The 56215-nt window shown below is 64.3% G+C and carries 54 protein-coding genes and 2 pseudogenes (1 of these 56 cut by a window edge); 14 read left to right on the top strand and 42 right to left on the bottom strand.

Annotated features, from left to right (window positions below):
* The 5 genes from ACIPUD_RS00280 to ACIPUD_RS00260 form a co-directional block, all read right to left on the bottom strand.
* On the bottom strand, window positions 1–164 hold the start of the coding sequence (locus ACIPUD_RS00280) for a DUF4118 domain-containing protein (RefSeq protein WP_446479963.1). Its footprint begins 2560 nt before the window's first position; only the first 164 of its 2724 coding nucleotides appear in the window; it begins with the start codon at window positions 162–164; its stop codon lies beyond the left edge, outside the window.
* Between the two features lie 37 nt (window positions 165–201).
* Window positions 202–804 carry a K(+)-transporting ATPase subunit C gene (locus tag ACIPUD_RS00275; protein ID WP_446479962.1) on the bottom strand — a complete coding sequence of 201 codons (603 nt, stop codon included), beginning with the start codon at window positions 802–804 and terminating at the stop codon, window positions 202–204.
* Window positions 805–914: 110 nt separating this feature from the next.
* Window positions 915–3029, bottom strand: coding sequence for a potassium-transporting ATPase subunit KdpB (gene kdpB / locus ACIPUD_RS00270; protein ID WP_446479961.1), 2115 nt, complete (start codon window positions 3027–3029; stop codon window positions 915–917).
* Window positions 3030–3078: 49 nt separating this feature from the next.
* Entirely contained in the window at window positions 3079–4782 is a 1704-nt protein-coding gene (gene kdpA, locus ACIPUD_RS00265; protein WP_446479960.1) for a potassium-transporting ATPase subunit KdpA, read from the bottom strand.
* 31 nt (window positions 4783–4813) lie between these two features.
* Window positions 4814–4903 carry a K(+)-transporting ATPase subunit F gene (locus tag ACIPUD_RS00260; protein WP_018454042.1) on the bottom strand — a complete coding sequence of 30 codons (90 nt, stop codon included), beginning with the start codon at window positions 4901–4903 and terminating at the stop codon, window positions 4814–4816.
* A 416-nt stretch (window positions 4904–5319) separates the two neighbouring features.
* On the opposite strand from ACIPUD_RS00260, the gene ACIPUD_RS00255 reads away from it, so the two are divergent.
* From ACIPUD_RS00255 to ACIPUD_RS00245, 3 genes are all read left to right on the top strand, one after another.
* Entirely contained in the window at window positions 5320–5787 is a 468-nt protein-coding gene (locus ACIPUD_RS00255) for a hypothetical protein (protein WP_446479959.1), read from the top strand.
* A gap of 202 nt (window positions 5788–5989) precedes the next feature.
* Window positions 5990–6625 (top strand): uracil phosphoribosyltransferase, encoded by a 636-nt coding sequence (gene upp, locus ACIPUD_RS00250; RefSeq protein ID WP_446479958.1) that lies wholly within the window; start codon window positions 5990–5992, stop codon window positions 6623–6625.
* A gap of 33 nt (window positions 6626–6658) precedes the next feature.
* Window positions 6659–8245, top strand: coding sequence for an AMP-binding protein (locus ACIPUD_RS00245; protein WP_446479957.1), 1587 nt, complete (start codon window positions 6659–6661; stop codon window positions 8243–8245).
* A gap of 55 nt (window positions 8246–8300) precedes the next feature.
* On the opposite strand, the gene ACIPUD_RS00240 is transcribed toward ACIPUD_RS00245, so the two are convergent.
* Complete coding sequence (locus ACIPUD_RS00240) at window positions 8301–9467, bottom strand: acyl-CoA dehydrogenase family protein (RefSeq protein ID WP_007613843.1); 1167 nt, start codon at window positions 9465–9467, stop codon at window positions 8301–8303.
* A 179-nt stretch (window positions 9468–9646) separates the two neighbouring features.
* On the opposite strand from ACIPUD_RS00240, the gene ACIPUD_RS00235 reads away from it, so the two are divergent.
* Window positions 9647–10150 (top strand): MaoC family dehydratase, encoded by a 504-nt coding sequence (locus tag ACIPUD_RS00235; protein ID WP_446479956.1) that lies wholly within the window; start codon window positions 9647–9649, stop codon window positions 10148–10150.
* Window positions 10150–11001 (top strand): HpcH/HpaI aldolase/citrate lyase family protein, encoded by an 852-nt coding sequence (locus ACIPUD_RS00230; RefSeq protein ID WP_162496395.1) that lies wholly within the window; start codon window positions 10150–10152, stop codon window positions 10999–11001. Before ACIPUD_RS00235 ends, ACIPUD_RS00230 begins: the two co-directional genes overlap by 1 nt.
* A gap of 187 nt (window positions 11002–11188) precedes the next feature.
* Here the strand turns inward: ACIPUD_RS00230 and ACIPUD_RS00225 are convergent, their stop codons facing one another.
* Window positions 11189–11986 (bottom strand): fumarylacetoacetate hydrolase family protein, encoded by a 798-nt coding sequence (locus ACIPUD_RS00225; RefSeq protein WP_085361511.1) that lies wholly within the window; start codon window positions 11984–11986, stop codon window positions 11189–11191.
* 198 nt (window positions 11987–12184) lie between these two features.
* Between ACIPUD_RS00225 and ACIPUD_RS00220 the strand changes: the two genes are divergently transcribed.
* Window positions 12185–13084: a LysR substrate-binding domain-containing protein gene (locus ACIPUD_RS00220; protein ID WP_018454035.1), complete on the top strand. Its 900-nt coding sequence runs from the start codon at window positions 12185–12187 to the stop codon at window positions 13082–13084.
* Between the two features lie 105 nt (window positions 13085–13189).
* On the opposite strand, the gene ACIPUD_RS00215 is transcribed toward ACIPUD_RS00220, so the two are convergent.
* Together ACIPUD_RS00215 and ACIPUD_RS00210 are read right to left on the bottom strand one after the other, a co-directional pair.
* Window positions 13190–14302, bottom strand: coding sequence for a trypsin-like peptidase domain-containing protein (locus tag ACIPUD_RS00215; RefSeq protein ID WP_018454034.1), 1113 nt, complete (start codon window positions 14300–14302; stop codon window positions 13190–13192).
* 27 nt (window positions 14303–14329) lie between these two features.
* Window positions 14330–14455: a hypothetical protein gene (locus tag ACIPUD_RS00210; protein WP_317245820.1), complete on the bottom strand. Its 126-nt coding sequence runs from the start codon at window positions 14453–14455 to the stop codon at window positions 14330–14332.
* Between ACIPUD_RS00210 and ACIPUD_RS00205 the strand changes: the two genes are divergently transcribed.
* Complete coding sequence (locus tag ACIPUD_RS00205; RefSeq protein ID WP_317245819.1) at window positions 14448–14657, top strand: hypothetical protein; 210 nt, start codon at window positions 14448–14450, stop codon at window positions 14655–14657. The two genes, ACIPUD_RS00210 and ACIPUD_RS00205, sit on opposite strands and share 8 nt — an antisense overlap.
* Before the next feature lie 258 nt (window positions 14658–14915).
* Here the strand turns inward: ACIPUD_RS00205 and ACIPUD_RS00200 are convergent, their stop codons facing one another.
* The 10 genes from ACIPUD_RS00200 to ACIPUD_RS00155 form a co-directional block, all read right to left on the bottom strand.
* Complete coding sequence (locus ACIPUD_RS00200) at window positions 14916–15377, bottom strand: Hsp20 family protein (RefSeq protein WP_018454031.1); 462 nt, start codon at window positions 15375–15377, stop codon at window positions 14916–14918.
* 241 nt (window positions 15378–15618) lie between these two features.
* Entirely contained in the window at window positions 15619–17109 is a 1491-nt protein-coding gene (locus ACIPUD_RS00195; RefSeq protein ID WP_247475587.1) for an amidase, read from the bottom strand.
* A 17-nt stretch (window positions 17110–17126) separates the two neighbouring features.
* Window positions 17127–17924 carry an FAD binding domain-containing protein gene (locus ACIPUD_RS00190; RefSeq protein ID WP_204512138.1) on the bottom strand — a complete coding sequence of 266 codons (798 nt, stop codon included), beginning with the start codon at window positions 17922–17924 and terminating at the stop codon, window positions 17127–17129.
* 11 nt (window positions 17925–17935) lie between these two features.
* A complete protein-coding gene (locus tag ACIPUD_RS00185) occupies window positions 17936–20323 on the bottom strand; it encodes a xanthine dehydrogenase family protein molybdopterin-binding subunit (RefSeq protein ID WP_317245817.1) in 2388 nt (795 codons plus the stop codon).
* Window positions 20324–20325: 2 nt separating this feature from the next.
* On the bottom strand, window positions 20326–20817 hold the full coding sequence (locus ACIPUD_RS00180; RefSeq protein WP_201263837.1) for a (2Fe-2S)-binding protein: 492 nt from the start codon (window positions 20815–20817) through the stop codon (window positions 20326–20328).
* Window positions 20818–20838: 21 nt separating this feature from the next.
* The gene (locus tag ACIPUD_RS00175; protein WP_317245815.1) at window positions 20839–21945 is read right to left on the bottom strand and encodes an ABC transporter ATP-binding protein; all 1107 of its coding nucleotides are present in this window, start codon (window positions 21943–21945) and stop codon (window positions 20839–20841) included.
* Between the two features lie 8 nt (window positions 21946–21953).
* A complete protein-coding gene (locus ACIPUD_RS00170) occupies window positions 21954–22856 on the bottom strand; it encodes an ABC transporter permease (protein ID WP_018454025.1) in 903 nt (300 codons plus the stop codon).
* The gene (locus tag ACIPUD_RS00165) at window positions 22853–23770 is read right to left on the bottom strand and encodes an ABC transporter permease (protein ID WP_204512142.1); all 918 of its coding nucleotides are present in this window, start codon (window positions 23768–23770) and stop codon (window positions 22853–22855) included. The genes ACIPUD_RS00170 and ACIPUD_RS00165 overlap by 4 nt, the downstream gene beginning before the upstream one ends.
* Before the next feature lie 55 nt (window positions 23771–23825).
* On the bottom strand, window positions 23826–25175 hold the full coding sequence (locus ACIPUD_RS00160; protein ID WP_018454023.1) for an ABC transporter substrate-binding protein: 1350 nt from the start codon (window positions 25173–25175) through the stop codon (window positions 23826–23828).
* A 195-nt stretch (window positions 25176–25370) separates the two neighbouring features.
* Window positions 25371–26672, bottom strand: a complete 1302-nt coding sequence (locus tag ACIPUD_RS00155) for an MFS transporter (protein ID WP_247370136.1) — start codon at window positions 26670–26672, stop codon at window positions 25371–25373.
* A 352-nt stretch (window positions 26673–27024) separates the two neighbouring features.
* On the opposite strand from ACIPUD_RS00155, the gene ACIPUD_RS00150 reads away from it, so the two are divergent.
* Genes ACIPUD_RS00150 through ACIPUD_RS00140 form a run of 3 tightly spaced genes read left to right on the top strand, consistent with a single transcriptional unit; the run spans window position 27025 to window position 30786 of the window.
* On the top strand, window positions 27025–28239 hold the full coding sequence (locus tag ACIPUD_RS00150) for an ABC transporter substrate-binding protein (protein ID WP_085351926.1): 1215 nt from the start codon (window positions 27025–27027) through the stop codon (window positions 28237–28239).
* Window positions 28240–28246: 7 nt separating this feature from the next.
* Window positions 28247–29974 (top strand): FAD-dependent oxidoreductase, encoded by a 1728-nt coding sequence (locus ACIPUD_RS00145; protein WP_446479955.1) that lies wholly within the window; start codon window positions 28247–28249, stop codon window positions 29972–29974.
* A gap of 17 nt (window positions 29975–29991) precedes the next feature.
* Window positions 29992–30786 carry an IclR family transcriptional regulator gene (locus ACIPUD_RS00140; protein WP_446479954.1) on the top strand — a complete coding sequence of 265 codons (795 nt, stop codon included), beginning with the start codon at window positions 29992–29994 and terminating at the stop codon, window positions 30784–30786.
* A gap of 1 nt (window position 30787) precedes the next feature.
* Here the strand turns inward: ACIPUD_RS00140 and ACIPUD_RS00135 are convergent, their stop codons facing one another.
* The 13 genes from ACIPUD_RS00135 to ACIPUD_RS00075 all read right to left on the bottom strand — a co-directional run bounded on the left by ACIPUD_RS00135 (window position 30788) and on the right by ACIPUD_RS00075 (window position 43083).
* A complete protein-coding gene (locus tag ACIPUD_RS00135) occupies window positions 30788–31561 on the bottom strand; it encodes an SDR family NAD(P)-dependent oxidoreductase (protein WP_085351929.1) in 774 nt (257 codons plus the stop codon).
* Window positions 31562–31619: 58 nt separating this feature from the next.
* Window positions 31620–32210, bottom strand: a complete 591-nt coding sequence (locus tag ACIPUD_RS00130) for a thiamine pyrophosphate-dependent enzyme (RefSeq protein ID WP_143273367.1) — start codon at window positions 32208–32210, stop codon at window positions 31620–31622.
* Entirely contained in the window at window positions 32210–32749 is a 540-nt protein-coding gene (locus ACIPUD_RS00125) for a phosphonopyruvate decarboxylase (RefSeq protein WP_446479953.1), read from the bottom strand. The genes ACIPUD_RS00130 and ACIPUD_RS00125 overlap by 1 nt, the downstream gene beginning before the upstream one ends.
* Window positions 32750–33073: 324 nt before the next feature.
* Window positions 33074–33817: an aspartate/glutamate racemase family protein gene (locus tag ACIPUD_RS00120; protein WP_018454014.1), complete on the bottom strand. Its 744-nt coding sequence runs from the start codon at window positions 33815–33817 to the stop codon at window positions 33074–33076.
* Between the two features lie 9 nt (window positions 33818–33826).
* A complete protein-coding gene (locus ACIPUD_RS00115; RefSeq protein ID WP_446479952.1) occupies window positions 33827–35092 on the bottom strand; it encodes an NAD(P)/FAD-dependent oxidoreductase in 1266 nt (421 codons plus the stop codon).
* A gap of 3 nt (window positions 35093–35095) precedes the next feature.
* Window positions 35096–36757 (bottom strand): thiamine pyrophosphate-binding protein, encoded by a 1662-nt coding sequence (locus ACIPUD_RS00110; RefSeq protein WP_085361520.1) that lies wholly within the window; start codon window positions 36755–36757, stop codon window positions 35096–35098.
* A 121-nt stretch (window positions 36758–36878) separates the two neighbouring features.
* Window positions 36879–37106, bottom strand: coding sequence for a hypothetical protein (locus tag ACIPUD_RS00105; protein WP_162496545.1), 228 nt, complete (start codon window positions 37104–37106; stop codon window positions 36879–36881).
* A gap of 63 nt (window positions 37107–37169) precedes the next feature.
* Window positions 37170–37955 (bottom strand): ABC transporter permease, encoded by a 786-nt coding sequence (locus ACIPUD_RS00100; protein ID WP_085361521.1) that lies wholly within the window; start codon window positions 37953–37955, stop codon window positions 37170–37172.
* The gene (locus tag ACIPUD_RS00095; RefSeq protein WP_039798931.1) at window positions 37952–38764 is read right to left on the bottom strand and encodes an ABC transporter permease; all 813 of its coding nucleotides are present in this window, start codon (window positions 38762–38764) and stop codon (window positions 37952–37954) included. Before ACIPUD_RS00095 ends, ACIPUD_RS00100 begins: the two co-directional genes overlap by 4 nt.
* Before the next feature lie 73 nt (window positions 38765–38837).
* On the bottom strand, window positions 38838–39896 hold the full coding sequence (locus ACIPUD_RS00090; protein WP_085361522.1) for an ABC transporter substrate-binding protein: 1059 nt from the start codon (window positions 39894–39896) through the stop codon (window positions 38838–38840).
* A gap of 28 nt (window positions 39897–39924) precedes the next feature.
* A complete protein-coding gene (locus ACIPUD_RS00085; protein WP_446479951.1) occupies window positions 39925–41232 on the bottom strand; it encodes an NAD(P)/FAD-dependent oxidoreductase in 1308 nt (435 codons plus the stop codon).
* 15 nt (window positions 41233–41247) lie between these two features.
* Entirely contained in the window at window positions 41248–41964 is a 717-nt protein-coding gene (locus ACIPUD_RS00080; RefSeq protein WP_018454007.1) for an HAD family hydrolase, read from the bottom strand.
* Between the two features lie 36 nt (window positions 41965–42000).
* A complete protein-coding gene (locus ACIPUD_RS00075; RefSeq protein WP_018454006.1) occupies window positions 42001–43083 on the bottom strand; it encodes an ABC transporter ATP-binding protein in 1083 nt (360 codons plus the stop codon).
* 210 nt (window positions 43084–43293) lie between these two features.
* Here ACIPUD_RS00075 and ACIPUD_RS00070 point away from each other — a divergent pair, with 210 nt between their 5' ends.
* A complete protein-coding gene (locus ACIPUD_RS00070) occupies window positions 43294–44232 on the top strand; it encodes a LysR family transcriptional regulator (protein WP_085361525.1) in 939 nt (312 codons plus the stop codon).
* A 57-nt stretch (window positions 44233–44289) separates the two neighbouring features.
* Here the strand turns inward: ACIPUD_RS00070 and ACIPUD_RS00065 are convergent, their stop codons facing one another.
* The 7 genes from ACIPUD_RS00065 to ACIPUD_RS00035 form a co-directional block, all read right to left on the bottom strand.
* Window positions 44290–45201, bottom strand: coding sequence for a lipase family protein (locus tag ACIPUD_RS00065; protein WP_085361526.1), 912 nt, complete (start codon window positions 45199–45201; stop codon window positions 44290–44292).
* A gap of 263 nt (window positions 45202–45464) precedes the next feature.
* Window positions 45465–46655: a mannonate dehydratase gene (uxuA, locus tag ACIPUD_RS00060; protein WP_085361527.1), complete on the bottom strand. Its 1191-nt coding sequence runs from the start codon at window positions 46653–46655 to the stop codon at window positions 45465–45467.
* Between the two features lie 15 nt (window positions 46656–46670).
* Window positions 46671–47720 (bottom strand): L-idonate 5-dehydrogenase, encoded by a 1050-nt coding sequence (locus ACIPUD_RS00055; protein WP_085361528.1) that lies wholly within the window; start codon window positions 47718–47720, stop codon window positions 46671–46673.
* The gene (locus ACIPUD_RS00050; protein WP_085351941.1) at window positions 47717–49123 is read right to left on the bottom strand and encodes a TRAP transporter large permease; all 1407 of its coding nucleotides are present in this window, start codon (window positions 49121–49123) and stop codon (window positions 47717–47719) included. The genes ACIPUD_RS00055 and ACIPUD_RS00050 overlap by 4 nt, the downstream gene beginning before the upstream one ends.
* Window positions 49124–49127: 4 nt before the next feature.
* Window positions 49128–49706 carry a TRAP transporter small permease gene (locus ACIPUD_RS00045; RefSeq protein ID WP_018454000.1) on the bottom strand — a complete coding sequence of 193 codons (579 nt, stop codon included), beginning with the start codon at window positions 49704–49706 and terminating at the stop codon, window positions 49128–49130.
* Window positions 49707–49842: 136 nt separating this feature from the next.
* On the bottom strand, window positions 49843–50802 hold the full coding sequence (locus tag ACIPUD_RS00040) for a sialic acid TRAP transporter substrate-binding protein SiaP (protein WP_162496399.1): 960 nt from the start codon (window positions 50800–50802) through the stop codon (window positions 49843–49845).
* Window positions 50803–50906: 104 nt separating this feature from the next.
* Window positions 50907–51716: a FadR/GntR family transcriptional regulator gene (locus ACIPUD_RS00035; RefSeq protein ID WP_085361530.1), complete on the bottom strand. Its 810-nt coding sequence runs from the start codon at window positions 51714–51716 to the stop codon at window positions 50907–50909.
* A 144-nt stretch (window positions 51717–51860) separates the two neighbouring features.
* Between ACIPUD_RS00035 and ACIPUD_RS00030 the strand changes: the two genes are divergently transcribed.
* On the top strand, window positions 51861–53330 hold the full coding sequence (locus ACIPUD_RS00030) for a mannitol dehydrogenase family protein (protein WP_085361544.1): 1470 nt from the start codon (window positions 51861–51863) through the stop codon (window positions 53328–53330).
* A gap of 99 nt (window positions 53331–53429) precedes the next feature.
* Entirely contained in the window at window positions 53430–53837 is a 408-nt protein-coding gene (locus tag ACIPUD_RS00025; RefSeq protein WP_085361531.1) for a nuclear transport factor 2 family protein, read from the top strand.
* A 69-nt stretch (window positions 53838–53906) separates the two neighbouring features.
* Here ACIPUD_RS00025 and ACIPUD_RS00020 read toward each other — a convergent pair whose 3' ends face one another.
* A complete protein-coding gene (locus tag ACIPUD_RS00020) occupies window positions 53907–54623 on the bottom strand; it encodes an HAD family hydrolase (protein ID WP_085351942.1) in 717 nt (238 codons plus the stop codon).
* Between the two features lie 144 nt (window positions 54624–54767).
* On the opposite strand from ACIPUD_RS00020, the gene ACIPUD_RS00015 reads away from it, so the two are divergent.
* Complete coding sequence (locus tag ACIPUD_RS00015; RefSeq protein WP_085351943.1) at window positions 54768–55622, top strand: SDR family oxidoreductase; 855 nt, start codon at window positions 54768–54770, stop codon at window positions 55620–55622.
* Between the two features lie 7 nt (window positions 55623–55629).
* On the opposite strand, the pseudogene ACIPUD_RS00010 reads toward ACIPUD_RS00015, so the two are convergent.
* A pseudogene (locus ACIPUD_RS00010) lies at window positions 55630–56061 on the bottom strand (dienelactone hydrolase family protein); the annotation flags it as partial.
* Between the two features lie 30 nt (window positions 56062–56091).
* Window positions 56092–56215 (bottom strand): annotated as a pseudogene (locus ACIPUD_RS00005) (IS481 family transposase); the annotation flags it as partial.

The following is a 56215-nucleotide window of genomic DNA, read 5'->3' as shown; positions in this document are numbered from 1 at the left end:
CGCTTGGCGTGGGCGCTTTGCAGCATCTCGTAGGTCTTGCCGACGCCGGGAGCGGCGCCGACGAAGATTTTCAGCTTGCCGCTCACGCCCTCCTCCCGGCGCGCGGCTTGCAGCAGCGCCTCGGGCGAAGGACGTTGTTCGGGATCGCGGCGCTCTCGGACCATCAGATCAATATAATCATCCGCGCGGACCTAGCCTAGACTACTTCGTGGCACGATCGAGCGCGAGATTGAGAGCCAGCACGTTGACCCGCGGCTCGCCGATCAGGCCGAGCAGGCGGCCCTCGGTGTTGGAAGCCACCAGTTGATTGACCTGATCCTCCGGTACGTTTCGCGCCTTCGCGACGCGCGGCACCTGGAATTGCGCCGCTTCGGGGGAGATATCCGGATCGAGGCCACTGGCTGAGGTCGTCACGAGGTCGACCGGCACGGCGGCGTTCGGGTTCTCGCCCTTGAGCTTGTCCACATCTTCCTTCAGCCGGTCGGCCAGCGCCTTGCTGGTCGGCCCGAGATTGGAGCCGCCCGAATTGGCGGCGTTGTAGGGCGCCGGTACCGTCTTGGTCGAATCGTTCGGATCCGGCGCCACCGTCGCCGAGGGACGGCCGTGGAAATATTTGTCGTCCTTGAACTCCTGCCCGATCAGGGCGGAGCCGACCACCTTTCCGTCCTTCTCGATCAGGCTGCCCTGCGCCTGCACCGGGAAGATCGCGCCGGCAATAGCGGTCATCGCGAGCGGATAGGCAAGTCCGGTGATGGCGGTGAGCACCAGCAGCAGGACGATGGCAGGGCGGATTTCTCTGAGCATGTGTTTCTCCTATTTCTTTCGTCATTGCGAGGAGCGAAGCGACGAAGCAATCCAGTCTCTCAGCCGTGGCAAGAATTCAGGATTGCTTCGCTTCGCTCGCAATGACGGGGTTAAGCCAGGTGCAAGGCAACGACGACGAGGTCGATCGCCTTGATGCCGATGAAGGGAATGACGATGCCGCCGAGGCCGTAGATCAGCAGGTTGCGCCGGAGCAGTGCGCCGGCCCCGACCGCGCGATAGGCGACGCCCTTCAGCGCCAGCGGGATCAGCGCGACGATAACAAGCGCGTTGAAGATGATCGCCGACAGGATAGCGCTCTGCGGGCTCGACAGGTTCATGACGTTGAGCACGTTGAGCTGGGGGTAGAACGCCAGGAACATCGCCGGGATGATCGCGAAATATTTCGCGATGTCGTTGGCGATCGAGAACGTGGTCAGCGCGCCGCGCGTCATCAGGAGCTGCTTGCCAATCTCGACCACCTCGATCAGCTTGGTCGGATTGGAGTCGAGGTCGACCATGTTGCCGGCCTCGCGAGCCGCCTGCGTGCCGGTGTTCATGGCGACACCGACGTCTGCCTGCGCGAGCGCCGGCGCATCGTTGGTGCCGTCGCCGCACATCGCCACCAGCTTGCCCTTGGCCTGCTCGTCGCGGATCAGCTTGAGCTTGTCCTCAGGCGTTGACTGCGCCAGGAAGTCGTCAACGCCGGCTTCCGCTGCGATGGCGGCGGCCGTCATCGGATTGTCGCCGGTAATCATGACGGTGCGAATGCCCATGCGCCGCAGCTCGGCAAAGCGCTCGCGGATGCCGCCCTTGACGATATCCTTGAGCTGGATGACGCCGAGCAGCTTGCCGTCCCTGGCGACCGCCAGCGGCGTGCCGCCGGCCTTCGATATGTCGTCGGCAATGGTCTGGATCTCGCGGCCGACGTCCGACAATGGCATTGGCTGGATGGCGCGGGCGGTGTTGCCCGAGGCAACGGCGAGCGGCGCACCGCCGCCGACGTAGTTGAGCATGGCATCGACCGCGCCCTTGCGCACCGACGAGCCGCCGGCATCGACGCCGCTCATGCGGGTCTGCGCCGTGAACGGGATGAAGGTAGCTCCCAACTCGGCCATGTCGCGGCCACGGATGCCGTATTTGTCCTTGGCCAGCACCACGATGGAGCGGCCCTCCGGGGTCTCGTCGGCGAGCGAGGCGAGCTGGGCCGCGTCCGCGAGCTCCTGTTCGGTGACGCCGCGCACGGGACGGAAGGAGGTCGCCTGGCGGTTGCCGAGTGTAATCGTTCCGGTCTTGTCGAGCAGCAGCGTGTCGACGTCTCCGGCGGCCTCGACGGCGCGGCCGGACATCGCCAGCACGTTGAAGCGGACCAGGCGGTCCATGCCGGCAATGCCGATCGCCGACAACAGCGCGCCGATCGTCGTCGGGATCAGCGTCACGAACAGCGCGACCAGCACGACCACCGAGATCGAGCCGCCGGCATAGGCAGCGTAGCTCGGGATGGTGACGGTGGCGAACACGAAGATGATGGTGAGGCCCGCCAGCAGGATGTTGAGCGCGATCTCGTTCGGGGTCTTCGCCCGCTCGGCGCCCTCGACCAGCTTGATCATGCGGTCGATGAAGGTCGAGCCTTGAGCTGCCGTGATCCGCACGCGGATCCAGTCGGAGAGTACCTGGGTGCCGCCGGTCACTGCCGAACGGTCGCCGCCGGATTCGCGGATCACGGGTGCGGACTCGCCGGTGATGGCGGCCTCGTTGACAGAAGCGACGCCCTCGATCACCTCGCCATCGGAGGGAATGGTATCGCCGGCCTCGACCAGAACGATGTCGCCGACCTTGAGGCTGGTGCCCGGCACGAGATCGAAGGCCAGGCCGGCGCCGGTCAGCAGCTTGGCCTGACTCTCGGTGCGGGTCTTGCGCAGCGATTCCGCCTGCGCCTTGCCGCGGCCTTCGGCCACCGCTTCGGCGAAGTTGGCGAACAGCACCGTGAACCAGAGCCAGACGATGATCTGGAATGTAAAGCCAAGATTCCCACCGCCCGTGACGAGATCGCGGAGGAAGATCACAGTGGTGAGCGCGGCCACGATCTCGACCACGAACATCACGGGATTCTTGATCATCAAGCGCGGATCGAGCTTGGTGAAGGACGCGCGGATCGCAGGCACGACGATCTTGGGATCGAGCATCGCCGAGACGGACGCGCGTTTTTGCAGTTTCATGGTATCCATGGAGGTCACTCCAAACAATCGGAAGGCTGTCGATCAGAACACTTGCTGGTCAGAAGATTTGGCCGGCGTTCATCGCGAGATGCTCGACGATCGGGCCGAGGGCGAGCGCCGGGAAGAAGGTGAGGCCGCCGATGATCAGGATCACGCCCACGACCAGGCCGACGAACAGTCCGCCCGTGGTCGGGAGGGTGCCCGCGGACGGCGGGATCGATTTCTTGGCGGCGAGCGACCCCGCAATCGCCATCGCCGGGATGATCATGAAGAAGCGGCCGACGAACATCGCGCTTGCAAGCGTGAGATTGTAGAAGAAGGTGTTGCCGGTGAGGCCTGCGAAAGCCGAGCCGTTGTTGCCGGTCGCCGAGGTGAAGGCGTAGAGCACCTCGGTAAAGCCGTGCGGGCCGGCATTCGCCATCGAGGCGACCGCCGCCGGATAGACCACGCCGACGGCCGTCCAGCCGAGGATCATCAGCGGCAGCACCAGGATCGCGAGCATCGCCATCTTGACCTCGCGCGCTTCGATCTTCTTGCCGACATATTCCGGCGTGCGGCCGACCATCAGGCCCGCCACGAAGATCGCGAGGATGACGAACAGCAGCATGCCGTACATGCCGGCGCCGACGCCGCCGACGATGATTTCGCCGAGCTCGATGTTGATCAGGGGAATCATGCCGCCGAGCGCGGTGAAGCTGTCATGCATGGCGTTGACCGCGCCGCAGGAGGCGGCCGTCGTGATCACGGCGAACAGGGAGGACGCGACGATGCCGAAGCGAACCTCCTTGCCTTCCATGTTGCCGCCGGTCAGGCCGAGCGCGTGCAGGGTCGAAGTACCGTTGGCCTCCGCCCAATAGGTGATGGCGACACCGGCGACGAACAGCACGCCCATCACGGACAGGATCGCCCAGCCCTGGCGCTGGTTGCCGACCATGCGGCCGAACAAATTGGTCAGCGCCGCGCCCAGAACGAAGATCGACAGCATCTGCACGAAGTTGGACAGCGCGGTCGGATTTTCGAACGGATGCGCCGCATTGGCGTTGAAGAAGCCACCGCCATTGGTGCCGAGCATCTTGATCGCGACCTGCGAGGCGACCGGACCGACCGCGATGGTCTGCTTGGCACCTTCGAGCGTGGTGGCCTCGACATAGTCACCGAGCGTCTGCGGCATGCCCTGCGAGACCAGGAACAGCGTGTAGACGATGCAGATCGGCAGCAGGACGTACAATGTGCAGCGGGTGACATCGACCCAGAAATTTCCGACGGTGCGTGCCGACGCACGCGAGAAGCCGCGGATCAGGGCGACCGCGAGTGCGATGCCGGTCGCCGCCGACAGGAAGTTCTGGTGCGTCAGGCCGAGCATCTGCACGAGATAGGACAGCGTGCTCTCTCCACCGTAATTCTGCCAGTTGGTGTTGGTGATGAAGGAGATCGCGGTGTTAAAGGACAAGTCGGCGGCGACCGCCGACTGCCCGGCTGGATTGAACGGCAATACATCCTGAAGCCGCATCACGCCGTAGATGATGAGAAAGCCGCCGACGTGGAACAACAGCATGGCGACCGTATAGGTCAGCCAATGCTGCTCGCGCTTCTCGTCGACGCCGGAGAACCAGTAGATGCCGGCCTCGATCGGACGCAGCACCGGCGACAGGAAGGTCCGCTCGCCGTTGAACACGCGCGTCATGTACCAGCCGAGCGGTTTTGTCAGCGCGACGATAATGACGCAAAAGAGAATGATCTGGAGCCAACCGATCACAGTCATGGAATTAACCCTTCAGGCTTCAGGAGCACGGTCAGAACCGCTCGGGCCGCAGCAGCGCGTAAGTGAGGTAGAACAGGAGGCCGAGCGAGACGGCACCGGCGAGCGAATAATCGAAGATCATGGTCCGCTCCCTCAAAGCCGGTCGCAGGCGTAGGTGTAGCCGATCGCAACGGCGAAGAAGCCGAAGCCCAGCGCCAGCATCAGAATGTCCATCATGGAGATACTCCTCGTTGCGCCCTTGATTTCGGTGCAACCGTTTCTCGGGAGACCCGGTCGGCGCGTGAAAGGAAATGCCGGTGCATTTCCACGGCGCCTAACGGGACTTTTGACCGGGCTGAAGTGCCACCCCAGGCATAGGTTTTCGAGACGAGGGCCGTGGCGAAGTTATAGGAATCTCATAAAGGCCGGCCGCGGCCCGGTGCCCACACTTATGAAATCCCTATATCTTCCGCGCCATTCCCATCTCGCTTTCAAATGCCGTTTTGACCATCCTGGAGAGGCCGGCCGACTAACCAACGCCATTCCAGGAGGCCTGACGTGACCGCCGCACGCCGACACCACGAACCGCCGTCACTCAGCGATCGCCTGCACAGCACGCAGGCGATAAACCGATCGTTGATGCTCGACATTATCGAGCACGCCTGCCGTCGCATCCCTTTGCTTGGACAAAGCGAACGCACCGCACGCATCTTGCGCCTGATCGACGTCGAGGCCTGGGCCGATGCCACGCTGGCGCTGATAGAGCTGGAGCTGCCGCTATGGCGGATCCGCCGCATCGCCTATGACGAGGGCGAATGGCACTGTGCGCTATCGCGCGAGCGCGAGTTGCCGGATTGGCTCGACACCGCGGTCGAGGCCCGCCACGCCGATCTTTCGCTGGCGCTGCTGGCGGCTTTCATCGAGGTCAAGGCATTGGCCCTGGAAGTTTCGCGTTCGAGCGTTCCCGTTGTTCGTCCCGCGTCTGAGCCGCTCTATGAGCCGGTCGGCTGCGAAAATTTCGGCTAGTGGGCGCGGTCCTGACGCTCGTCATCACACTCGTGGCGCGCGGGCTCGGAGCAAAAGCCCTCACGCCCATCGACCGCGAATTGACCATGGCTGCCTACGGGGCGAGCAACCGGCTCCGTGGCCAAGAGGCACGCCTAAAAGGCGTGGCCAAAAACACCCGGCCGATCTGGCGCAGTTTCACGGAACCGTGTAGATCGGTTTCATGAGCATCAGCAACGTCAACGTCGTCGCCCACCCCCTGGTCCAGCACAAGCTCTCCCTGATGCGGGAGAAGGATCGCTCGACCAAGAGCTTTCGCGAGATCCTGAACGAGGTCGGGATGCTGCTCGGCTACGAGGTGACGCGCGACCTGCCGCTGGAGCTGGTCGAGATCGAGACGCCGATTGCGCCGATGCGGGCGCCCAAGATCGCCGGCAAGAAGCTCACGCTGGCGCCGATCCTGCGCGCCGGCGTCGGCTTCCTCGACGGCATGCTGGCGCTGATGCCGTCGGCGCGCATCGCCCATATCGGGCTCTACCGCGATCCCGATACGTTGCAGGCCGTGGAATATTACTTCAAGGCGCCGCAGGACCTGTCGGACCGCACCGTGATCCTGATGGACCCGATGCTGGCGACCGGCAATTCGGCCTGCGCCGGCGCCTCGCTGCTGAAGGCGCGCGGCGCCCGCGACATCCGCTTCGTCTGCCTTCTGGCCGCGCCTGAAGGCATCGCGCAGTTCCAGAGCGAGCATCCGGACGTGCCGGTCTGGACCGCCGCGATCGACGAGCGGCTCAACGACCACGGCTACATCGTGCCGGGGTTGGGCGACGCCGGCGACAGGATGTTCGGCACCAAGTAGACAGGTTCGCGCGGTCGGGTTAGTCCGGTTGCCATGAGCGCCAATGTATTTTCGCTGCAATCACTGATCCGGACCGAAGCCGCCGCCGATCCCGCCTTCGTGTTCGATGGCACGCCGGTCTCGCGCGCTGAATTCTCGGAAAAGGTCGAACAGAGCGCCGCCTGGCTTGCCGCGCACGGTGTCGGCAAGGGCGATGTCGTCGCGGTCTGGCTGGTCAACCGGATCGAATGGATCGCGCTGCTGTTCGCCGCCGCCCGGCTTGGGGCGATCGTCGCCGCCGTCAATACACGCTACCGCAGCGCGGAGGTCGCGCATCTCCTGAAGCTGTCCGGCGCCCGGCTGATGGTGATCGAAGCCGCGTTCCGCTCGATCGACTTTGCCGCTATTCTCGCCGACGTCGCCAAGGACGAGGTGCCTGCGCTGCGAGAGCTTGCAGTTGTGGGCGCGGATGAGATTCCTGCCCAATGGCCATGCGTGCGCTTCGAGGCCTTCGACAAGCGCTATCCGCCTGCCCCGCCGGCTCAAGACGATTTCGATCTGCCGGTTCTGCTCTACACGACGTCAGGCACGACCAAAGGACCGAAGCTTGTCGCGCATTCGCAGCGAACGTTGGCCACGCACGCCGCCTCCGTCGCCGAGGCGCTAAAACTGTCGCCCCAGCGCCATGCGCTGCTGGCTATGCTGCCGTTCTGCGGCACCTTCGGCATGACGAGCCTGCTCAGCTTCGTCGCAGCGGGCGCGACCGTCCATGCGCTCGACGCCTTCGAGGCCGCGCCGGCGCTGAAGCTTCTCCGCGAGTGCGGGATCACGCACGCCTTTGGCTCGGACGAGATGTTCCGCCGCATCCTCGCCCTCACCGACGCGCCGCGTCCGTTTCCGCATCTCGAAGTCTGCGGCTTTGCCGCGTTCCAGCCCGGCTGGCGCGAGCTTGCCGCGGAGGCCGAAGCGCGCGGCATGCCGTTGCACGGCCTCTACGGTTCGAGCGAAGTGCAGGCCCTGTTCTCGATCGCACGCTCGAGTGACGCGTTCACCGATCGCATCGAGGGCGGCGGCTGGCCGATGTCGCCGGAGGCCAGGATCCGTGTGCGCGACACCGAGACCGGCGAACTCGCGGCTCGCGGCGTCTCCGGTGAGATCGAGATCCGGGCGCCGTCACGCTTCCTCGGCTACTACAACAATCCCGATGCGACACGCGACGCCATCACCGCGGACGGCTTCTTCCGCACCGGCGATATCGGCCGGCTACGCGGCGACGGCTCCTTCGTCTACGAAACCCGCGCGGGCGACGCCATGCGGCTCGGCGGGTTTCTTGTCGCACCGGGCGAGATCGAGGACGAGCTCAAATCGTGCGCTGGCGTGGCCGACGCCCAGGTTGTCGCGGTCGATCTGAAGGGAAACGCCCGCTGTGTTGCCTTCGTGATTGCCACCCAGGACCCCCACCACGAGCCGCCGCGGCAGGACGCGTTGACCGCGCGCCTGCGCGAGCGGCTCGCCGGCTACAAGGTCCCGGCGCGGATCTATGTCGTGGAGGCCTTCCCCGTCACCGACAGCGCCAACGGCGTCAAGATCCAGCGCGCCCGACTTCGGGCCATGGCGATGGAGCGGATCGCCGCGGAATAAGCACGGCCACTGGGATAGCACGCGAATTCGTCTCGGCTAAAAGGTCGCGCATCAGCTAGTACGACTTCGCTAGCCCAAGCACCTTTTCCGCAATGAAGCTGAGCGCAAGCTGCGGACTGACCGGCGCGATGCGCGGGATTAGCACTTCACGCAAGTAACGCTCGACGTGGAACTCCTTGGCATAGCCGAAGCCGCCATGGGTCATCACCGCCTGCTCGCAGGCATGATATCCGGCCTCACCCGCAATGTATTTCGCGGCATTGGCGGCGCCGCCGCAAGGCATGCCCTTGTCGTATTGCCAGGCCGCCGACATCACCATCAACCAGGCCGCCTCGAGCTCAACCCAGTTTACGGCCAGCGGATGCTGAATGCCCTGGTTCTTGCCGATCGGCCGGTTGAACACCACGCGGGTCTTGGCGTATTCGGTCGCGCGCGACAGCGCGAGCTTGCCGAGGCCGACGGCTTCCGCTGCGATGAGAATGCGCTCGGGGTTCATGCCTTCGAGAATGTACTGGAAGCCTTTGCCCTCTTCGCCGATGCGATCCTCCATCGGGATTTCAAAGTCCTCGAAGAACAGCTCGTTGGAATCGACGACCTTGCGGCCCATCTTCTCGATCTCGTGGACCTTGATCCTGTTACGATCGAAGTCCGTATAGAACAGGCTCAGCCCATGCGTGGGAGAGCGCACGTCCTCCAGCGGCGTGGTGCGCGCCAGCAGCAGGATCTTGTGCGCGACCTGCGCGGTCGAAATCCACACCTTCTGGCCGTTGACGATGTAGCGGTCGTTCTTGGCGACCGCGCGGGTCTTGAGCTGGGTGGTGTTGAGGCCCGTGTTGGGCTCGGTGACGGCAAAGCACGCCTTCTCGCGGCCCTCGACCATCGGCGGCAGCATGCGCTTGCGCTGCTCTTCGGTGCCGAACACGACCACGGGATTGAGACCGAACACGTTGATGTGCACCGCGGACGCGCCGGACATGCCGGCGCCGGATTCCGCGATGGCGCGCATCATGATCGCGGCCTCGGTGATGCCGAGGCCGGAGCCGCCATATTCCTCCGGCACGCAGATGCCGAGCCAGCCGGCGTCCGCCATGGCCTTGTGAAAGTCGTGCGGGAAGCCGCCGTCGTGGTCCTTCTTCAGCCAATAAGCGTCGGGAAAGTCTTCGCAAACCTTTGCGACGGCGTCGCGAATGGCTTCCTGCTGAGCGGTGAGCGCGAAATCCATATTCTTGATCTCCTTCTTGGGAGAAGCGATCGCGCAATCTCCCCCTCGTCGCGTTCCCCACTCGACGGCCGTGGCGGATTGGTGCGCCCGAACGTGCCTTCGCTTGCGTTCTTTAACTTGAAAAACAGGGTACAGATACGTGAATTTCCCTATCAACTGTGTGTAGCATGCATAGGGTCATGCGGCGCGAGGATGCGGGCGCGCCGTTATTTCGCAGGGAGGAAACCGCGATGGCGGGACTTTATTTCGAGGAGTTTTCGGTGGGCCAGGAGTTCAGGCATCCCCTGACGCGGACCGTCACCGAGATGGACAACACCATGTTCAGCCTGCTGACGCTCAATCCGCAGCCGCTGCACATCGACGCACATTTTGCGGCCCAGACCGAGTTCGGCCAGCGCATTTTCAACAGCCTTTACACTCTTGGGATCATGATCGGCATGACGGTCTATGATACGACCATGGGCACCACCGTTGCCAATCTCGGCATGACCGACGTCACTTTTCCGAAACCGGTCTTCCATGGCGACACGCTGCGGGCGACGACGAAGGTGCTTTCGTTGCGGGAATCCAAATCGCGCCCCAAGGCGGGCATCGTCGAGTTCGAGCACCACGCTCTCAACCAGAACGACGAGATCGTCGGCAAATGCCGCCGCATGGCGATGATGCACAAGAGGCCGGTCTGATGCGTTCGATGCTGTTCGTGCCGGGCGACTCCCCGCGCAAATTCGAGAAGGCCAGCGAAGGCAACGCCGACGCGCTGATCATCGATCTCGAAGATTCCGTCGTCACCGACAAGAAGCCGGAGGCGCGCGGGTTGACGCTGACGATGCTGAAGGGCCGCAACAAGCCCCACCAGCTCTATGTCCGCGTCAACGCGCTCGACACCGGCATGACGCTCGCCGACCTTGCCGCGGTGATTCCGGGCCAGCCCGACGGCATCGTGCTGCCGAAATCGCAGGGCGGCGACGACGTGCGACAGGTCGCGACCTGGCTGGAAGCTTTGGAAGCTGCGGCTGGTATCGCCATTGGCTCAACACGCATCGTCTGCGTCGCGACCGAAACCGCAGCTTCGATCTTCGGGCTCGGCAGCTACAAGGGCTGCTCTCCTCGCCTCGCGGGCCTGATGTGGGGCGCGGAAGATCTCTCGGCCTCGCTCGGCGCGACTGAGAAAGCGGCGGGCGGCGTGTTCCACAGCCCTTATCGTCTGGCCCGCGATCTCTGCCTGATGGCGGCCGCCGCGGCCGAGGTCGCGCCGATCGACACCGTCTATACCGACATCGACAATCTCACCGGACTCGAACAGGAAACGCGCGCGGCGCGGCGTGACGGTTTTTCGGCGAAAGCGCTGATCCATCCCAAGCACGTCGACGTGGTCAACGCGGCGTTCGAGCCGACCGAAGCCGAGCGCAATTGGGCCGAGAAGGTGATCGCGGCGTTCGCGAGCAATCCGAACTCCGGCACGCTGCGCCTCGACGGCCAGATGATCGACAAGCCGCATCTTCGCGCCGCAAAGAAGATCCTCGGCCAGAGTTAGATCAGGACGCCGCGCTGCGACAGATGGGATCGAAGCCACTCTCAGCGTCGTCGTGGCCGGGCTTGTCCCGGCCATCCAGGGCTTCCACGCAACCGGCACCCAAAACGTGGATGCCCGGGACAAGCCCGGGCATGACGAAGCGAAAACGTCCGGCCCCTCACTTTCCGCAGGCGGGGAGAGGGGAGCGTTAGACGATCTTGATCGACATATCCGGCAAGCCGTCGAGCTTGCACAACAGCACGTCGCCCTTCACGACCGGGCCGACATTCTCCGGCGTGCCGGAATAGATGATGTCGCCGGCCTTCAGCTCGAACGCTTCCGACAGTTTTGCGATTTGCTCGGCCACGCTCCAGATCATCTTGCTGAGATCCGAGCTCTGCTTCACCGTCCCGTTGATCGCCAGCGAGATGGCGCCCTTGTCGAAATGCCCGGTCTTGCTGGCCGGGTGGATCGGGCCGATCACCGCGGCGTGGTCAAAGCTCTTGCCGATCTCCCACGGCTTCTTCTCCGCGGCCATCCCGTTCTGGAGATCGCGCCGGGTCATGTCGAGGCCGAGCGCGTAGCCATAGACGTGGTCGAGCGCCTTCTCGGCCGGGATGTTGCTGCCGCCGGATTTCAGCGCGGCGACCAGCTCGACCTCGTGGTGATAGTTCTTGGTCAGCGACGGATAGGGATGATCGGCGACTTCGCCCACGGCGACGTTCTGGATCGCGTCGGTGGGCTTCTGGAAGAAGAACGGCGGCTCGCGGTTCGGGTCCGAGCCGCGCTCGATCGCGTGCGCCGCGTAGTTGCGCCCGATGCAGTAGATGCGGCGGACCTGGAACACCTGAGTTTCGCCGACGATCGGGATGGTGACCATCGGCACTGGAAAGATCGGCTTCGGGCCGGCCTGCGCCGCGGCCGGCGCAACTTCCGCGATTGAGGCAGCACTTGCCGCCGCGGCAATTGCGAGCAGCTCCCGTCGCGTTGCTGATGTCTCTTTCATGGCTTGTGCTCCCTTTTTATGTTCGTTGGGCGCATAATGCGCGCCGAGCCGCCTGATAATCAATATTCAGTATGCCAGCAATGCTGGACCGGCACGTCGACTAATTTAGAACAGGCCGGCTGCAGCCGAGCCTTCCGAACCGGCTCCCTTTCACCCTAGCATGGAACTTGCATAAATTCTGGGCGACATGGACGCCGCATGAACCTCATCAGCCTCGATATCCGCATGCTCCGGTCGCTGATCTCCGTGGTCGAGACCGGCAGCATCACCGAGACCGCGCGGCGGCTGGGCCGCACCCAGCCGGCGATCACCCTGCAATTGCAGCGGCTGGAGGAGCTCACCGGCAAGCAATTGTTCGAGCATGTCGGGCGCCGGCTGACGCTGAGCGAGGACGGCACCACGGTTCTCACCTACGCCAAATCCATCCTGCGGTTGCATGACGAATTGATTTCGCAACTGGCGTCGCAGGAGATCGAGGGTCAGGTCGTACTCGGCACGCCCGACCTCTATGCCGCCTTCATGCTGCCGCAGATCCTCAGCGTGTTCCGAAAATCATTCCCGCGCGTCCAGGTCGAGCTCAATTGCGCGCTCTCGACGCCGCTGGTGGGCCTCGTCAAGCGCGGCGATGTCGACATCGCGCTCGTCACCCGCATGAACGATTTTACGGGCGGCCAGGTGGTACGGCGCGAGCAACTGGTCTGGATGACCGGCGAGCAGTCCTCCGCGCACCAGGAACGGCCTATCCCGCTGGCGTTGCTGCCGCCCGGCAACATCTATCGCGACTACGCGATTGACACGCTGGAACGTGCGAATCTGCGCTGGCGCATCGCCTGCGTCAGCGAAAGCGTCGGCGGCCTCCAGGCGGCGGCCTTCGCCGGCATGGCCGTGACCGTACTCGGCCGCAGCGCGCTGGTGCCGGCGATGCGCGAGATCGGCCCGAACGAGGGCCTGCCGCCGCTGCCGAAGATCGAGCTGCTGCTTTACAAGTCGAGCGGCGCGACCTCGAAGGCGGCGACCGCCTTGCACGACTATCTCGCGCACTATCTGCGCCTCGACGAGGAGCTCAGCGGCCGCGGCGAGCCGATCGAGCTGGGATAAAGCCATCCGGACGTTCGCGCAGCGGTCGTCCCAAACTGCGTCCCGGGTCCACGATCGCAGACAAAGAGCGACCGGCTTGCTGCGGTGATATCCTCTTTGATTGGCCTAGCGAACGAGGCGGTTGCTTCCTGCATTGGCATTGCGCGGCTCGGTTGCTGGAGCCACTCGGACGAGGACCGTGAGCGGTGTGCCGTTGCGCAGCAGAGCGAGCTTCACCTCGTCGCCGACCCGCGCAAGACCAATGGTATTGCGCAGCTGCGCGGCGGTGCGGATCGGGCGGCCCTCCGCCGTGGTGACAATGTCGCCCTTGTGCAGGCCAGCCTTCTCGGCCGGCGAATCCGCGGCAACTTCGGCGATGAGCGCGCCTTCGGTGCGTCCCTTGTTGACGGACGGGTGGAGGTCCTTCAGCGAAATGCCGATGCGACCGCGCTCGACCCTGCCGGTGGCGATGATCTGCTCCATCACCTTGCGCGCCATGTTGACGGGAATGGCAAAGCCAATACCGACATTGCCGCCAGCGGGCGAGATGATGGCCGAATTTATGCCGACCAGTTCGCCCTGCAGGCTGACCAGCGCGCCGCCGGAATTGCCGGGATTGATAGCGGCGTCGGTCTGAATGAAGTCTTCATAACCCTGCTTGCCGAGGCCGGTTCGGCCTAGGGCGCTGACGAGGCCCGACGTCACCGTCTGGCCGAGGCCGAAGGGATTGCCGATCGCGAGCACGAAGTCCCCGACTTCCAGTGCGTCGCTGTCACCGAGGGGAAGCGCCTTCAGTCCGGTCGGATTCTGGATCTGGAGCACGGCGACGTCCGTCGGCGAGTCGCGGCCGACGACCTTTGCGGAAAACTGCCGGCCGTCCTTGGTCGTGATCTGGAGGGCGGAGGTGCCTTCGACCACGTGGTTGTTGGTCAGCACGTAGCCGCTCCGGGCATCGACGATCACGCCGGAGCCGGTCGCGCTGACTTCCTTCTCGATCTGCCTCGGAACGTCGAAGAATTCGCGGAACAGCGGGTCACGATAGAGCGGATTGTCCTCGCGTACCCGGCCGTGCACCGAGATGTTGACCACCGCCGGCGTCACCTGCCGAACCAGAGGCGCCAAAGTCGGCACCGAGCCGCCCGGCTTCAGATCGGGGATCTGGCCTGCGGCGGGATGTGACGCCGTCAGTATCAGCACCAGCAACGCAAGCGAGAACGAACGCATTGCAATCGTCTTCATGACCTGTCGCATCGTCTGAGATTGAAATCAGAGAGCCGCTTCACGTTTGTCTGGCGGCACGTCGAGCCAGCCTTGCAAGGCTAAAAATGGAATGGCCCAGGCCGCGGAGACCTGGCCGACCAGCACCAGAGCAAGAACCTCCTGCGTGAGCATCACGCGCCTCGCCGTTCTGCGGCGGCCCAAGGCGCCGCAGGCGCATCGGGACGCCGCCGCCGCGCGGCGGGTCGTCGTCATTGTCGCCGTCGAGCCGGCGCAGGGCCGCGAGAATATCGGCGAGCCGAATCGTATGGTTCATGCCGGGAATTTCACGCAAAGCGGGACAGGATTCGACCGCGTACATGTCGGACGCCCATGACGACAGGATGATCCGCTTCTCCGGCGTGGAGAGCTCCTTTGCATTCAGGACATCCGCGGGCGAACCGTAGTGAACCGCGGGATGAAACAGCGGGTTGAGATTTCCGGAATTCGTATTCACGTTTGTCATCGGTTGGGCCTCCCCTGACGCTCCTTTCGAAGGGATGGATGTGCTGTCGAATGGCCGTTCTCTCATGCATGTGGGAGCGCGGCGCGCATATCTGAGCGCCGCGTTCCACCATTCCCCTCGATCGAGCGCTTAGGCTGCTTTCTTCTGCTCGATCTGAGTTGCAGGAGAGGCCGCGCCCGCGATCTGGATCCGGCGCGGCTTCATCGCTTCCGGAACCTCACGGACGAGGTCGATGATCAAGAGGCCGTCCTGGAAGGACGCCTGCTTCACCTGGACATAATCGGCCAGGTTGAACACGCGCCGGAACGGCCGTGCGGCGATACCCTGGTACAGATATTCGCCCGTCGCGCCTTCGGGCTTCTTGCCCTCGACGGTCAGCGCATTCTGTTCGGCCGTCACCGTGATATCGTTGACGCCAAAGCCCGCCACAGCGAGGCTGATCCGGTAGTGATCTTCGCCGGAGCGTTCGATGTTATAGGGGGGATAGTTGTCTTCGCTCGCCTGGCGCAGCGCGCTGTCGACGAGACCGGCCAGATGATCGAAGCCGACGGTGGAGCGCCACAGGGGCGCGAAGTCAAACGTGGTCCTCATAACCAAGTCCTCCAAAGAGCAAGATGGATACGAAGGAGCGCAGGACAGGGTTTTAGACGGGTCCAAAGACACCGGCCCGGCGCCCGCTCCGGGCCCCTCGCGGGCACCCGGCACACCGCTCTCGCGGCGAAAATGACTTAGAAGAACGCAAGTCGACTTCAAGAGGGCCCCTCGAAAAATTTTTTGGGGCGCAGAGGCCAACCGGGAGGACGCGGCCGGCCGGTTCCAGGCCGGGTTCGGCTCACGCCTTCACGCGGGCACGGTCCGGTTCGCGCAACGTCAGCTGTGGCCAGAACGCCGCCCATGGCTGGGCCGCTTCGAACGCAGCGGCGATGCGGAAGATCATGGGCTCGTCGAGCCAGGGAGCGACGATCTGCAAGCCGATCGGCAGCCCATCGCGATCGAAGCCGCAGGGCAGCGTCGCGGCCGGGAGGCCGGCGAGATTGATCGGCCAGGTGAAGGGCGACCAGCCGAGATGCGGATCGACCTTGCCGCCGTCGATCGTGTCGACGCCGAGGCGGCCGGCCTCGAACGCGGTCACCGCGACGGTCGGCGTCACCAGCGCATCGACTCGCTCGAACAGCTTCAGGAAGCTGCTGCGAGCCTGGGCGCGGCGATACCCTGCTTCGATATAGTCCGTGCCGCTGTAGCGCCTGCCGGCACTGATGACGTCAAGATAATCTGCTTCGGAGCTGGCGAGATCGGCCGTGGTCTTGCTCGAGACCGCGCCCGCCTGTTCGGTAAAGGCGATCGGCTTCAGCGTGTGCTCCAGGATCCCGGGATCGAGGCCCGGACCATCCATGGTGACCTGCGCGCCGCAGGCATCGAGAATGGCCAGCCCCTTGCCGAACGCCGCGCGCACATCGGGGCTGACCGCGGCGTAGCCGAGATCGACGCTGGCGCCGATGCGAATGCCGTTCAACGGCGCGGCCTTCGTATCGAACCGACGCGCCGCCACCGGCAGGCTTGCGGGATCGCGCAGATCGTAAGCAGCGATGATCTCCAGCGTCAACGCGGCATCCGCGACCGTGCGCGTAATCGGCCCGGTATGCGCGAGCGAGCCCCAGGACGGTGGCGAGAAGCCGGGCGAACGGGGCACCAGGCCAAAGGTCGGCTTCAGGCCAAACACACCGCAGAAGGACGAGGGCACGCGGATCGAGCCGACCCCATCGGTTCCGATCGCGATCGGACCGCAGCCGGCGGCAACGCCCGCCGCCGCGCCGCCGCTCGATCCGCCACTGGTGCGACCCGGGTTCCAGGGATTGCGCGTGGTGCCGGTGACCGGGCTGTCCGCCGTCAACTTGTAACCGGACTCGCAGGTCGTGGTCTTGCAGGTGACGATCGCACCCGCTTCCTTCAGCGCTGAGACAACCGCCGCGTCGACATCGGGCACGAACGCCTTGTTCATCGGTGAGCCGCCATAGGCCGGCACGCCCGCGACAAAGACCAGGTCCTTGATCGTGACGGGGACACCGGCGAGCGCTCCCTTGGTCTCGCCGGCGCGCATCTCCCTGGTGAGACGGTCGGCCTCCGCCCTCGCCTGCCCGTACATCGGCGTCACCACCGCGTTGCAGGCCTCGTTCGTCGCCTCCAGTGCGGCAATGGTGTCGTCGACGACATCGCGCGGAGTGAACGCCTTGCGCCGGTAGCCGGCCAGGATCTCGGTTGCGGAAAGCGAGCCAAGGCCAGTCGGCACCGGCGGGAAGGCCGTTCGGCCGGAACCATCAGTCATCATCAACCCTAAAAGAGCTAGCTGAGCGCCGCGTCGACGGCGCGCTTGGCCATGACCGTGACGAGATGTGCACGGTAGTCGGCTTCGGCGTGGATATCGGAGGTGAGACCGTCGGTGTCGATCCTGATCGCCGCGATCGCGGACGGATCGAAATTTCGCGACAGTGCTTCTTCCATCGGGGGAACGCGGAATACGCCGGAGCCCGCGCCGGTCACGGCGACGCGAACACCATCGGCGAATTTCGCGACGAACACGCCGACCAGCGCATAGCGCGACGCCGGCGCCTTGAACTTGGCGTAGCCCGCCCTGAGCGGCACGGGAAAGCGGATCGCCGTGATGATCTCGCCAGGTTCAAGCGCGGTCTCGAACAGACCACGGAAGAACCCGTCGGCCGCGATCTCGCGCGTGCTGGTGACGACGGTCGCGCCCAATCCGAGCACACCTGCCGGATAATCGGCCGACGGATCGTTGTTCGCGACGGAGCCACCGATAGTGCCGCGGATGCGTACGGCGGGATCGCCGATCATCGAGGCTAGCGCGGCGAGACCCGGGATCTTCGTCTGCACCAGCTTCGAGGCTGCTACCATGGCATGTGGCGTCATTGCACCGATGGTGATGGTGCCGCCGTCGTTGGTGATGCCCTTCAGATCTCCGAGCCTCGACAGGTCGACTAGGGCTGGCGGACTGGCGAGCCGCTGCTTCAGCGTCGGGATCAGCGTCATGCCGCCGGCGAGGAGCTTGCTGTCTTCGATCGAGGTCAGCAGTTTGGCAGCGTCGGGAATCCGGTCCGGCTGGTGATAGGCAAACGGCTTCATTGTCATCCTCCCTATTCCGCAGCGACCGGCAGCGACGCGTTCTGCAGCAGGCGCCAGATCCGGTTCGGCGTTGCCGGCATGTCGACATGGGTGACGCCGAGATGCGACAGCGCATCGACCACCGCGTTGATGACGGCGGCCGGCGAACCGATGGTGCCGACCTCGCCGCAGCCCTTCACGCCCATCGGCGTGTGCGTACACAGCGTCGAATGGGTCGCGATGTTCATCATCGGCATGTGGTCGGCGCGCGGCATGCAATAGTCCATCAGCGAGCCCGATAGCAGCTGGCCCGAGCCCTCGTCATAGACCGCGTTCTCGTACAGCGCCTGACCGACGCCCTGCACGATGCCGCCGTGCAACTGGCCCTCCACGATCATCGGGTTGATGACAGTGCCGACGTCGTCCACCGCGGTGTAATTGACCAGCGTCACCGTGCCGGTCTCCGGGTCGATCTCGACCTCGGCAATGTGGCAGCCGCCGGGATAGGTGAAGTTGACGGGATCATAATAAGCCTGCTCTTCGAGCCCCGGCTCCAGCACTTCGAGCGGATAGTCGTGCGGCACGTAGGCGGCGCCCGCGATCTCCTCGAACGTCCTCATGCGGTCGGTGCCTGCGACCGAGAATTTTCCAGCCTCGAACTGGATATCCACTTCGGCCGCTTCAAGCAGATGCGCCGCGATCTTCTTGCCTTTCGCGACCACCTTGTCCGTCGCCTTCGACAGCGCCGCGCCGCCGACCACCAGCGAACGCGAGCCATAGGTGCCCATGCCGAACTGCACGCGATCGGTATCGCCGAACACGATGTCGACATTGTCAAACGCGACGCCGAGCTTTTCCGAGACGATCTGGGCGAACGTCGTCTCGTGGCCCTGGCCGTGATTGTGGGTGCCGATCATGACCGTGACCTGGCCGGTCGGATGCACCCGCACCGTGGCGCTCTCATAGAGCCCGCCCCGCGCGCCCAATCGTCCCGCGAAGCGCGACGGCGCGAGGCCGCAGGCCTCGACATAGGTCGAGTAGCCGAGCCCGCGGAATTTGCCCCTGCGCGCCGACTCCGCCTTGCGGATACCGAAATTCTTGACGTCGGCCGCGACAAGAGCGCCGTCGAGACACCCCATCGGATCGCCGGAATCGTACTGCACCAGCACCGGCGTCTGGTACGGATAAGCCTCCTTCGGGATCATGTTGCGTCGGCGGATCTCGACGCGGTCGATGCCCATCTCGCTGGCTGCGACGTCGACGATGCGCTCCAACACGAAAGTCGCCTCGGGCCGGCCTGCGCCGCGATAGGCGTCGACCGGAACGGTGTTGGTGAACACCACCTTCACGTTGCAGTAGATTGCCGGCGTGGTGTAGACGCCACCGAGCAACGGTCCGTAGAGATTGGTCGGGATGTTCGGTCCGAAGGTCGAGAGATAGCCGCCCATATTGGCGAGCGTGTTGACACGGAAGGCCAGAAACTTTCCGGTCTCGTCCAGTGCGAGTTCGGCCTCGGTGACGTGATCGCGGCCGTGGCGATCGGAGACGTAGCCTTCCGACCGGCTCGCGACCCATTTGATCGGCCGCATCACGCGCTTGGCGGCCCAGGTGATCACGGCCTCTTCGCCGTAGTGGAACTGCTTGACGCCGAAGCCGCCGCCGACATCGGGCGCGACCACGCGCAGCTTGTGCTGCGGAATGTTCAGCACCAGCGCGCCCATCAAGAAGCGCACGACATGCGGGAACTGGCTGGTGGTCCACAGCGTGAAGCGATCCGTGCCGGGCTCGTATTCGGCGATCGCCGCGCGCGGCTCCATCGGGTTGCCGATCAGCCGGTTGTTGACGAGGCTGAGCTTTGCGACATGGGCCGCCTTCCGGAAGGCGGTCTCGACCGCGGCCTTGTCGCCGAGCTCCCAATCGCAACAGATGTTGTTCGGAACGTCGTCGAACAGTTGCGGCGCGCCGGGCCGCACGGCTTCGAGCACGCCGACCACCGAGGGCAGCACCTCGTAATCGACTGTCAGCAGCTCGGCTGCCGCGCCGGCCTGCGCCGGCGTCTCCGCGACGACGAAGGCCACCATGTCGCCGACGAAGCGCACCTTGCCCTGCGCCAGCATCGGGAACGGCGGCTCCTTCATCGGCACGCCCTTGGCATCCGAGATACCCCAGCCGCAGGGCAGCGACCCCAGCTTGTCGGCGGCGGCATCCTCGCCGGTCAGCACCGCGATGACGCCGGGCGATGCCAGGGCCGCACTCTTGTCGATGCCGCGCAGGATCGCGTGTCCGTGCGGCGAGCGCACGAACACACCCGCCGTCATGCCCGGACGCTTGATGTCGGAGACGTAACTGCCGCGTCCGGTGAGGAAGCGCTGGTCCTCTTTCCGTTTAGGTGAAGCGCCGATCCCGATCACATGGCCCATGGTCACTCTCCCTTGGCCGCGTTCATGGCGGCGGCGCCTGCCATGACCGAGATGACGATGTTCTGATAGCCGGTGCAGCGGCAGATATTGCCTTCGAGGCCGTGACGGACGTCGGCCTCCGTCAGGTTCGGCTTCTCGGCCGCGAGCGCCACCGCCGTCATCAGCATGCCGGGTGTGCAAAAGCCGCATTGCAGACCGTGATGCTCGCGAAATGCCTCTTGCATCGGATGCAGCCGGTTCGAACCCGGCACACCTTGCAGGCCCTCGATGGTGAGCAGCGTCGCACCGTCGAGCGCGGGCGCAAGCAGCGTACAGCTCTTCACCGGCAGGCCGTCGAGGTGCACGACACAGGCGCCGCACTGGCTGGTGTCACAGCCGATATGGGTGCCGGTGAGGTTGAGCCGCTCGCGCAGCAGCTCGGCGACCAGCGTCGCCGGTTCGACATCCACAGTTGTCGGCCGTCCGTTGAGTGTGAAGGATATCTGCACGATCATACTCCTGTGCGCGACGGGTCTTTAGGCGAGTGGAAGCGCGCTGCCGGTGGCCCATGTGGCCATCACGACATCGCCGACGGTGAAGGGATCCGCGAAGAAAGTCTTTTCCGGCACGTAGGCCACGAACGCGTCGTCCGGCACGGTGTCGAGCATGACCTTGACGAAATAGCCCTGGTATTCGATCGCGAGCACGCGACTCGGCAGCGAGGTGGAGCAGCCCGGCGGCAGCTCCCTGCCCGGTCGGACCAGCGCGACATCGTCGCGGCGCACGGCGATGTCGATCTTGTCGCCGACGCTGACCGTGGGCCGCGCCTGAAGCGGGACCTCGATGCCGTCAGGCGCGGCCTGCGCGAGCGTAAAGGTCGAACCGTTGACCTTCTCGACCCGCCCCGACAGCACGTTCTGCCCGCCCATGAACTCGGCGACGTAACGATCGTGCGGATGGGCATAGACGTCGCGCGCCGCGCCCGCCTGCTTGATTCTGCCCTGCTCCATCACCACCACGAGATCGGCGAGCGCGATCGCCTCGAGCTGGGTGTGGGTGACGTGGATGAAGGTGATGCCGAGCTCCTGCTGCATCCGCCTGAGCTCCTGGCGCATCTGCACGCGGAGCTGCTCGTCGAGGGCGGACAGCGGCTCGTCGAGCAACAGGACCCTCGGCTCGGTGATCGCGGCACGCGCCAGCGCCACGCGCTGCTGCTGGCCGCCGGAGAGCTGCGCTGGAAGGCGGTCGGCGAATTGCGTCAGATGCACCTTCTCGATCATGGCATCGGCTGCGCGGAGGCGATCGGCCTTCGACATGCCGCGCACGCGGAGCGCAAAGGCGATGTTCTCGCGCACGGTGAGATGCGGGAACAACGCGTAGGACTGAAACATCATCGCGGTGCGCCGCTGCACCGGCGCGAGCCCGACGACGTTCTGGCCGCCGATCACGATCTCGCCGGCGGTCGGGTCCTCGTGGCCGGCGATCATGCGCAGTATCGTGGTCTTGCCGCAGCCGGAGGGGCCGATGAAGCAGCAATAGGCGCCGTCGGCGATCTTGAGGTTGACGCCGTCGACCACATTGCCGACTCCGTCAAAGCTCTTGCAGACGCCCGCCAGTTCGATATCGCCGCGATCGCTCTTCATTTCCCAGCTCAACCCTTTGTGCTGCTGCCGCGCTTCTTCTGGATCAGCACGATGCTGCCCAGGCTCGCGCCGATGACAATGAAGGAGACGATGGTAGTCACGGTGCCGAGCGCATAGAGCGAAGGCGAGGTGACGTTCAGCGTCATGCTCCAGATCTCCAGCGGCAGCGTGTTGAGCGAGCCCGCGGTCTGGAGGCTGCGGGCGAACTCGTCGTAGGAGAGCGTGAAGCCGAACAGCGCGACCGCCACCAGGCCGGGTGCCAGCACCGGGATCATCACCAGCCGGATCGACTGCCAACGGCTGGCGCCGAGGTCGTAGGCCGCCTCCTCCCAGACGTGGTTGAAGCGCGACATCACCGCGAACATCACGAGCACGCCGAACGGCAGCGTCCATGACAGTTGCGCGCCGAGCGCCGAGGTGTACCAGCTCGCATTGAGGCCGAGGGCCTGGAACAACAGACCGGTACCGAGGCCGAGCACGAGTCCCGGTGCGACCAGGCTGCCGATCATCATGTAGAACACGACGGTGTCGCCGCGAAAGCGCTTGCGAAAACCGAGCCCGGCCAGGAACGACACCACCACCGTGATGATAGTGACGATGATCGCGAGCTTGATCGAACGATCGAACGAGCCCTTGACGTCGCCGGTCCGCACTTGGGTGAAGAGATCGACGAACCAGTGCAGCGAAGTGCCCTTCATCGGGAACACGAGGCCGCCACGGATGTCCTGGAACGACAGGACGTAGATACAGAACATCGGGCCGTACAGCGCAATCACATAGAACGCGAACAGTGTCGCCAGAACATAGAACGTCCACGGCCGACCGCCCTTGCTCGGCGCAATCGCCTTTGTCACCGGCGCGATCGCCTTTGACACATCAGCCTTGGGCATGTCGGCGAGAACCGCACTCATCGCGTGATCTCCTGCCTGATGTCGACCGTGCGCAGGATCAGCGAGACGATCGCGACCAGCACCAGCGTCAGCAATACTGCGCTCGCCGCCGCGGTCGGATATTGCAGCACGCCGACATCCTCGTAGAAGGCGCTGACCACAGAGGCCGAGCCGCCGCCGGACATCACCTTGACCACGAAGAAATCGCCCATCACGATCGAGACGACGAAGATGGTGCCGAGGGCGATGCCGCTCTTGGACATCGGCACCACGATCAGCCGCATGATGTCGAAACGACTGGCGCCGGCATCGATCGCGGCCTCGATCAGCTTCTTGTCGATCCGTGCCATGGAATTGAAGATCGGCACGATCATGAAAATGGTGAGCTGATGGACATAGGCGATGACCACCGCAAGGTCGGAGAACAGCAGCACCTCAAGCGGCTGGCGGATCACACCGAGTCCCAGCAGCGCCTGGTTGATCAGGCCTTCCTTGCCGAGCAGCGGAATCCAGGAAATCATCCGGATGATGTTCGAGGTCCAGAACGGCACCGTGCAGAGCAGGAACAGGCCAATCGCCAGTAGTTGGTTGCGGACGTGGAAAACCAGGAAGTATGCGACGAAGAAGCCGATGATCAGCGTGAGGATCCAGGTCAGCAACGTGAACTTGATCGTCGCCAGATACAGCTTCAGCGTCAGCGCCGAATGCAGCACCTCGACATAGCTTGCGAGCGTGAAGCCCGGCGTCAGCCCGCCGAAGCCGTCGGTGGCGAAGAAGCTCGCGGCCAGCACGACCAGGATCGGCGCCACGAAGAACGGTACAAGCACCAGCACGAGCGGCGACACGTAGAGCCAGCCGGCGAGATTTGCGCGTGGTGGGGTTTGAGCTGGACTAAGACTTGGCTGCATGTCGGCAAACGCCTCGAAGTCGGTCATTTGGCACCGGCGCATCGCCGCGCCGGCGTTTCGTTCACGTCAGGGAAAGCAGGTTTCAGGCCACCTTGAAGTCGTTCCAGCGCTTGTTCATGTAGGCGGCTTCGTCCATCAGCGTGTTCCAGCAGGAGATGTTCTTGACGCGGTCGAGGAACGAGCCGCCGTCACGCTTGGTGCCGCTCTTCTCCATCGGCACGCCATAGGGGTCGTTGACCACCTCGGGCGCGGGCTGGCCCTCGTACCAGAATGCCCATTCGGCCGCCGTGAGGAATTTCTTCGCAGTCGAGGGGACCGGGCTGTAATAGCCGTAGCGCGCGACGAAACCGCCCTGCCAGCCCGACAGATACCAGTTGAGATATTCGTAGGCCGCGTCCAGCTTCTTGCCGGAGAGATGTTTCATCAGGCCCATGCCGTTGCACCAGCCGCGATAGCCTTCCTTTCCGTTCTTGATGTTGACCGGCGCGTAGACGCAGGGGATTTCCTTCACGCGTACCGCGGCAACCGCCGGCGACCACATCGACTGGATGACCACTTCGCCCGCCGCCATCAGCTGCACCGACTGGTCGAAGGTGGTCCAGGTCGCGCGGAACTGGCCCTGCTTCTTGAGCTCGATCAGCTTGTTGCAGGTGAAGTCGATCTCCTCCTTGGTCATGTTGCCTTTGTTTCCGTACTTGATCAGCCCGGCGCTTTCGAAGCACAGCGCGGCGTCCATGATGCCGATCGCGGGCACGTCGAGGATCGCGGCCTTGCCTTTGAATTTCGGATCGATCAGATCCTTCCATTCCGTGACTTCATGGCCGACGAGGTCGGGGCGATAGCCGATGGAGTCGGCGTTGTAGACCTGCGGCAGGAAGGTCGCCCATTCGGTCACGCCGTCGCTCAAATCGGTCGAATCGGGCTTGGCGATATACATGGCCTCGTAGGGCGAGATGCCCTGGCGCGGGATCTTGTGACCGTCGATCTCGCCCTTGGTAAAGATCGGCAGGATGTTGTCGAACTCCTTGACCTTCTTGACCTCGATGCCCTGGATCACGCCGCGCTTGGCAGCGAGCTTGGCCTGCCAGCCCTCGAGATCGGCGATATCGACCGTATTTGGCTGGCTTATGAAGCGGTTGATGGCGGCGGAGGTGTCGAGGTTCTGCATCGTCACCTTGAAGCCGAGATCCTTGGCCGCCTGGTCGCCGATCGCCTTCACCACCGAATAGGACACGCCGACATGGCGCAGCTCGATATCCTTGATCTCCTGCGCCCAGATGGTCGGGAATCCGCGGATCGCGTCCGATCCTGCAGCCGCGCCGGCCACCGCCGCGGCGCCCTTCAACAGCGTGCGCCTGCTCAGCTTTTTCGCAGACTTGTCGCTCGTCCCCGCCGGATTGGCAGTGGATGTCCCCTTGTCCCTGTCAAGCATGGCAACCCTCGTTGGCTACAATGAACGTGCGCACCGGTCGCCATTGACCGGCTGCGGATGTGATCAATTGCGAGGGAGGCTATGGGCGGGATGTCGTGAAGTAAAATTGGAAGTAAAAATTCGCTGCATAAACGCGGCTAATGATTCGCCCCGCTGCACCGGCTTTTGGCAACGCGCATAAGATGAAGGCGGCCCTCAGGACTTGAGCGAGTCCCGCGCGGTCTCCGGCGCTATCAACGTTGCGATGATGGTGATGACCGACAGTGCGATGATATACACCGACACCGGCCAGTACGAGGCGGCCCATGCAAGCAGTGCCGTCGCAATCAGCGGCGAGAAGCCGCCACTGAGCGCGGCGGCAACGTTGGCTCCCAGCGATGCGCCGCTATAGCGCACCTGGGTACGGAACAGCTCCGGCATGAAGGCCGCCTTCGGCCCGAACAACAGCGCATGCGTCAGTGTCATCGTCACGACGAGCGCGAGCGTGATCAGCGCCGGCTCCCTGGTGTCGAGGAACCAGAACAACGGAAACGCCAGCGCCACCGAGAACACGCCGCCGGCGAGATACAGCGCTTTGCGGCCGAAGATGTCGGACAGCCAGCCTGCGAGCGGCAGCGTCGCGAGCTCGACGAGCGCGGCATAGACCACCGCGTTGAGGATCACCTGCCGCGGAAGGCCGAGCTGCGTCGTGGCATAGACCACGGTGAAAACAGTGAGGAGATAAGCGAGCCCGACTTCGGACACCGTGATGCCGATCGCCAGCAGGAAGCTGCGCCAGTCGCGGCGCAGGACTTCCAGCACCGGCTGCGCCAGCACCTCCTTGCGCTCGAGCACCTCCTTGAAGTGCGGCGTCTCCGCGAGTTTCAGCCGCACGATGAAGCCGACACCGACGAGCAGGATGCTGATCAGAAACGGCACGCGCCAGCCCCAGCTCAGGAAGTCCGCTTCGGGCAGCTGCGTCATCAGACCGAAAATGCCGGTGGACGCGGCGACGCCGACGGGGAAGCCGATCTGCACCAGACTGCCGTAAAAGCCGCGGCGGTTGCCGGCGTGCTCGGCCACCATGACCACCGCGCCGCTCCACTCCCCACCGAGCCCGATGCCCTGGACGAAGCGCAAAATGACGAGGAAGATTGGCGCCCAGACGCCGATCTGGCTGTAGGTCGGCAGGCAACCGATCAGGAACGTGCCCAGTCCCATCGCGAACATGGTCGCGACCAGCATCTTCTTGCGGCCGAGCCGGTCGCCGTAATGCCCGATGATCGCACCGCCGATCGGCCGCGCGACAAAGCCGACCGCATAGGTCGAGAACGCCGCCAGCGTGCCGACCATGGGATCGAAACTCGGGAAGAACAGCTTGTTCAGCACGAGCGCCGCCGCCGTGCCGTAGATCAGGAAGTCGTACCACTCGATCGCGGTGCCGAGCGCGGCTGCCCACACCACATGCGCCGTCGTCGATTTCTCCGCCGCAGTGGAGACTCCCGATGCTGCCGTCATTGCCATCCGCCCCAAGATTCCTGGGCGACATGATGGCCAATCGTTGTGGCGGTTGCAACTTGCGGGAGTGTTAGTTCTCCCAAGATCAGAATGCGAGATTTTCGCGCCACTGCCTCCTCACTGTCGTCCCGGCGAAGGCCGGGACCCATAATCACAGGGAGGAGTTTGGCAAAGACCGGCGCCCCGGTACTGCGACCGCCCGACTTCGAGAGATCACGCGGTATGGGTCCCGGCCTTCGCCAAGACGACGCGGAGCCTTTATTCTCCATTGACAAACTTATTTGCTAATATCTAACTTGCTGCCACAATAACCGGCCGCGCCAAGCGCGCCCATAAACGAGAGGGAACGACGATGAGAGGGTTTTTGGCCTGCGCCATGCTCGCGGCCATGACTTCGGCTGCCATGACCACCGTTGCGAACGCGCAAATCTCCGACGACGCCGTGCGGATCGGCGTGCTGACGGATCTGTCGAGCTGGGGCCGCGACAACAGCGGGCCGGGCTCCGTGGAGGCCGCGAAAATGGCCTTGGAGGAATTCGGGCCCACCGTGCTCGGCAAGCCGATCGAGATCATCAGCGCCGATCACCAGATGAAGACCGATGTTGGCGTGCAGATTGTGCGCGGCTGGTTCGACAACGGCAAGGTCGATGCCGTCGTCGACATCCCCAATTCCGGCATCGCGATCGCCGTCCACAATATGGTGCGCGAGCGCAACAAGATTGCGCTGCTCTCCGGGCCCGGCGCGAGTTCGCTGACCGACGAGCTTTGCAGCCCGAACACCGTGCACTTCACCTACGATACCTACGCGCTGTCGAAGGTGACGGCCTCCGCCGTGATCAAGGAAGGCGGAAAATCCTGGTACTTCATCACGGCCGACTACGCCTTCGGGCAGCAGCTCGAGAAGGATGCCACGCGCTTCATCAACGAGATGGGCGGCAAGGTTTTGGGCGGCGTGAAGCACCCCACCAATACGGCCGATTTCTCGTCCTTTGCACTCCAGGCGCAAAGCTCGAAATCGGACGTCGTCGCTTTCGCCAATGCGGGCCAGGACACCGACAATGCCATCAAGCAGTCCGGCGAGTTCGGCCTGGTGCAGGGTGGCCAGAAGCTGGTCGGCCTCCTGATGTTCGACACCGATGTCCACGCGATCGGCCTCAAATCCGCGCAGGGTACCTACATGACCACGGCCTCGTACTGGAACATGGACGAGGCGACCCGCGCATGGTCGCGGAAATTCTACGAGCGCACCAAGGTGATGCCGACCATGATTCAGACCGGCGTCTACGGCTCGGTGCTGCATTATCTCAAGGCCATCAAGGCCGCCGGCACCGATGATCCCGCCAAGGCCATGGCCAAGATGCGCGAGCTGCCGATCGAGGATACATTCGTTCATGGCGGACGCTTGCGCGAGGACGGCCGCGTCATTCGCGACATGTATCTCGCCAAGGTGAAAACACCCGAGCAGTCCAAGGAACCGTGGGATTATTTGGAGATCATCAAGACGGTGAAGGGCGAGGACGCCTTCCGCCCGGTCTCCGAGTCGAAATGTCCGTTGCTCAAGAAGTGAGGCCTGCATGACCGGCAACGAGCGCAACGAGACTTACGAGTGCGATGTGCTCGTGGCCGGATCGGGCTGCTCCGGCATGTCGGCCGCCATCACCGCGCGCTATCGCGGCCTCGACGTGCTGATCGTCGAGAAGGAGCCGCGCTTCGGAGGCACCACCGCCCGCTCCGGCGGCTGGCTCTGGATTCCCGGTACCTCGCTGGCCAAGGCCTACGGCATCGAGGAGACACCGGAGCAGGCGCGGACTTACCTGCGGCACGAAGCCGGCAACAACTTTGACGCCGCGCGCGTCGATGCATTCCTGAGCGCCGGGCCCGAGGCGATCGATTTTTTCACCAGCAAGACGGCGCTCCGTTTCGACATGCCGCTGGTGTTCCCGGACTACCACGCCGAGGCGCCCGGCGGCGCCCAGGGTGGTCGTTCGATGGTGGCGCGCCCGTTCGACGGCCGCGAACTCGGCGACCAGATCAAGACCCTCGGCATGCCCCTGCCCGAGCTGACCGTATTCGGCATGATGCTCGGATCCGGCAAAGACATCGTCCATTTCATGCGCGCGACGAAGTCCATAAGCTCGGCGGTCTATGTCGCAAAGCGCCTGTCGCGGCATCTGATGGACGTACTGCGCTATGGCCGCGGCATGACGCTGACCAACGGCAATGCGCTCGCCGGGCGCCTGGCAAAATCGGCCCAGGACCTGAAGATACCGATGTGGCTGTCCTCGCCGGTGCGCGAGCTCACTGTCGAGAACGGCACTGTCACGGGCGCCATTGTCGCCCGCGACGGACGCGACGTCCGCATTCGTGCGAGACAAGGCGTCGTGCTCGCCTGCGGCGGTTTCCCGCATGATGTCGAACGGCGCAAGAAGATGTTCCCGCACGCGCCGACCGGGAACGAGCATTTTTCGCCGGGACCGACCGGCAACACCGGCGATGGGCTGCGGCTCGCAGAACGCGCCGGCGGACATGTCGAGGACAGGCTGCCGAACGCGGCAGCCTGGGTCCCGGTCTCGGTCACCAAGCGCAAGGACGGCTCACACGGCGTGATGCCGCATTTCATCGACCGCGCCAAACCCGGTGTGATCGCGGTGATGCGTGACGGCAAGCGCTTTGCCAACGAGGGCAATTCCTATCACGACTTCGTCCAGGCCATGGTCAAGGCGGCGAAACCCGGCGAGGAGATCGCGGCGTACCTGGTCTGCGATCACCAGACCCTGCGCAAATACGGCCTCGGCTGCGTGCCGCCGTTCCCGATGCCGCTGGGTCATCACCTCAAGACGGGATATCTCATGCGCGGCGAGACACTGGAGGCACTCGCGGCAAAAGCGGGTATCGATGCCAGCGCGTTTACCGAGACCGTCAAGCAGTTCAATGCGACCGCACCACAGGGACACGACGCCGCCTTCGGCAAGGGCTCAAAGGCCTATAACCGCTACCAGGGCGATGCGCTGCACGGCCCGAACCCCTGCGTCGCACCGATCGAGAACGGCCCGTTCTACGCCATCAAGATGGTGGTCGGCGATCTCGGCACCTATGCCGGCATCGTCACCGACGAGAACGCGCGGGCGCTCGATGCGGAGGGACGGGTGATTCCCGGGCTCTATGCCGCCGGCAACGACATGGCGAGCATCATGGGCGGCAATTATCCGGGCGCCGGCATCACGCTTGGGCCGGCGCTGACCTTCGGCTACATTGCCGGCCGTCATCTCGCCGACAGCGCCGCCAAGCGCAACGCGGCGTAAGCCACGCCAGGAGGCGCATGAAAAGAGAGAGCCGCGGCATCCAGTCGATCGAGGTCGGCGGAGAATTGCTCCGCGCGCTTGCAAGATGCGGCGAGCCGATGATGCTGCGCGATCTCGCGCGCGAGGCCGGCATGACGCCGGCCAAAGCGCATCCCTATCTCGCCAGCTTCTCCCGCATCGGCCTGATCGAGCAGGACGAGACCACCGGCCGTTACGAGATCGGCGCGCTGGCGCTGGAGCTCGGCCTGATCAGCCTGCGCCGACTGTCCGGCGCACGCATCGCAGGACCGAAGATCGCGGCGCTCGCAAGCCAGATCGGGCATGCGGTCTCGCTCGCGGTCTGGGGCACGCACGGCCCGACCGTGGTGCAGCTCGAAGAACCCGGCCAGCCCGTTCACATCGTGATGCGCGCCGGTTCGGTGATGGCGCTGCTGGAGACGGCCACGGGCCGCGCCTTTGCGGCCTTCCTGCCGGAGAAGACGATCAACGCCGCGCTCGAAAGTGGCCTCGATCGTCATGGCGTCGGCTATAATCCGAAGCGCGCCGTGAAAGGCGCGAAGGTCACTGAGATGCTCACAGAGGTCCGCAAGCACGGCCTCGCCCGCGCGCTCGGCGACCCCCTGCCCGGCGTCAACGCATTCTCTGCGCCGGTGTTCGATCATTCCGGCCATGTCGCGCTGGTAATCACCGCGATGGGGCCGGAAGGCACTTTTGACGCGCGCTGGGACAGCCCGATCGCCCATGCGCTACGCGATTGCGCGGGCGGCATTTCGAAACGACTGGGTCACGGGATGACGGCTGCGGCGGAGTGATCTACTTCACCGGCACCGTGTAATTCAGAATCAACCGCCCACCATCTGGATAGATCGTCTGCCCCGTGATGTAGGACGCATCGTCACTCGCAAGAAACGCGACGACGGAGGCAACTTCGCTCGGCTCGCCGCCACGGCCGGCCGGCGTGCGTGACATCACGGTCTTGCGGGCATCTTCCGAGGTGTAGATGGACGATGCCACCATGTCGGTCAGAATCGTGCCCGGCCCGACCGCGACGACACGAATATTGTGCGGAGCGAGTGCGACGGCAGCGACCGAGGTGAGCTGCTTCATGCCGCCCTTGGACATGGCGTAGGTCGCAAGCGCCGGGATTGCCAGCAGTGCATTGACCGAGGACATGTTGATGATGACCCCGCCGCCGCCTTGCGCGATCATCTGCTTCGCCGCCGCCTGCACGCCGAAGAACGCGCCCTTCAGGTTGATGCCGATGATTTCATCGAATTCTTCTTCGGAGATCTCCAGGAGGTCCCGGTTGCGAGCGACGCCGGCATTGTTGACCATGATATCGAGCCGGCCGAACTCTTTTGCGGCAGTTGCGACCAGCTGGTCGACATCGGCACGCTTTGCGACATTGCCGACGACAGTGCGCAAGGCATCCGGTCGCGCGAGTTCGGCGGCCGTCGCGGCCAAGCCCTCGGCATCGACATCCGAGATGACGACCTTGACGCCGTCGTCCAGGAATCGCTTTGCGCAAGCCTTGCCGATACCGCGCGCCGCGCCGGTGATGGCGGCGACCTTGCCGGATAGTTTCATGGTCTCACTCCAGAGTAGCTGCTTCGACAGCAGACTGTCGCCGGGCGAGAAACCCGGCTCAGACCGACGCGAAGCTAAGATGAGCACGGAACCGGTTCTTGATAAAGACGGCATCGCGCGAGGGTAGCGAGCGCGGCGGATTTTCGGCCAGAACCTTGATGACAAAAAGGCGCGGGCCATCGGCCGGCTCGTCGAGCTGCGTCGCCAGACGTTCCACCTCCTCGAGCGTCCGCACGGTCCCGGTCGCGGCAAAGCCGCAGGCCACAGCGATCGCAGTGAGATCGACGCCGCGCCCGGTGTGGCTGGCCTGCATACCGGTCTCGCCAAAATGCTGGTTGTCGATCACGACGATGTCGAGATTGCGCGGGCGCGCGACGCCGATGGTGGCGATGCCGCCGAGGCCCATCAATTGCTCGCCATCCCCGGTCAAAGCGAGGACGCGCTTTCCCGGCTGGGCTTGCGCGAGGCCAAGCCCGATCAGCGCGGCGCCGCCCATGGCGCCCCAGAGATAGAAATTGCCGTCATGGTCGCCGACCGAATGAAGATCATAGGTCGGCGAGCCGAGGCCGGACACGACCAGCGTGTCCTTGCGATTCTTCAGGAGCGCGGCGACGGCGGCGCGGCGGTCGAGCTGAGCTTGCATTGGCATCACCACTTCTTCTTGCCGATCAGGCGTTGCCCGATCAGCACCGCGATCTGCTGATCGGAATCGTAGGCGAGCGCTGCGGCCGATTCCACGGTCTCGACCAGATCCTCCGCCGTCTCCGCGCGCATCACCTTCAAACCAATCGCTTCCAGCGAGGGCTGCGTCGCACGGCTCATCGGCACCTGCCAGGGATTGAACTCGGCCCATTCGCCGCGCATCGTCACCAGCATCAGCAGTGGAAATCGTCCGATCGCCGACAGCGACAGCATGTTGATGCAATTGCCGACCCCGCTCGACTGCATCAAGAGCACGCTACGCTGGCCGCCGAGCCAGGCGCCTGCGGCGATGGCGACGCCCTCCTCTTCCGTCGTCAGCACGTTGGTGGTGACGTCGCGGTCGGCGGAGAACAGGCGGATGAGCTGGCTGTGACCGGCATCGGGAACGTAGGACATCTGCCGCACGTCGGCGGTTTTCAGGATGAGGTAGAGCTCGGACGGCCAATCGTCTGCGCGCGTGTCGGGATTGGATTGAAGGCTGTGCACCGCTGGTCTCCGTGGATTTCGAGAGGCACTCTAGCGATGTTCAGGCGCCAAAGCTCTGACCGTCTGGCGCGATCAGGTATCGAGGGATTGTATAGCTGCCTCTTCCGCTGCCGGTGGGACAGCGCACGATGCGCATGGCTGCGCCCTCTCCCCTTGCGGGAGAGGACATCACCGCTGACAGATACAAACTCATTTGGGTGACGGGTATCTCTCCGCGGACTCATCCGCATCCATATGCGCGGAGAGATATCCTCATCCGGCGCTTCGCGCCACCTTCTCCCGCACGGGGAGCAGGAAGAGGAGTCATAGACAACTTCTCGACCTCTAGCCAAACTGGCGCGGCCGCAGCCCGGCATGAAACCAGGTGATCATGGAATAGATATCGTAGACGGGCAATCCGACCTCGGTCTGAAGCGCCGCTGCATAAGGCGGCATGTTGGTGCATTCCAGCACGATCGCGCCGACATCCGGGTTCCTGGCGATCAGCTCCTTGCCGGCCTCGACCACGTCACGTTCGGCCTGCGCGATGTCCATGTCGTCCTTCTCGGCTTTGATCAGGACGCGGAAGAATTCCTTGCCATGCTCGGTGCCGACCAGCGGCGTATCGAGCGGCACGCCGGCGCCTGCGAGATGAGCCGGCGTCAAGGACGCACCGGAGACCGTGACGAGGCCGACGCGCTTGCCCGGCGGCAAGGTCGCCTGCACCCACGGCACCTGCATCAGTGACGAGGTCGCGACGGGAACGCCGACCGCAGCTGCGATCTCTTTCTGGAACAGCGAGAGGAAGCCGCAGTTGGTGGTGATGGCTTCGGCCCCGAGCCGCACCAGATCCTTCGCCGCATCGATGAAATCAGGCAGCAGACCGGCGGCGCCCTTCAGCACCACCTTCTCCGGCGAGGCACCGCTCACCACGCGATAGAGCACAGGGAAAGGCCAGGTGGTGCCGTTGCCCATGTCGCCGGGAATGCGGGGGAAGCGCGCCTCCAGCATCAGGATGCCGAGCGGCGCTCCATAGATGGCCTTGCCGCCGCGGGCGATTCGGGGGGACGAATTGGCTGGAGCGGTCATGATGCGATCTCAGAGAAAACGATCGGGCGAAAACGGTGCAAGCGGAATTTCCGGCGGCTTGCCGCTCAGAAGCTGGGCGACGAGACGACCGGTGCGCGCCGAGCCGACCAGGCCGATATGGCCGTGGCCGAAGGCATAGACAACGTCGCGCGAGGCCCGCGCGTAACCGATGCAGGGCCGGCCGTCCGGCATGCTCGGCCGATGGCCGAACCAGGTCTTGATGCGCGAAGCCGGAATGTCCGTCGGCAGTTTCGGGAACATGCTGAAGAGGTTGTCGCGCAAAATCTCGGCGCGCTTCCAGTTCGGTGCGGCCTCGAGGCCGGCGATCTCGACCGTGCCGGCGGCGCGCAAACCCTTGTCGGTCCAGTTCACCACCATCTTCGCATCCGAGGCCATCATCGAGCTGCGCGGCCCCGATTCCGGATTCTCGATCATGACGTGATAGCCGCGCTCGGTCTCAAGCGGCAGCGGATCGCCGATGGACGCCGTGAGCCGCTTCGAATGCGCACCGGCGGCAATCACCGCGGCATCGCACGCAATCTCGCCGGTCTCGGTCAGGACAGCCACGAGCTTGTTGCCGGATAGCTTCAGCCCAATTGCCTTGGCCCGCACGAGCTTGGCGCCGCTTGCCAGGGCATGTTGCGCGAGCGCCGCGATATAGGCACCGGGATCGCGGCAGCGCCCGGCCTCCTCCACCACCACGCCAAAAGTGTAGCGCGGATGCAAATCGGGCTCGCGTTGACGCATCTCGTCGGACGAAAGCTCAAGCCATTCGACGCCGACGCGCTTGCGCACGCGCCAACCGAGATCGTTGTCGAAATTGCCGCGTGACGGGAAGACATGCATCACGCCGTTACGCTCGATCAATTCAGGGACGCCCGCCTCCTCCGCGAGCTTCCTGTGCAACTGCGGCGCGTCCTTCAGGAGGCCGCGCAGCGCGAAGGCCGTCGTCTCGACCCGCGCCTCGGTCCAGCCCGAGAGCAGATATTTGACCAGCCAGGGCAGCGCCTTCGGCAGATAAGACCAGCGGATCGCGAGCGGCCCGAGCGGGTCCACCAGATAACCCGGCACCTTCTTCCAGACACCGGGCTCGGCCGGCGGGATTACCGAATGCGAAGAGAGCCAGCCGGCATTGCCGTAGCTCGCCGCCTGTTCGCCACCGGGCTCGCCGGCGTCGATCAGCGTGACGCGATATCCCTCGCGCAGCGCCTCGATGGCGCTGATCACGCCGACCGCGCCGGCACCGATGATGGCGACGTGGCGGCCCTCCGACATCGCTTAAGCCTTCACCGCAGGGGCGAAGTCCTTGCCGACCGACATCGCGCGCGGATCGATGATGCAGTGGAGGATCGACGGCTTGCCCGAGGCGAGCGCACGCTCGAACGCCGGCGCGAACTCTTCGGTGCGCTCGACGCGCTCGCCATGGCCGCCGAACGCTTTTGCGTACATCGCAAAATCCGGGTTCTTGAGCTGGGTGCCGACCACGCGTCCCGGATAGTCGCGCTCCTGGTGCATGCGGATGGTGCCGTATTGCGCATTGTCGACGATGATGACGACGAGCGGCGCATCGTATTGCACGGCAGTCGCGAATTCCTGCCCGTTCATCAGGAAGCAGCCGTCGCCGGCGAACGCGATAACGGTGCGATCCGGATATTGCCGTTTCGCGAGCACCGCCGCCGGCACGCCATATCCCATCGAGCCCGAGGTCGGCGCGAGCTGGGAGGCAAAGCTGTGGAAGCGATGATGGCGATGGATCCAGCCGGCGTAGTTGCCGGCCCCGTTGCAGACGATCGCGTCCTTGGGCAGGCGATCGCGCAGCCAAGTCATGACCTGGCCGTACTGGAACGTGCCCGGCAGCTCGCGCGCCTTTTCGGTCCAGGCGAGATAGTCGGCATGCGCCTTGGCGGCCTCGCCCTTCCAGGCAACGGCGCCTGCCGGCTTCAGCGTCTCGACCGCGGCCGCGAAGGCGGCGGGCGTGGCCTGGATCGCGAGCTCAGGCTGATAGATGCGGCCGAGCTCTTCCGAGCCGGGATGAACGTGGATCAGTTTCTGCCGCGGGGTCGGAATGTCGAGCAGCGTGTAGGATGAGGACGGCATTTCCGACATGCGGCCGCCGATCAGCAAAATGACGTCGGCGTGGTCGATGCGCGCCTTCAGGCCCGGGCTCGGCCCGATGCCGAGATCGCCAGCATAATGCGAGTGATCGGCGTCGATCAGCGAGGCCCGGCGGAACGAGGTCGCGACCGGCAGGTCGAACCGCTCGGTAAAACGCGCGATGCTCCGGGTCGCTTCATCCGTCCAGCGCGAGCCGCCAAGAATGACGAGCGGCGCCTTGGCGCTCGCAAGCATGGCGCCGACGCGATCGATATCGGCAGGCGCCGGCCAGCTCACCGCCGGCTCGATGCGCATGGCGTCCGCAACGGCTGCGGTCTCGGTCAGCATGTTCTCGGGCAGCGAGATCACCACGGGACCGGGACGGCCCTGCATGGCGACGCGGAAAGCGCGCGCGACCAACTCCGGAATCCGGTCGGGACGATCGATCTCGACCGCCCATTTCGCCATGGTGCCGAACACCGCCTTGTAGTCGAGTTCCTGAAACGCCTCGCGCTCGCGCATGCCGGTGTCGACCTGACCGACGAACAGGATCATTGGCGTGGAATCCTGCATCGCGATGTGGACGCCGTGGCTCGCATTGGTGGCGCCGGGGCCGCGGGTGACGAAGCAGATGCCGGGACGCCCGGTGAGCTTGCCATAGGCTTCCGCCATCATCGCCGCACCGCCTTCGGCGCGGCAGATCATGACGTCGATCGGGCTGTCGTGCAGCGCGTCCAGCGCCGCCAGATAGCTCTCGCCCGGCACGCAGGTGACGCGCTCGACGCCCTGGGCGACGAGCTGATCGATCAGGATCTGGCCCCCGGTGCGGGCGTTGCGAATGGTCATGACGGCTCCCTCAAGGCTTTGGCGATGCGTTTCGCAGCTTCGCGAATTTTGCTCGGAGCTGGCGTAGGACAGGCCGACAGGGCGCGCAAGATTGAAAGGCTCCTCGCACCCTGCGCAGGCGTCATGCCCGCCCCTGCTGGTTGCACTGCAGCCCATGTCGCAGCCGCTTGCCGGACGAGAGGTGGCGAGCTTCGACGCCTTCGTTGACGACCTGGCCGAACCAGATCGGTGCCCTATTCGACCGCGACCTCAGCGAGGCCGACGTGCCGGCAAACAGCAGGGCACAGATCGTGGAGATGATTTTGGCGTGGCCGGCGGCGAAAGCGTGAGACGGCGAGGTTCGTGCCAAGCATTCGGTGTCGTCCTGGCGAAGCCAGGACCTCCTGGCTTTCGCCAGGACGATGAACAAAAATCACCCGCCCTTTTTCTGCCGCGCGCTCGCCAGCAGTACCAGCACGAAGGAGGCCGCCGTCATCAGCGTCGAGATGGCAGCGATGGTCGGGTCGATCTCGTCGCGGAGGGCGGTGAACATGCGCTTGGTCAGCGGCTGATACTGGCCGCCGGAGATGAAAAGCGCGACGATGGTCTCGTCCATCGCCGAGATGAAGGCGAAGATGCCGCCTGCGACCACGCTGGACTTGATCTGCGGCAAGGTCACCGCGAAGAAGCTACGCAGGCGATTCATGCCGAGGCTGCGTGCGACCATCTCCTGCGCCGGATCGAAACTCTGCAAGCCCGCCAGCACCGAAATGATCACGTAAGGCAGCCCCAGCATCACATTGGCGAGCACCAGGCCCGGCAGCGTCGCGACCAAGCCGATTTTGGCATAGAGGAAGAATATCCCCACCGCAGTGATGATGATCGGCACCACCAGCGGCAACAGCAGCATCATGTGGATCAGCCGCATGATCCGCAGCTTCGACTGGCTGATGGCATAGGCGGCGGAGACGCCGAGCGGCGTTGCGATAAGCACGGTAAGGAGCGCGACCGTCAGCGTTACCCGCGTCGCCTGCATCCAGGCCGCGTTGGAGAAATACTGCTGATACCAGCGCAGCGAGAACGACGGTGGCGGAAAGGTCAGAAAACGCGCGCTGGAGAAGGAGATCGGCGCGATGATCAGCACCGGCAGGATCAGGTAGATCAGCACCAGCGCGCTGATCACATAGAGGGCGATCCGGGCGGGTGACAATCGCGTCATTTCTGCCCCAATATGCGATCGAGCGAGATGAAGCGGCTGACGACGAAGAAGATCGCGAGCACGCTTAAGAGCAGCACGACGGCGACTGCGCTCGCCGCGCCGAACTGGTTGTATAGCTCGACATTGCGGCTCACCAGCATCGACACCATCACCGTGCGGCCGCCGCCGAGCAGTTCCGGCGTGATGTAAAAACCGAGGCAGAGCACGAACACCATGGTGCAGCCTGCCAGCACGCCCGGCAGAGACAGCGGCAGGAAGACGCGGACGAAGGTGAGCGACGGGCTCGCTCCCAGGCTGGCGCCGGCCTGCATGAGGTCGGACGGGATCTTCTGCATGGTGGCGTAGAGCGGCAGCACCATGAACGGCAAGAGGATGTGTACCGTCGCAACCACCGTGCCGAAGGTGTTGTGCACCAGCGCGAGCGGTTCGCTCGTCACCTCGAGATAACGCAAAAGCTGGTTGATCACACCGGTGCGCTGGAGCAGCGCCAGCCAGGCATAAGCGCGCACCAGCACACTGGTCCAGAACGGCAGCACGACCAGCGACAGGATGAGAATGCTCCATCCTTTCGGCACCGAGTTGGCGAGGTAGGCCACGGGATAGCCAAGCAGCAGCGCGATTCCCGTGACCACGAGGCTGATCTCGAAGGTCAGCGCAAAGCTGCGCCAGTAGATGTCTTCGGTGAAGACGCGGCGATAATTCTCCAGCGTGAAGCCGTCATGGTAGATCGACTGCCAGGCGAGCCAGCCGACCGGCAGCACGATCAGAGCCAAGATCACCAGCAGCGCCGGCGACACCAATGCCAGCATCAGGCCGTGTTCGCGACGCTGATGCTTTTGGGAGGGATCCGGCACGGATGTCATCGACGCGGCCTCGCTTCGCCTACTTCTGCATGAACGACGCCCAACGCTTCTCGGTGGCTTCGCCCGCCGGCGAGGACCACCAGGCGTAGGACATCAGGGCCTGCTTGGCCGCATTGGCCGGCTCGCTTGGCAATTGCGCGGCGCGCTCCGGCTTGATCACGCCGGTATCGAACGCCTTGGGATTGCCCGGGCCGTAATCGATATTGAGCGGCAGATTGGCCTGGTGCACGGGATCGACGGCCTCGTTGAGGAATTTGACTGCCGTCTCGAGATTCGGCGCGCCCTTGAGAATGCAGAGCGAGGTGCTCTGCAAAACGCCCTGGTTGTAGGTGAAGGCGACCTTGGCGCCTTCCTTCGCGACTGCGCTGACGCGGCCGTTCCAGGCCATCTCCATGTCGACCTCGCCGTCATTGAGAAGCTGTGCCGACTGCGCACCGGAGGTCCACCACACCGTGATGTGCGGCTTGATCTCTTCCAGCTTCTTGAAGGCGCGCTCGACGTCGAGCGGATAGAGCTTGTCGGGCGCGACGCCGTCGGCCATCAGGGCCGCCTCGAGCGTCGCGAACGGGTGGTTACGCAGTGCGCGGCGCCCGGGAAATTTCTTGACGTCCCAGAAATCGGCCCAGCTGTTCGGCGCGTCCTTCGGAAACGTCTTCTGGCTGTAAGCCAGTACGCTGGAATAGAACTCGTAGGAAACCGAATAGGGGCTGCGATAGGACTCCGGCATCGCCGCGCCATTCGGGATCTTCGAGAAGTCGAGCTTCTCGATCAGCCCCTGCTCGCCGCCACGCAGGCAGTTGCCGGTCGGAGTATCGACGACATCCCAGATCGGCTTGCCGCTGCCGACTTGCGTTTTGATTGCGGGCCAGGCATCGGGAATGGAGTCCTGGTTGACGGTGATGCCGAGCTTCTTGGCGGTGGGATCGAGAATCGCCACCGTCTGCGCCTGCTGGTAGGCGCCGCCTTGCGAGACGAAGGTGATCTGTTCGGCAGCGGCGGCGATGCCGGTTGTTGCGAACATTCCGAGCGATCCGCCCAACAAAGCGTAGCCAAATCGAAAATCTCGTTTCGTCGTCATCCTCGCCTCCTCTGTCACTAATTAAATGTCACTGTCCGATCGCATCGAGAAACTGGTACCAGCCGGCGACCATGCGCACGGCGGGCTCGCGCAACGGATAGAACGGGATGGCTTTCAATCGCCTCGCGTCGAGCAGCCCGACCTCTGGCGTCTCGCCGCGCACGAAAGCGGCGAGATAGCGGCCCATCAGGCTCGACATCGCCACGCCCGCGCCGTTGTAGCCCATCGAGAACAGCGTGCGGTCGTCGAGCCGGCCGATATGCGGCACGGAGTCCAACGTCATCCCGACCAGGCCCGACCATTTGTAGGCGAGCGGGACGTCGGCAAGGTCGGGAAAGATTCCGACCATCGCCTTGCGCAACGCGTCGAAAGCGGTTTCCGAATCCTGCTTGCCGAACGCGCCGCGGCCGCCAAAAATCACACGATTGTCGACCATGCGGAACCAGCGCATCATGCGCTTGGTCTCGGTGTAGGTGCGCCCGGTCGGCATCAGGCTTCCCGCGAGGTTGCGCGGCAGCCTGTCGGTCGCGATGATGGCGCTTCGGAACGGGATCAGCGTGCGCTGCATGTTCGTCGTCGCGCCGATGAGGTCGGAATAGCTGTTGGTGGCGATGATCGCCTGCTTTGCCCGCACTGCGCCTTGCGGCGTTTCAGCGACGATGCCGCTGTTGTCGCGGCGGAGCCTTACGACCGGCGACTCCTGGAAAATCGGGATGCCGCGGCGCGCCACGCCATCGGCAAGGCCGCGCAGATAATTCAGCGGATGGATGCCGCCGGAGCCGGGATTGAGCACGCCGCCGACGAAGATGTCGGAGCCAGTCTCGTCGCGCACTTGCCCCTTGTCGAGGATGCGGACCTCCGCATCCCCCATCTCGCGCTTCATCCAGTTGGCCTCGTCGATCGCGGCCTTCAGGGTCGTCTCGTTGTGAGCGGCCTTGACCTGGCCGGTGCGCGTCAACGCGGCACTGGTGATGCCAAATTCGGAGACCAGCTCCTCGACGATATCAGTGGATTCATGCGCGATCCCGTACATGCGCTGCGCCATGGCGCGGCCGTGCACGGCGTCGATCTCGCGGAACGAGAGGCGGAACTTTGCGGTGATCACGCCGCCATTGCGTCCACTCGCGCCCCAGCCCGGGCGGTTGGCCTCAAGTACGATCGGCGACAAACCGCTTTTGGCGATGTGGTGCGCAGCAGACAGGCCCGTGTAGCCCGCACCGATGATCACCACATCCGCCTGGTGCTCGCCTGACACGACCGGAAACTCGCGCGCCGGCTCGGCCGTGGCGGCCCACAGCGAGTTGGCCGACGGCAGCGCGTTCCAGTCCCGTGTCATGCCACCGCTCATGCCTTACGCCGCCGGCCCGATGGCCGCATCGGCAAGCGCCTTCAACGTCGGAAAATGGAAGTCCGGCTTGGTCAGCGTCTCCACGGCCGGTGTGCCTCCGAAACCGGCCATGCCCTGGCGGCGCTCGATCCAGCACACCTTGTAGCCGAGTTTCCGCGCAATCCCGATGTCGTGATACTGGCTCTGCGCGACGTGAAGGATATCGGACTGCTTGTAGCCGAAAGCGGACTGGCGGCCCTTGTTGTAGGCGAAAAACTCCGGATCGGGTTTCGCAACGCCAGTCTCGTCGGCGCAAACGGTATCGTCGAAGGGATTGCCGAGCGCGTGCGCGTAACAGGACAGCGCGACGCGGTCGGCATTGGTCATCGCGACCAGGCGGAATTTGGTTCTCAGGCGCTTCAGAGCCTCGACCGAGTCTGGGAACGGTCCCCAGCGCAGCACTGCGAGCTGGAACACGTCGCAGGAGGCGTCATCGGCCTGCAGCCCGAGTTCCTTGGCAAGATAGCGATAGACATGGAACATCACCTCGCTCGAACGCTCGTGGTGCTTGTCGCGACCGCGCTTGTAGGATTCGAAGATCTTGTCGTCGCTGAGCTCGGCCGGCGACTTGCCCGAGATCCGGCGCACCGCGGAGAGCACGCCGGTCTCGAAATCGATCAAGGTGCCGACGACGTCGAAGGTGAGAACCTTGAAATTGCTGAACGAGGCTGCTGACGACATTTTTGGCTTCTTCTCTCGGTTGGACAAGGCTTGGGTTCAGTCCCTCACCCTGGGCACGACGATGGTGTCCTCGGGGTGAAGGGTCACGGTAAGGCTGCCGCCCAGCGGCGGGATGCGGCTGTAGGCCTGGTGATAGCTCGCCTGGCGCAGGCTGAGCACGATGCCATCGGCGAGCGCCAGGAAGATGCGCAGGCTCTCGCCCTGATAGACGATGTCGGTGACCGTGCCGGTGAGCCGATTGCAGGCGGTGTCCGGCGCACCATCGTCGATCAGCAGTTTTTCGCTGTGCACGGCGAGCATCAGCGCGTCCCCGTCGGGAATGGCGCGGGCGCTGCGCAGAAGCACATTGCCGAGCGCAACGCCGGAGGCATCGACGCGTCGCACGGGAAGCATCGTGGCCTCGCCAATGAAACTCGCGACGAAGGAATCCGCGGGATGATCGTGCAGGCGCTCGGGCGCGTCGATCTGGATCAGCCTGCCGTCCTTCATCACGGCGACGCGGTCGCTCATGGTCAGCGCTTCGCGCTGATCGTGGGTGACGTAGATGATGGTGGCGCCGATGCGCTTGTGCAGCGCGCGCAGCTCGATCTGCATGGATTCGCGCAGTTGCTTGTCGAGCGCGGACAGCGGTTCGTCCATCAGGATCAGCCGCGGCTCGAAGATCATGGCGCGTGCGAGCGCCACGCGCTGGCGCTGGCCGCCGGAGAGTTGCGCGATACCGCGCTCTTCGTAGCCGGCAAGACCGACCATCGAAAGCGCCGCGCGCACCTTATCCGGCCAGGCCGCCTTCGGCAGCCGTCGCGCGCGCAAGGGAAAGGCAACATTCTCGCCGACGCTCATATGCGGGAACAGCGCGTAGTTCTGGAACACGACGCCGATGTCGCGCTTGTGCGGCGGCATCCAGGTGACGTCGCGGCCGCCGAACAAGATCGTTCCGCTCGATGGCAGGATGAAGCCGCCGAGGATGCCGAGCAATGTGGTCTTGCCGGACCCGGAGGGGCCGAGCAGCGAGACGAACTCGCCGGCGGCGACATTGAGGGACACGTCGTCGAGGGCACGAACGGCGCCATAGGCCTTGCTCGCGGATCTGATCTCGACGCTTTCCGCTCGTTTGTCCAACGATCGACCTCGCCATGTCCTGAGCCGGCGTGCTTCACTGCGCGCCATAAGCCTGCTTTATAGACAGGAATTTGAGCACTCCTGGACGAAGCGTGCACCGCACCAACATCTTCGCTCGCGGGCCCTGTCTTTTGGCTATGACGCCAATGACACCAGACTTGGCAAAACTCGGCAATTGCCAAATTCTCACCTGGGTCATAACATGGTGTTATGCCAGAGCTGCGCCGGATGCTGCCCTCAAGTAACGCCCTGTTCGTCTTCGACGCAGCGGCGCGCAACGGCAGCTTCACGGCGGCGGCCGCCGAACTGAACGTCACCCAGCCTGCGGTGAGCCGGATGCTGGGTCAGTTCGAGGACCATCTCGGCGTTCGCCTATTCGACCGCAAGGCGGGACGCGCGGTGCTCACTGAGGAAGGCGAACTCTTGTATCGCCGCGTGCTCGAAGGCTTTCGCAGCATCGAAAGCGGGCTGGTCGAGATCGAGCGGCGCCGGAAGGGCACCGAGACGGTGACACTGTCGGTCTCCTCCGCCTTCACCACGCATTGGCTGATGCCGCGCATCGACAAGCTGCAGAAGCAATTTCCTCAGGTCGATTTGCGCTTTCAGCTGATCTCCGGCGCGCTGCGCGGACCGGTGGAGAATGTCGACCTCGGCATGCGCTTCCGCGATCGCGAGGAGCCGTCATCCGGCGGCACGCTGGTGATGAAGGAGGTCATGCTGCCGATGTGCAGCCCTGCCTATCTCGGCGAAACCGATCCCGCCGAAGGCAACACCATCATTCGGCTCGCCGAGACGCCTGGCGACTGGGCCGCGGATTACGCATCGCTTCTCACCGGGCGCCGCGGTGTGGCCAAGGCGCTGAGCTTCACGGACTATGCCGTCGTGATGCAGGCCGCCCTGCTCGGCCAGGGCATCGCGCTCGGTTGGCTGACGGTCGCCTCGCACTGGCTGTTGACCGGCGCGCTGGTGCCGGCCTCCGACACGCTCACCACCACACGCCGCATCTGCGAATTCCTGCCACCGCGCAACCGGCCGATGCGTCCCATCGCCGCCGAGATCCGCGACTGGATCACCGCGCAGATGAAAAGCGAGATCGCCGCGATCGACCGGCTCTATCCGAAGCTCGGCGCGATGGCGGCTTGCTACTAGAGCGTTTTCGGGCGAAGTGGACCGGTTCACGTGAAGAAAACGCATCAAAACCGGAGTCTAGGCGGGTGTCAGCGCGGCACAGTAACGATCGGGCAGGTGATCGCCGATCCCTGCCGGCAGCAGCACCGTGAGCCTGCCGACGACATCCGTCCGCGTGTTCTCGGATACGCCGCTGAGGAGATTGCGGACCTGCTCACCAATTCCAGCATTCGCCATTGGCTCATCCGAACCAACATTCGTCGTGAGCTGGCTGGCGCTGAATTTGGCGCCGCGTGCACAGGCGAGATAACGGCCGACGTGATGAAAGCCAAGCCCGGGCGGAGGCACGGTCGGGACGATGTCGGTGCCGTGCACGAGACGATAGGTCGTCCTGCCGAACGTACCGTTGTAGAGGGCGACGAAATCGTCGCGGCCCACGCGCGGACAACCGTAAAGATAGATCTGCGCATCCGCGAGCTGGAGCTGCTCCCGCGCGAAGTCCGCCGTTGCCACCGCGATCGCGGCGCCGAGGCTGTGCCCAGTGATGAAGATCGGTGATTTGCGCGCCAGCGCTGCCGCCAGTGCGCTCTTCACGTCGTCCCACACGGCCGCCGCCGCATCGACGAACCCCTGGTGCACGGGCGCCTTCGGTCGGCCAAGCGTGAAATCGCTGACCCAGTTCAGGAGATGAAGCGGGTCGGTGCCGGCGAAGGCGACAATGGTTGCGTCACCCTTGCTCGCGATGATCCCGCGCGTGTCGGTCAGCGGCAGCGTCGAATGCGCCGGCTGGCTCAGCAACTTGACGCCGGACAGATCCCAAAAAGGAGAGACCCTGTTGATCGTGTCCGGCACATGGGTCTCGTAGGCGAGTTGCGACATCCACATCATCGCGCGAGCGATGTCGAGATCAAAGCCGGTTGATGTCTCGTTGAATTTTGCAAATGCCCGTCGGTCATATTGATCGGGAGGAAGTTCGACCAGAATGCTCACATCAAGCTCCTAAATGGCTTATTGCTGCAATGCGTCGATCGAAAACGGAATGACGCTACCTTCGCATATGGCTGGAATTTTGACAATCTGTGCGCGTGCCAGGGACGTATTCTGCCTTTGCGCCTAAGGGGACAAGGTTGAGACGAGGCACCTCTCCCTCCGCGTCATTGCGAGCGTAGCGAAGCAATCCAGAGTCCTTCCGCGGAGGAATTCTGGTTTGGTTCGCTGCGCTCGCAATGACGGTATGGATAACGTTTTGGCCTCTATCGATGCTCGATCGCGCGGATCGCGCCGCGGAGCTCGGCCAGGCCGCGGAGGCGGCCAATCGCGGTGTAGCCCGGATTGGTGCGCTTGGTGGCCGCGAGATCGTCGAGCATGCGATGGCCGTGATCGGGCCGGAACACAATTTTCTGGCCGGGCGAACGCCGCGCGTTCTCCTTCAGCAGCGCCTTCAGCACCGCGACCATGTCGACGTCACCGTCGAGATGATCGGACTCGTAGAAGGACAGGCCATCCGCCTCGCGCCTGGTCGCGCGCAGATGCGCAAAGGCGATGCGCGGGCCGAAGCGTTCGGCCATCGCGGGAAGATTGTTCTCGGCGCGCACGCCAAGCGACCCCGTGCACAGGCAGATACCATTGGCCTTTGACGGCACCGCATCGAACAACGCCTGATAGTCGTCGGCGCTGGACGCGATGCGCGGCAGGCCGAACAGCGGGCGCGGCGGGTCGTCCGGATGCAGCGTCAATGAGACCCCGAGCTGCTCGGCGACGGGGGTGACGCGGCCCAAAAACTCGGCGAGGTGCTGCCGCAGGATTTTTGGCGTGACGTCGCGATATGTTTCGAGCCGATCGCGGAATTGCGGGATGGTCATCGGCTCGGTGGTCGAGCCCGGCAGCGCGCTGGCGATGACCATGACGAGATAGTCGATATCGGCCTGGCTCATCTGCTCGAACAGTTTTTTCGCGCGGGCCTGCTGCTCGGGCGAGTATTCCTGGACGGCGGCGGGACGCTTCAGGATGTGCAGCTCGAAGGCCGCGAAACGGTCTTGGTCGAAGCGCATGGCGCGGGCGCCGTTCGGCAGCTCCCATTCGAGATCGGTGCGGCACCAATCCACGACGGGCATGAAGTTGTAGCAGATGATCTTGATGCCGGCCGCGGCAACCGCCTCCAGGCTGGCGATCCATGTCTCGATCGAGCGCGTCGCTTTAGCCCCGAGACGCTTGACGTCGTCGGGGATCGGAATCGATTCCACCACCGACCAGGTCAGCTGCGAGCGCCCGGGTTGGCCGCTCTCGATGAAGTTCTTGCGCTCCTCGACCGCCTTGCGTGTCCAGGCTTCGCCGATCGGCACCTGATGCAGCGCCGAGACGATGTCGCTCGCCCCGGCCTGCCTGACATCGTCGAGCGAGACCGGATCGTCCGGCCCGTACCAGCGCCATCCCTCGAGCATCATAAGAATTCTCCCCGATCAGTTCGCGGTCAGCACGACCTTGACGCTCTGCGAGCGGTCGAGCGCCAGCCGCAGCGCGTCCGGCGCGGTGGACAGCGGCCGCTCGGCGGTGACCAGCGACAGCACGTCGACGCTGCCGTCCGCGATCAGCTCCACCGCCGTCATGAACTCAAGCCCGAAGCGGAACGAGCCGCGCAGGTCGATCTCCTTGGCCATCACCGCATTGGCCGGCACCGGAATCTGGCCACCCGGCAAATTGCCGATCTGCACCACAACGCCGCCGCGCCTGACGATACCGATCGCACTGGCAAGGCCTGCAGCCGTGCCCGAGACTTCGAAAGCGACATCGTAGGGGCGCGAGGTGGCCTGCGCCTTCAGGCCTTCCTCGCCGGCTGCGACATTCTCGACGTGAGAGGCGCCGAGCCGGGTCGCAAAGGCCAGCGGCGCCGGCGCGATGTCGGCCACCGTGATGTCGGTCATGCCGGCGCGGCGCGCGGCGAGCATGGTCAGAAGCCCGATCGGACCGGCGCCGAAGATGATGCCGCGCTTGCCATCGATGTTGCCGGCACGCGCGACGGCGTGCAGGCAGACCGCGAGCGGTTCGGCGAGCGCCGCGGCCTGATAGGACACATGATCGGGAATCTTCACGCACTGTGCCGGGATCGCGTCGAAATAGTTGGCAAAGCCGCCCTGCATGTGCGGTGTCTTCGAGGCCGAGCCCATGAAGTAGATATTTTCGCAGAGGTTCTGCCGGCCTTGGCGGCAGGCGCCGCAATGGCCGCACCAGCGCGACGGGTTGACGGCAACGCGGTCGCCGACCTTCAGATTTGCCGCGGAGCCCGCGATCTCCACGACCTCGCCGGAGATTTCATGGCCGAGCACCAGCGGCGATTTCACGACGAAATCGCCGGTCCGGGCATGGCGGAAATAATGCATGTCCGAGCCGCAGATGCCGCCGGCGCCGAAACGGAGGCGCACCATGCCTTCAGCGAGCTTGTCGAGCGGATGCTCGACCATGCGCAGATCTTCGGGGCCAAACAGGGTTGCGGCGAGAGCAGTTGAGGTCATTTGGAAAGTCCCATGTATTTCGGTAGCCACAGGGTCAATTCGGGGATGTAGGTGATCGCGATCAGCGCAACCATCAGCGGCACCAGCCACGGCAGGATCGCCACCGTCGTGCGCTCGACCGAGAGCTTTGCGACGCGCGCGAGCACGAACAACACCATGCCGAGCGGCGGATGCAGCAGACCGATCATCAGGTTCAGCGTCATGATCAGACCGAAATGGATCGGGTCGATGCCGAGCTTGAGCACGATCGGCAACAGGATCGGCACCAGAATGGTGATCGCCGCCGTGGTGTCGATGAAGCAGCCGACGAACAGGATCAGGACGTTGGCGAGCGCCAGGAACACCCATTTGTTGTGGGTGATGCTGAGCATCCAGTCCGACAGCATCTGGGCTGCCTGCGACACCGTCAGCAGCCAGGCGAAGATCGAGGCTGCCGTGACGATGAACAGCACCGAAGCCGTGGTCTCGATGGTGTCGAAAGTCGCTTTCGCGACCGTTTTCATCGTCATGGTGCGGTAGCGTACCAGGCCGAGGAACAGCGACCAGATCACGGCGGCGACCGCGGCTTCCGTTGGGGTGAACCAGCCGAGCGTCATGCCGCCGATCAGGATCACCGGCGCCATCAGCGCCATCACCGCGGAGAAGTCGAAGTACCAGTCGATCGCGAGCAGCGCGAACAGGCCGAGACCAACTGCCCAATTGGTGGAGAGACCGGCGACCGTCAGAAGCCAGACAGCCATCGGGAAGCTCAATACGACGAGGATCTCGAGCCCCGCCGATCCCAATTGCGGCCAGGAGAACGGCGTATCGCTGCCCCATTTGTTCTTGTGCGCGAAGTAGGTGACGGTGGCCATCATCAGGAGCGTCAGCACGACGCCTGGAATGACGCCCCCCAGAAACAGCGCGCCGATCGAGACGTTAGCCATCATGCCGTAGATCACGAAAGGCAGCGACGGCGGGATGATCGGCCCGAGCGTGGCGGAGGCCGCGGTGACGCCCACGGAGAATTCCGTGGAGTAGCCGTGGTCCTTCATCGCCTTGATCTCGATGGTACCGAGACCGGCGGCATCCGCGATCGCGGTGCCAGACATGCCGGAGAAGATCACCGAGCCAATGATATTGACGTGGCCGAGGCCGCCGCGCATCCAGCCGACCAGCGCGACGGCGAATTTATAGATGCGCCCGGTGACGCCCGCGATGTTCATGAGATTGCCGGCCAGGATGAAGAACGGCACGGCGAGCAACGGAAAGCTCTCGACACCGGCGATCATGCGCTGCGCCAGCGTGACGTCGGGCGTCACGCCGCTGACCAGGATGTAGAGCAGCGACGACGCCGCCATGGCGATGGCCACGGGAACGCCGAGCAGCATGAGGATGAGGAAGCCTCCAAGCAACAGCAACATGGAATTACCCTTCAAAGCCGTCGTAGGCGCCGGGACGTTCGAGGATCGAGTAGCCCTGCCGCAAATGTTGTATGGCCACTTGCACCGAGCGGACGAACATCAGCACGAAGCCCGCCAGCACGGCGTAATAGACGTAGTCCTTGGGAAGATTGATGGTGGTCATGGATTCGTCGCCGATGATCTGGATGTAGACCCAGACCAGCTTGATGGCGTAACCGAAGAAGACGATCCGAATCAGATCGATCACTGTCGACAATGCGCGCGCCACAAGGTGCGGAAGATAGCGATAGAGCAGGTCGACTTGGATGTGCCGCGACAGCCGCACGCACATCGAGGAGCCGATGAAGACCACGCCGATCAGGCAGTAGGTCGCGATCTCCTCGGTCCAGGCGTAGCTGTCGTTGAGGACGTAACGGGTGAAGAACTGGAGGAAGACGGCGAGCGCCATCACCCAGAAGATCGCCAGCGCGACCCAGTCCTCGAAAGCGTAGATGCCGAGATCGACCTTGGGCGTCGCCTCTTCCTCGAAGGTGTGGGCGATCTCGTCCGCGGTGATCTGCCGGTGCGTTTCGGCCGTGGACATGGGTGTGCTCCTCAAACTGATCACGTCGTTCCGGGATGGTGCGTCAGCACCAGACCCGGAACCTCGAGATTTTCAGGTGCGCAATTGCACACCGTAGTTCGGTCCTGCGGACCGCCCCGGGATGGCGACTACGTCGTTACTTCACCGCCTGAATGCGTTCCCAGTCGGCCTTGCGGTAGCCGAAAGTCTCGAACGCGACGTTCTTCAGCACGGTGTCGCGGAACTCGCTCTTGTCGACCTCGGTGACGGTCAGGCCCTTCTCCTTGAAGAAGGCGACCAGCTTGGCCTCGTTCTGCTTGATCTCCGCGGTCGCCTTGGCGGCGGCCTCCTGCGCGACGTCGGTGAAGATCTTCTTGTCCTCGTCGCTGAGCTTCTTCCAGAGCGCACCGGCCACCACCGTGTTGAGATGGTCGACGATGTGGCCGGTCAGCACGATGTGCTTCTGCACCTCGTAGAACTTCTTGGCCTCGATCGTGGTGAGCGGATTCTCCTGGGCTTCGACGGTACCGTTCTGGAGCGCCAGATAGACCTCGGCGAACGCGATCGGCGCGGTGTTGGCGCCGCAGGCGCGCGGCATAGCGAGATAGGCGGGCACATCGGGCACGCGCATCTTCAGGCCCTTGAGGTCGGCACAGGTCTTGATCGGCTTGTTCGACGAGGTCTGGCGCACGCCGTAATAGGTCACCGCGACGATGTGGTGGCCGCTCTTGTCCTCATAACCCTTGGTGAGCTCCTTGAAGATGTCGCTCTTGGTGTAGGCCAGCAGATGATCGGCATCGCGGAAGGTGTAGGGATAATAGGTCACGCCGATCGGCGGAAAGCTCTTGGCGGCAAAGCTCGAGCCGGAGATGATGATGTCGACCGAGCCGAGCGAGAGGCCCTGGTTGATGTCGGACTCCTTGCCGAGCTGCGACGCCGGATAGACGTCGATCGCATAGCGCCCGTTGGTGCGTTTGCCGATCTCCTGCGCGGCCCAGACTGAAGCAGTGTGGAACGGCTCCGAGGTCTCGTAGACATGGGCCCATTTGAGCTTGGCCTGCGCCATGCCGGCGCCAGTCGTAGCAATCATCGCCGCGGCCGAGACCGCCAGCACCATTGTCATCTTTTTCAACACTGACTTTTCCTCCATTTTTCAAGTCTGCTTCTTTTAAATCTGCTTCATGTCCGCCCGCCCCCAACGCGGGTGCGGGCCGCACGATCTCATCTCGGTCGCGCGCTGCTGCTCGCAGCTCGCTTCTTCTTCGGCGCACGTTCCGGTTTTGTCGGTTTTGCCGTCGATCGCGCCGCGCGCCCGGAGGACAGTCCTGCCGCGCTCTCGGCGCCGAAGTTCTGCGCAAAGCGCTCCTGGGATCTCGCGAGATGATCGCGCATGGCTTCGCGCGCGGCCCCGGGATCATGCGCCGCGATCGCGTCGCGCACCGCGCGATGCTCGTCGAGTGCAGTGCGCCACGTGCCCGGGCTCTCGAAATAATGCGCAAGCTGCGCGAAATAGGGATTGAGGCGCTGGTCGAACAACTCGCCGACCACGCGCACCAGAACGGCATTGCCGAGGCTTCCGGCGATCGCGATGTGGAAGGCGCGGTCGTGGACCATCGAGGCTTCGCCGGGGTGTTCTACATTCTCCATCGCGACAAGGGATGCATCGATGCGGGCAACGTCGTCCTTCGTCGCCACGCGCGCGGCTTCCTCGGCGATGGCGCTTTCCAGGAACTCGCGGGCGCGCAGCAGCTCGAACGGGCCCTCGATGACGGAAGCAGGCGCGGTCGCCGCAACCGCCGCCGGCTCGATCACATAGATGCCGGAACCGACGCGGATGCGGAGGCGGCCCTCGACTTCGAGCGCGATCAGGGCTTCGCGCACTGTCGGCCTGGATATCTTGAGCTGCTCGGCGAGTTCGCGCTCGGTCGGCAAGCGGCTGCCGACCGCGTACTCACCGCTGTCGATCAGGCTTCGCAATTGATCGGCGACTTGGCGATAAAGCCGTCTCGCCTCCACAGCTTCCAGCGGCACGCTGGTCCTCCCGAAAGGGTCATGCCGGCAGCTCTCGCTGCCCGCGGCCCGCCAATTTTGGAAAATTGGTCTTACCAATTGACCGCAGCATTGACCGAGGACGGGCGCCATGTCAAGCAGCGGCCAAACAAGGGGAAAGACCACATGCGCCTTGGCCGCGCCAATCTCGACCGGCTGCCACCCGGCATCCGCCGCCCGGCCTACGACCGTTCGCGGGTCACGCCCGGCATCGTGCATCTCGGCCTTGGCGCGTTTCATCGTGCCCACCAGGCCGTCGTCATCGACGATTGTCTTGGCGCCGGCGCCACGTCATGGGGCATCGTCGGCGCGAGCTTGCGCAGCCCTGATACACGCGACGCCCTCGCCCCGCAGGATCATCTCTATACGGTTGCCGTCCGTGCAGCCAAAGGCACTGAACACCGCATCATCGGTGCGCTGCTCGACAGCATGGTCGCGCGCGAAAGCCCGGCACGATTGGTCGAGCGAATGGCCGATCCCGCCATTCGCATCGTCTCCCTCACCGTCACCGAGAAAGGCTATTGCCACACGCCCCAGACCGGCGATCTCGACGAACGGCATCCTGATGTCGTGCACGACCTCAACAATTTCGACGCGCCGCGCTCGGCTCCCGGCTTCATCGTCGCCGCGCTGGCGCGCCGGCGGGCGCTGGGCGCCCCACCCTTCACCGTGCTGAGTTGCGACAACCTCGCCGCCAACGGCCACACCGTGCAGCGGATCGTGACGCAATTCGCCGCGCTGCGCTCGAAAGATCTCGGCAAGTGGATCGCGGATGCGGCGGCCTTCCCCTCGACCATGGTCGACCGGATCGTGCCGGAGACGACGGACGGTGACCGCGATGCGGTTTCATCAGCGCTCGGTTTGCGCGATGCATGGCCTGTCATGACCGAGCCCTTCACGCAATGGGTGGTCGAGGATCGCTTTACGGCCGGCCGGCCCGATCTTGCCGCCGCGGGCGTCGAACTGGTGAACGACGTCAAGCCGTTCGAGCTGATGAAGCTGCGGCTGCTCAACGCCAGCCATTCGGCGCTGGCCTATCTCGGCTATCTCGCAGGCTACGAGACCATCGCCGACACCATGCTGGATTCGCATTTCGCGCGCCTCGCCGCACAGGTGATGGAAGAGGCCGCGGTGACATTGACGATGCCATCAGGCGCAGATCTGGCCGCCTATCGCGCCTCGCTGCTCAGGCGCTTCGCCAATCCGGCGCTGCATCACCGCACCTGGCAGATCGCGATGGACGGCTCGCAAAAGCTGCCGCAGCGCCTGCTCGGCGCGATGCAGGATCGTCTCGCCAGGAACCTGCCGATCGCGACGCATGCGCTCGCGGTGGCCGGCTGGATGCGCTACGTCAGCGGCCTTGACGAGAAGGGCCGCACCATCGACGTGCGCGATCCGCTCGCAGCCGAGTTCGCCGGCTTGGCGCGCGAGGCAGGTCCCGTCGCCGAACGATTGGCACCCGCGCTGCTCGGCGTCGGAAAAGTGTTCGGGCCCTTGGGCGCCGAGCCGCGCCTGCGCGAAGCCGTGACCGCTGCGCTCGGCCGGCTCTACAAGGATGGCGCGCGGCGTGCGGTGGAGATTCTGGTCTCGGCGTGACCACAAAACGGGCAGCGATGCTGCATTGCGGTCCAGATCGACGGAAAGTCGACGGAAGTCTTGCTTGATTTTTGCCTGTCATTGCCCCACCCGAGAGGCATGGCAAAGGACAGCAAGGTGATCGCCGCGAACGCAGCGTTCTACGCCGCCTTTTCGACCGGCGATTTCGACGAAATGGAGCGGATGTGGGCGGACGATGACGCCATTTCCTGCATTCATCCCGGCTGGCCGGCCATCATCGGCCGGGCCACGGTGATCGGAAGCTGGCGCGACATCCTGCAGAGTCCGGAGCGGCCGCAGATCCTTTGCGCGGAACCGCAGGCCATCGTCGATGGCGACAGCGCGCGCGTGCTCTGCATCGAGATCGTCGACGGCACGGCATTGGCTGCGGCCAACCATTTTCGGCGCGTCGGCGACGACTGGCGCCTGGTGCACCACCAGTCCAGCCCGATCGCGCAGATTGTCGAGCAAGCTGAGGACGATAGAGCGAGCCACCGCGTCCATTGAGGGCGCCCGGCCCGCAGGCACATTCTACTGTGCATGGGGTTGTTTTTTCAGTTTTTTTGTTTTGCCGCCTCACCCGAGCCCCGACAGATCATCCAGCACGACCCGCGCCTGGCTAAAATCGTCGTCCCGGAAGAACATGCTTCTGGTGATGAGCACGGGAATGTTCGCCCGCGAAGCTGCGGTCAGGCCGTTAGCGGAATCCTCGATCGCGACGCAGTCGGACGCGTTGAGCTTCAGCCGCGCCAGGGTCTCGACATAGACATCCGGCGCAGGCTTTTTATGCCGCACGTCATCTCCGGCGACAATCGCATCAAAATCCGCGGCCCAGCACTTTCCCAGGGCGCGCGACAGCAGCGCGTCGATGTTGGCGTGCGACGTGGTCGTCGCGATCGCGAGCCGCTGGCGGCGCGCCTTGGCAGCGACGAGGAGATCCGTCACCCCGGGCCGTAAGGGGCAGCAGCCGGTTTGGACCAGTTCGGCATAATGCGCGGTCTTGATGCGGTGGAGTTCCGCGATGTCCACATCCGATAATGGCGCGGCGATCCTCAGCCTTTCATGGTGGGCGCGAATGCGTTCCTTGCCGCCCGTGACCCGCAGCAGGTCCTTGTAGACGGCCCGATCCCATTGCCAATCGAGACCGTGGCGGGCGAAGGCATGGTTGAAGGCCTGCCGATGCAGCTCTTCGGTCTCAGCCAAGGTGCCGTCGACGTCGAAGATCAGCGCGGCGGCGCGGCGGACTAGCTCAGCCGCGTCAGATAGCATGATGGCTGGCGCTTCTGCCTGCATGATCGATGCGTCCCTCCGGTGAGCGACCATCGCCTGCACAGGCGGGCGAGACAAATTGCAATATCTTTTGCCGGACCCAAAAATCTCTTATGAGCGGAGGCGCGCTGCGGCGCGAACGGGAACTCCGACCTGCAAGGAAGATGTATGCTGCTCTTTATCCTTGGCCTCGGCTACAGTGCGCGGCACTTCGTCCGCCTGTTCGGTGGCCGCTTCTCGCATATCGCCGGCACGGTGCGCGATCCCGCGCAGCGGGGCGCTCTCGCCGGCGTCGAGGTGCATGCTTTCTCCGGCAGCAGTCCGGCACGCGAGACGATCGAACGCATGAGGGACGCGGATGTCCTTCTCGTTTCGATCCCGCCCGGCAGTGCCGGCGATCCCGCAATCGCGGCCTTCTCCGGCCTGCTGGCGGCGGGCGGCGACCGCAAGATCGTCTATTTGTCCACGATCGGCGTATATGGTGATCACGCCGGCGGCTGGGTCGACGAGAGCACGCCGCCGAAGGCGGACCTCGACCGGACGCGCATGCGGGTCGCGGCGGAACAGGCATGGACCGACACGACCGGTGGCGACGCCGCGATCCTGCGGCTTGCGGGTATCTATGGCCCCGGCCGTAACGCGCTGGTGACGCTGCGCGCTCGAACGGCGCGGCGCATCATCAAGCCGGGACAGGTGTTCAACCGCATCCACGTCGACGACATCGCGAGCGCGATCATGGCTGCGATTCATCACCCGAGCGGCGGCACGTGGAACGTCTGCGACGACGAGCCGGCGCCGCCGCAGGAGGTGATCGCTTACGCGGCGAAGCTGATGAATGTTGCACCGCCGCCGGAAGAGCCGTTCGAGACCGCCGAGATGTCGGCGATGGCCCGCAGCTTCTATGCGAGCAGCGCCCGCGTCTCGAACGCGAAAATGAAGTGCGAGCTCGGCGTCACGCTTGCTTATCCGACCTACCGCCACGCCCTGGATGCGTTGTGGCAAGCGGGGGAAGGAGGATCATGATCAAGCGTCAGCTCAACACGCCATACTTCTTGAACCAGGCCTGGGCCTGCTTCCAGGCATCTTCTGCTGCGTCCTTGCGATAGCTGCCGCGGTAGTCGGCATGGAAGCCATGCGGCGCTTCCGGATAGATCTTGAACTCGGCCGTCTTCTTGTTCTGCTCCAAGGCTGTCTTGAGCTGCTCGACCTGGGCGACGGGGATGCAGGTATCGGCGCCGCCATAGAGGCCGAGCACCGGTGCCTTCATCTCGGGCGCGAGCTGCATCGGGCTCTTCGGCCACGGCCGATTGGCTGGATCGACCGGCGGACCGTAGAAGGCGACGCCGGCCTTGAGGCTGCCCCTGTGAGCGGCATATTCCCAGACGGTGCGTCCGCCGCGGCAGAAGCCGATGATGCCGAGCTTACCGGTGTCGCCGCCTTGCGATCCCGCCCACGCCACTGTCTCGGAATACTGGATCGCCCGGTCAAGTGTTTAGACCGGAGACATAGCTGACGCCTGTTCGGACACATCACTGACAGTTTGGCTGCGCGTCAAGTCGATTGATCCGACCTGCCAACTGGCAAAGAAGATTCCGTAGCGGCCGTCGCGGTCGAGC

Source organism: Bradyrhizobium sp. CAR08, from assembly GCF_052871955.1.
Note: the sequence above shows the minus strand (reverse complement) of the source record. Positions and strands in the feature narration are given on the sequence as shown.

What these genes read in the sequence shown, in the direction of transcription:
- ACIPUD_RS00175 (WP_317245815.1), bottom strand. Translation starts at nt 21,945, where the DNA reads ATGAAGAGCGATCGCGGCGATATCGAACTGGCGGGCGTCTGCAAGAGC.
- ACIPUD_RS00275 (WP_446479962.1), bottom strand. Translation starts at nt 804, where the DNA reads ATGCTCAGAGAAATCCGCCCTGCCATCGTCCTGCTGCTGGTGCTCACC.
- ACIPUD_RS00160 (WP_018454023.1), bottom strand. Translation starts at nt 25,175, where the DNA reads ATGCTTGACAGGGACAAGGGGACATCCACTGCCAATCCGGCGGGGACG.
- ACIPUD_RS00090 (WP_085361522.1), bottom strand. Translation starts at nt 39,896, where the DNA reads ATGACGACGAAACGAGATTTTCGATTTGGCTACGCTTTGTTGGGCGGA.
- ACIPUD_RS00080 (WP_018454007.1), bottom strand. Translation starts at nt 41,964, where the DNA reads ATGTCGTCAGCAGCCTCGTTCAGCAATTTCAAGGTTCTCACCTTCGAC.
- kdpA (WP_446479960.1), bottom strand. Translation starts at nt 4,782, where the DNA reads ATGACTGTGATCGGTTGGCTCCAGATCATTCTCTTTTGCGTCATTATC.
- ACIPUD_RS00165 (WP_204512142.1), bottom strand. Translation starts at nt 23,770, where the DNA reads ATGACCGACTTCGAGGCGTTTGCCGACATGCAGCCAAGTCTTAGTCCA.
- ACIPUD_RS00230 (WP_162496395.1), top strand. Translation starts at nt 10,150, where the DNA reads ATGCGTTCGATGCTGTTCGTGCCGGGCGACTCCCCGCGCAAATTCGAG.
- ACIPUD_RS00135 (WP_085351929.1), bottom strand. Translation starts at nt 31,561, where the DNA reads ATGAAACTATCCGGCAAGGTCGCCGCCATCACCGGCGCGGCGCGCGGT.
- kdpB (WP_446479961.1), bottom strand. Translation starts at nt 3,029, where the DNA reads ATGGATACCATGAAACTGCAAAAACGCGCGTCCGTCTCGGCGATGCTC.
- ACIPUD_RS00180 (WP_201263837.1), bottom strand. Translation starts at nt 20,817, where the DNA reads ATGATCGTGCAGATATCCTTCACACTCAACGGACGGCCGACAACTGTG.
- ACIPUD_RS00040 (WP_162496399.1), bottom strand. Translation starts at nt 50,802, where the DNA reads ATGGTGCTGGCGGTCTCGGCCGCGGCGATGATTGCTACGACTGGCGCC.
- ACIPUD_RS00245 (WP_446479957.1), top strand. Translation starts at nt 6,659, where the DNA reads ATGAGCGCCAATGTATTTTCGCTGCAATCACTGATCCGGACCGAAGCC.
- ACIPUD_RS00190 (WP_204512138.1), bottom strand. Translation starts at nt 17,924, where the DNA reads ATGAAGCCGTTTGCCTATCACCAGCCGGACCGGATTCCCGACGCTGCC.
- ACIPUD_RS00020 (WP_085351942.1), bottom strand. Translation starts at nt 54,623, where the DNA reads ATGCAGGCAGAAGCGCCAGCCATCATGCTATCTGACGCGGCTGAGCTA.
- ACIPUD_RS00200 (WP_018454031.1), bottom strand. Translation starts at nt 15,377, where the DNA reads ATGAGGACCACGTTTGACTTCGCGCCCCTGTGGCGCTCCACCGTCGGC.
- ACIPUD_RS00130 (WP_143273367.1), bottom strand. Translation starts at nt 32,210, where the DNA reads ATGCCAATGCAAGCTCAGCTCGACCGCCGCGCCGCCGTCGCCGCGCTC.
- ACIPUD_RS00120 (WP_018454014.1), bottom strand. Translation starts at nt 33,817, where the DNA reads ATGACCGCTCCAGCCAATTCGTCCCCCCGAATCGCCCGCGGCGGCAAG.
- ACIPUD_RS00050 (WP_085351941.1), bottom strand. Translation starts at nt 49,123, where the DNA reads ATGTTGCTGTTGCTTGGAGGCTTCCTCATCCTCATGCTGCTCGGCGTT.
- ACIPUD_RS00110 (WP_085361520.1), bottom strand. Translation starts at nt 36,757, where the DNA reads ATGACCATTCGCAACGCCCGCACCGGGGGCCAGATCCTGATCGATCAG.
- ACIPUD_RS00095 (WP_039798931.1), bottom strand. Translation starts at nt 38,764, where the DNA reads ATGCTGGCATTGGTGTCGCCGGCGCTGCTGGTGATCTTGGCTCTGATC.
- ACIPUD_RS00260 (WP_018454042.1), bottom strand. Translation starts at nt 4,903, where the DNA reads ATGATCTTCGATTATTCGCTCGCCGGTGCCGTCTCGCTCGGCCTCCTG.
- ACIPUD_RS00210 (WP_317245820.1), bottom strand. Translation starts at nt 14,455, where the DNA reads ATGCTCACGCAGGAGGTTCTTGCTCTGGTGCTGGTCGGCCAGGTCTCC.
- ACIPUD_RS00025 (WP_085361531.1), top strand. Translation starts at nt 53,430, where the DNA reads ATGGCAAAGGACAGCAAGGTGATCGCCGCGAACGCAGCGTTCTACGCC.
- ACIPUD_RS00150 (WP_085351926.1), top strand. Translation starts at nt 27,025, where the DNA reads ATGAGAGGGTTTTTGGCCTGCGCCATGCTCGCGGCCATGACTTCGGCT.
- ACIPUD_RS00170 (WP_018454025.1), bottom strand. Translation starts at nt 22,856, where the DNA reads ATGAGTGCGGTTCTCGCCGACATGCCCAAGGCTGATGTGTCAAAGGCG.
- ACIPUD_RS00225 (WP_085361511.1), bottom strand. Translation starts at nt 11,986, where the DNA reads ATGAAAGAGACATCAGCAACGCGACGGGAGCTGCTCGCAATTGCCGCG.
- ACIPUD_RS00195 (WP_247475587.1), bottom strand. Translation starts at nt 17,109, where the DNA reads ATGACTGATGGTTCCGGCCGAACGGCCTTCCCGCCGGTGCCGACTGGC.
- ACIPUD_RS00240 (WP_007613843.1), bottom strand. Translation starts at nt 9,467, where the DNA reads ATGGATTTCGCGCTCACCGCTCAGCAGGAAGCCATTCGCGACGCCGTC.
- ACIPUD_RS00055 (WP_085361528.1), bottom strand. Translation starts at nt 47,720, where the DNA reads ATGACCTCAACTGCTCTCGCCGCAACCCTGTTTGGCCCCGAAGATCTG.
- ACIPUD_RS00070 (WP_085361525.1), top strand. Translation starts at nt 43,294, where the DNA reads ATGCCAGAGCTGCGCCGGATGCTGCCCTCAAGTAACGCCCTGTTCGTC.
- upp (WP_446479958.1), top strand. Translation starts at nt 5,990, where the DNA reads ATGAGCATCAGCAACGTCAACGTCGTCGCCCACCCCCTGGTCCAGCAC.
- ACIPUD_RS00155 (WP_247370136.1), bottom strand. Translation starts at nt 26,672, where the DNA reads ATGACGGCAGCATCGGGAGTCTCCACTGCGGCGGAGAAATCGACGACG.
- ACIPUD_RS00015 (WP_085351943.1), top strand. Translation starts at nt 54,768, where the DNA reads ATGCTGCTCTTTATCCTTGGCCTCGGCTACAGTGCGCGGCACTTCGTC.
- ACIPUD_RS00220 (WP_018454035.1), top strand. Translation starts at nt 12,185, where the DNA reads ATGAACCTCATCAGCCTCGATATCCGCATGCTCCGGTCGCTGATCTCC.
- ACIPUD_RS00100 (WP_085361521.1), bottom strand. Translation starts at nt 37,955, where the DNA reads ATGACGCGATTGTCACCCGCCCGGATCGCCCTCTATGTGATCAGCGCG.
- ACIPUD_RS00235 (WP_446479956.1), top strand. Translation starts at nt 9,647, where the DNA reads ATGCGGCGCGAGGATGCGGGCGCGCCGTTATTTCGCAGGGAGGAAACC.
- ACIPUD_RS00215 (WP_018454034.1), bottom strand. Translation starts at nt 14,302, where the DNA reads ATGAAGACGATTGCAATGCGTTCGTTCTCGCTTGCGTTGCTGGTGCTG.
- ACIPUD_RS00085 (WP_446479951.1), bottom strand. Translation starts at nt 41,232, where the DNA reads ATGACACGGGACTGGAACGCGCTGCCGTCGGCCAACTCGCTGTGGGCC.
- ACIPUD_RS00140 (WP_446479954.1), top strand. Translation starts at nt 29,992, where the DNA reads ATGAAAAGAGAGAGCCGCGGCATCCAGTCGATCGAGGTCGGCGGAGAA.
- ACIPUD_RS00115 (WP_446479952.1), bottom strand. Translation starts at nt 35,092, where the DNA reads ATGTCGGAGGGCCGCCACGTCGCCATCATCGGTGCCGGCGCGGTCGGC.
- ACIPUD_RS00045 (WP_018454000.1), bottom strand. Translation starts at nt 49,706, where the DNA reads ATGTCCACGGCCGAAACGCACCGGCAGATCACCGCGGACGAGATCGCC.
- ACIPUD_RS00185 (WP_317245817.1), bottom strand. Translation starts at nt 20,323, where the DNA reads ATGGGCCATGTGATCGGGATCGGCGCTTCACCTAAACGGAAAGAGGAC.
- ACIPUD_RS00145 (WP_446479955.1), top strand. Translation starts at nt 28,247, where the DNA reads ATGACCGGCAACGAGCGCAACGAGACTTACGAGTGCGATGTGCTCGTG.
- uxuA (WP_085361527.1), bottom strand. Translation starts at nt 46,655, where the DNA reads ATGATGCTCGAGGGATGGCGCTGGTACGGGCCGGACGATCCGGTCTCG.
- ACIPUD_RS00030 (WP_085361544.1), top strand. Translation starts at nt 51,861, where the DNA reads ATGCGCCTTGGCCGCGCCAATCTCGACCGGCTGCCACCCGGCATCCGC.